Genomic DNA, 55964 nt, shown 5'->3' with positions numbered 1-55964 from the left:
AGTTCGCCCACCTGTACCGCATGCAGACCGATCAGCTCCACCGGCCCGCCGTCACCGAGGCGCAGCTGAAAACCGGGGCGGCCTGCACCAAGGCGGGTGTCCAGGACGGCGCCCGGGGCCCGGGCAACGACTGGCGGTGCGTCGTCTCCTGGCATCTGCCGGGCGTCGCGGCCACCGGGTCGGCCGTCTACCAGCTCGACATCACGGCGGACGGGCGGTTCGTGGCCGACGGCGACGGACCGAAGGAAGTGAACGGCTACTTCCTGGTGCGGACTTCGAACGCAGACGCACCGAACCCGCTGTGGCAGTTCGACGGCAACGTCGACCTGCTCTCCGCCGCACCGGCCACCACGGCTCCCTGAACCGTTCCTCTCCGGCCACCCCCCGAACTCCCCGAATCCCCGCGTCCCCGAATCCCCGAAGGAATGACGTCATGGAGATAGCACGCCGCCGCCGGCAGGCCGAGAAGAAGTACTACGACCTGCTGGGCAGACGCGTCAGCCGCCGGGCCACGCTGGTGACCGCCTGCATCATCACGGCCGCACTGGCCACCGGCACCGCCGTCGCCGAAACCCGCCAGTTCGGCACCGACCAGGTCGGCCAGGTCACCGGCAAGGGCCAGGTCGTCTCCGCCGACCAGTACCTCGCCCCGTACGGAGACCGCCTCGTCATCAACGACGGCAAGATCATGTCGTCGACGGTCAGCCCGGACGGCAGCCACCTCGCCGCCGCGGTCACCGACGGCGACGCCGCTCTGGTCGTCGTGGACCTCGCGACCGGGCGGATCAAGCAGCGTATCGGCACCAACGCCGCCGACGACCTGCGCATCGGCAGCGGCTCCGTCGGCCAGGAGGGCCCGACGTACTCACCCGACGGCAAGCAGCTGTGGCTGGGCCAGGCCGACGGCTACACCAAGTTCACCGTGAACCCGGACGGCACCCTGGCCGACCCGGTGACCGTCACGATCCCGGCCGACGGCGGCAAGCAGGCCCTGGTCGCCGCGGCGGTGTTCTCCTCCGACGGCTCCACCGTGTACGCAGCGGTCAACGGCCAGAACCGGGTGGTGGCGCTCGACGCGGCGACCGGGGCCGTGAAGCAGAGCTGGGCGGTGGGCAACGCCCCGCGCGGCATGGTCCGGGTCGGCGACAAGCTCTACGTCGGCAACGAGGGCGGACGGCCCGCGAAGGCCGGGGACTCCACGCTCAACTCCTACGGCACCCAGGTGCCGGCCGACCCGAAGACCGGCGCCACCACCACCGGCACGGTCAGCGTCATCGACCTGGCCGACCCGGCCGCCGCCGTCGGCACCATCGACGTCGGCCTGCACCCGACCGCCGTGTACGCCCGGCGCGGCGCGGTGTTCGTCACCAACACCGCCGACAACAACGTGTCGGTCATCAACACCGCCAACGGCAAGGTCGTACAGACGATCTCCACCCAGCCGTGGCCGGAGGCCTCGGTCGGCTACGAGCCCGACGCCGTGACCCTCACCGACGACGGCCACCTGCTGGTGACACTCGGCCGCGCCAACGCCGTCGCCGTCTACCGCTACACCTCCCCGCAGGAGCCGGTCAGCTACATCGGCCTCCTCCCGACGGACTACTTCCCCGCGGAGATCACCACTGTGGGCAGGAAGGTCGTCGTCTCCAACACCCGCGGCATCGACGCGCTCCGCCCCGACAGCGCCGGCCGCGGCACCCATGACACGACCTCCAGCCTGACGCAGTTCACCCTGCCCAGCGACCGTGTCATCCGGGCCCGGACCGCCAAGGTCTTCCAGCAGAACGGATGGAGCGCCGGCTCCGTCGCACTGGCCAAGGGCCACGGCCACGCGGCACCGCAGCCGGTCCCGACGCGGATCGGCGACCCGTCGACGATCAAGCACGTCTTCCTGATCGTCAAAGAGAACCGCACCTATGACCAGGTCCTCGGTGACATCCCCCAGGGCAACGGAGACCCGTCACTGACGCAGTTCGGTGAGAACGTGACGCCGAACCAGCATGCTCTGGCCGAGCAGTTCGGGCTGTACGACAACACCTACGACATCGGCACCAATTCCGCCGAGGGCCACAACTGGCTCATGCAGGCCGACAACCCCGAGTACACCGAGTCCTCGGCCGGCGAGTACACGCGCAGCTACGACACCGAGGACGACGCCCTCGGCCACCAGAAGACCGGCTTCCTGTGGACGGGAGCGCAGGCTGCCGGCAAGAGCGTGCGGGACTTCGGCGAGTTCCAGCAGTTCCTGACCAAGCCGTCCGGCGCCGACTGGCAGAACCTGTACTGCGACGCCAGGAACATGGACGCGACCGGCCAGGCCACCGCCTACCCCCTGAACTCCTCCTCACCGATCCCCTCGCTCAACAGCGTCTCGGTGCCCGGCTTCCCGAAGTTCGACACCAGCGTGCCGGACCTGTACCGGTACGAGATCTGGAAGCAGGACTTCGAGAAGAACGGCCCGGCCAACCTGAACATGTTCTGGCTCTCCAGCGACCACACCGGTGGCCCGGCGAGCCCGGCCGCCCAGGTCGCCGACAACGACCTCGCCACCGGCAAGATCATCGACAAGATCTCGCACAGCACATACTGGAAGGACTCGGCGATCTTCGTCGTCGAGGACGACTCCCAGGCCGGCCTGGACCACGTCGACGGCCATCGCGCCCCGGTCCAGATCATCAGCCCCTGGGCCCAGCACGGCACCGTCGACAGCCACTTCTACTCGCAGATCACGATGATCCGCACCATCGAGCAGATCCTCGGGATCCACCCGATGAACCAGAAGGACAGCGCGGCCACCCCCATGCGGGGCGCGTTCACCCGGCACCCCGACTACACGCCGTTCACCGCCCTGCCCAACCGCACCTCACTGACCGACGGCCTGAAGACCCCGCCGTCCTGCGGCGTGGACACCCCTGCCGCCCAGGACCCCAAGGCCGCGGCCGTACCGTCGGCGAAGGTACCGGCGGACCGGAAGTCCCTCGCCGCCGCGTGGGACGCCTGGAAGTCCCAGCAGCACCTGACCGGCCCGCACGCCGTCCCCGACTACGCCAATCCGGCCCAGATGAACCACCTCACCTGGTACCAGACCCACAACTGGACGCGCCCGTACCCCGGCGAGAAGAAGATCTACGCCCCGAACGACGTACCCGGCGCATACATCCCGTCGCCGGAGTCCGACGGCTGACACGCCGAAACGCGGCGAGGACCCCCGCCAGGACGACTGCCTGCCAGGGGTCCTCGCCGTACGTACGATCAGATCTCGTCCGTCGGGAAGTCCTCGTCGGCGAGACCGCTTTCCTCGAACTCGGCGTCCCTCGGCGCCGGTCCGGCGAAGAAGCCGTTCATGAGGGCGTTCAGGTCGAGCGTCGTGGCACCGGCCGGGGCGGTGGGCTTGGTACCCTCGCGCATCCTCAGCGTCAGGCCCAGCTTCTTGACCTTGGCGGTCTCGGCCAGCTTGGCGAGGTCCAGGTCCACCTGGGCCAGCTCACCGTTCTCGAGCGTGAAGTCCGCCGTCACCTTGGCGTCAGGGGCGTCCTTCAGGTCCTTGTCCGTCGGCAGCTCCATGCCCGGCGGCAGGTCCTTCACCAGCGGGCGGATCTCGCCGAGCAGCTCGGTGATCAGCGTACGGAAGGGGGCCGTCGCGGTGACATGCTCGGTGCCGTCCTCGCCGCCGGCTGTCTTGAACTCCACCTCACGGGCGACGACATCGCGGAGGGCCTTCACGAGCTTCTTCTGCGTCTTGGCGTCGAGGGACGGCGCGGGCGCGGGAGTGCCCTCGGCCTCCTGGCCCTCGGCGGTGGCCTTCTCCATCTCCTTGGTGTTGAACTTCACCCACTTGCCCTCGATGACGTCCTTCATCGCCCCGGCCTCCGGGGGCAGATCGCCGGCGTCCGGCAGGGGGCTGCCCATCATCTCGCCCATGGCGTCCAAGTCGGCACGGATGTAGGTGTAATCGCCGATCACCCGGAACTCGGCGAGGTCGCCGTCCTTGGTGCTGACCTTCATGGCCGTGCCGACGAGGTCCTTTTCACCGGACTCGTCGAGCGGCTTCTTCGACTGCACGGTCACAGTGATCTTCGCGCCGCTGAGCAGCTCGGCGACCTCGTCCGGGATCTCCTCACCGGACGCGGGGTCGGACTCGGCGTCCAGCGCTTTCAGGGAGGTGGCGTCGGTGTCCAGGTCGAGCTCGAAGGAGAGTGTGTTCTTCTTGCCGAGCTTCTCGAAGGCCCGGTCGAGCTTCTTGCCGGCGGACAGCTGCTCCACCGTTCCGCAGGCGGCCGCGCCCGCGAGGACGGCACCGACGACAGCGGTGGCGGTCAGGGTCTTGCGTATGGGGTTGATGATGATCTCCTCGTGGCTCCGATCACAACGTGATCGGTCAGAAGACTCACGACCAGCCCGCAGGGTTGTGCTGTCCGTCTCGCGACCTGCGTTCAGACATCCAACGGAGCGGCGGCGAAGGCCTTGACCTGGTGTGCGGTCAGGTCGCCTACCGCCTCCAGGCGGCGCAGGACCTCGGCGCGGCGCTGTTCGGCGAGATCGGGGTGGTGGAGGGGGTCGTAGGCGGAAGGTGCCTGGACCAGGCCGACGAGGAGTGCGGCCTGGGGCCAGTCCAGTTGGGCGGGGCTCTCCTCGAAGTACCCGCGTGCGGCCGCGTCCAGACCGTAGTACCCATGGCCGAAGTACGCGGTGGACAGGTACATCCGCAGGATCTCGCCCTTGGGACAGGCATGAGCGAGCTTGACGGCCAGCGCGACCTGTTCCAACTGGTCGCGCCGGGTGCGTTGCCCGTCGGTGTAGAGCATCTTGGCGAGTTGCTGCTCGATGGTGGCGCCCCCTCCGTCGCCCCCTTGACCGCGTGCCCAGAACACCACCGCGCGCAGCACTCCGGCGGGGTCGATGCCGGGGTTGTGCCAGAAGTGGGCGTCCTCGGTGGCCACCAGCGCCGCGGCGACCTTCGGGGGCGTGGCCGCATCCTGCTCGCTCACCCCGTGTGCGGCGGCCTGTGCGCGCACCCGGGCCTCCGCGTCACCCACCCCCGGGGTGGCCGCCAGGAGGACACCTCCCGCTACCGCGAGCGCCACGCCCGCGCCGAGACCCAGAACGCACCCCCGGATGACGAGACGGCGCAGCCATCGAGGCACCGCGCGCCGGCGTACGAGCCCGTCGACCGCGAGCACGGTACCGGTGGCGGCGGCGAAGACGACAAGGGTGGCAGCGGCGTCGAACCCGTAGTGGCAGAGGGACCGGGCGAAACCGAAGAGCACCGAGGTTCCGGCACCGAGGGCACCGGCAACGACGAACCGGCCGAGTGGTCTGGCGCGACCGACGTGAGTTACGACAGCCATCATGCTCGAACGCCTCCCCTGTACCCGGCACTCATTCCTTATTACGCGTTGTCCGCGTGACATTGCCACAGGGCCCTGGTAGGGAATTCATGCAGGGTTTCTCAACAGCCTCCCGCAAAAGGGTCAAGATTCGACCGTCCTCTACGGTCCGACAGGCGACCGAATTCCAGTGCGTCGGCGGTGTGGTGCATGAGCGACGGCCTCTTTGGCGTGGGCGCCGATACGTTGGCGGCGTTGCAGCGGAACCGGGCACGGGGACAGGCATAACCCCGGCTGCTCGACCGCGCGAGCTGGACGATGCTGCTGCACATCGGCGCGGGAACTGCCGAGTACAACCCCGGCATCCACACCGACCACTAGGCGGAGATCGGCTTCGGTGGCTTCGACGTGTGTCTGGACCGGCCGATCGCGCCGACGGCGCTGTAGTGCCGGAACCCGCCCGGGTTGGGCGGCAGACCTGGACACCTTCTGCGGACGCCTGACACACCCGACCACCTTCCCGGCTTTGCCCGTTGCGTCGACCTCGGAGGCCTCGGCACTCCCCTTCGTGATCGCCGACGAACTCAAGCCCGCCACCGGCTCGTTGTCGGCCGAAGGGACGCTGGGCCACCTCCCGCAGAGCCTCCCCCTGACCGGCGACCTCACCGTCGCCGAGGTGCTCGGCGTCGCCGCCGTGATCCGCGCCCTGGACGCCGTCGAGTCCGGGGACGTCGGCGAGGAGCACTTCACCACCATCGGTGACGACTGGGACATCGCCAGCTCAGCGCCGAGACTTCTGCCATCGCCCCCGATCCGGGGTTACGATCACGCTCTCCACGGCCCGGAACCACCCGGAGCGGTGACGATTCTTGCCCCGTGCGGGAGTCACCTGTCAGGATGGTGATGTGAATCTTGACCATGTTTTCGTCTGCGGGCACCCCGCCCTCGACTTCGCGGCCACACTGCGCGCCCGGCGCTCGACACGGTTCGAGATGTTCGTGACGCCGGAGCGGCTGAACGCCTGGTACCTGGAGTCCGGGCTCGTGGACACGATCACGCCCGGCAAGGAGGACGACGTCCGGGAGGCGACCACCGTGCGCGAGGTGATCTACCGGCTCGTCACGAACCGTCGCCTCGGTGAGGACTTCGACCGCGAGGCGCTCGCCGTGCTGAACGCCGCCGCACGCAAGACGCCCGCGACACCGCAGCTCACCCTGACGGGCCGGCACACCGACGCGACCCCCGAGCAGGCTCTGGCCACCGTGGCCCGGCAGGCGGTCGAACTGCTCAGCGGCCCTGACGTCCCGCTGCTGAAGGAGTGCGGCAACCCGGAGTGCACCCGCATCTACATCGACCGCTCCCGCGGCATGCGGCGGCAGTGGTGCGGCATGGAGTCGTGCGGCAACAAGATCAAGGCGGCGGCGTACCGCGCACGGAAGAAGTCCTCACCCGCCGCGCCGTCGAACTGATCCGTCGATCGGGCAGGGCGCACATGCGGCGCTGAAACAGCAAGAGGCACTCCTCATGGAGATCCTCACTCTTGCTCAGGGGGACGAAGGGCCCTCGGATACGCCAGGGGTGCCCGCGAAGGTGCAGGGTGCTCCCGTCACACCTCAGGCGAGGCGGCTGCCCGCCCAAGCCACGCACTCGCGTCAGCCTTTGCTCGGCGAGCTGTTGGCGGGCCTGCTCGGCGGCCATGACGAGCCCTGTGCGGCAGCGGAGTTGCACGGTTGACCTCGCCCTCCGGCCGGTGTGTGGAGGGGACGCGGGTCTACAGGCCCAGGTCGAGCGCGAGGCACGAGTAGTGCTTCCACGAGCCCTCGGGGTTGTAGGCGTTTCCCCCGCCGCCCGGCGTGGCCTCCGCCTCTTCGGCCATGTCCTCGAAACGGATGCGCTCGGGGAGCTTGCCGAACCGCGCGTGCCGTGCGGCTGCGGCGGGGTCGATCGACAGTTTCTCGTCCATGACCGGTCTCCACTTCGGAATCGCGCTGTTGCCTTGGACGCCGCTCAGCATGCCGCCCTTTGCGTCACCTGTCAAACCGGTGACGCGCAGTTTCGGGGTCGTGCGTCAGACGGTGATGGTCTTGTACTCGGTGTAGGACGCGAGGCCCACCGCGCCGTACTCGCGGCCGACGCCGCTGGCCTTGAAGCCACCGAACGGGCCGTCGAAAGCCACAGAGGCGCCGTTGACCGTGACGGTGCCGGTGCGGACGCGTCGGGCGACCGCCAGGGCGTGTGCCTCGTCGGCGGACCAGACACCGCCGGAGAGGCCGTACTCGGAGTCGTTGGCGATGCGGACGGCGTCGCCCTCGTCGTCGTAGGCGATGACGACCAGGACCGGGCCGAAGATCTCCTCCTGTGCGATGCGCATGGAGTTGTCGACGTCGGCGAAGACCGTGGGCGTGACGTAGTTGCCCTTCTCCAGGCCTGCGGGAATCTGCGGACCGCCGGTGACCAGGCGGGCGCCCTCCTCGATGCCGAGCCGGATGTAGCTGCGCACCCGTTCCTGCTGGTCGGGGCGGATCATCGGGCCGATGAAGGTGTCGGGGTCACCCGGGTCGCCTACCTTCAGCGACTCGACCAGCTTCCTCAGCGCGGCCACGACCTCCTCGTACCGGCTGCGCGGGGCGAGGATGCGGGTCTGGGCGATGCACGACTCGCCGTTGTTGAGCAGGGAGCCGAACTTCAGGCCCGCGACCGCCTTCTCGATGTCGACGTCCGGCAGGACGATGGCAGCCGACTTGCCCCCCAGCTCCAGGCTGACGCGCTTGAGCTGCTCACCCGCGATCGAGGCGATGCGGCGGCCGGCCCGCGTCGAGCCGGTGAAGGCGATCTTGTCGACCTCCCGGTGTGAGACGAGGTGCTCACTGGTCTCCCGGTCCGCGGGCAGGACGCTGATCACACCCTCGGGCAATCCGACCCGCTCCAGCAGCTCCGCGAGGAAGCCCATGCTCAGCGAGTTCTCCGGGGAGACCTTGAGGACCACGGAGTTCCCCGCGAGCAGGGCCGGGATGATCTTCGCGGTGGCCGAGGAGAACGGAGAGTTCCACGGGATCACCGCGGCCACGACGCCGACCGCCTCACGGCGCACCACGCTGCGCACCGGGGATGCCGGGTCGGAGGGCACCAGGGCCTCCTCCCAGCCGAACTCCTCCGCCGCCTTCAGGTAGGCGTTGGCCTGCCGGGTCAGGCCCGGCTGACCGGCCCGGGTGAACCATCCCGCCGAGCCGTTCTCCAGCGAGATCAGGTACGCGACCTTCTCCGCGTTCTCCTCGCGCAGCGCGTTGAACCGCCGCAGGACGGCGACCCGTTCCCCCGGCGGGGTCGTACGCCACACACCCGTCTCGAACGAGGCCCGCGCCGCCGCGACCGCGCGGTCCACGTCGGCGGGCCGCGCCTGGGCCGCACGCCCGATCACCGACCGGTCGTGCGGCGAGGTGATGTCGAGGAGCTCCGGGACGCTGGGCTCCACCCAGGAGCCTCCGATGAACAGCCGGTCGTAGGTGATCATGCTCTGTCTCTCTTCGGAACGGTCCGAGCAGTGACGCTATCTGTCACTTCAATGTAGCACTTCTGCGTGATAGGACCACATGAGTGTGCTCACCGAACAGGGGACAGCCCGACGGAGGGAAGCCGAAACGACGCGTGGCCGGGAAGGGCGATGCCCTTCCCGGCCACGTCGGCGTCCTGGACTAGCCGCGCCTGGGCAACCGCCAGTTCGGGCGCGGGAAGTGGCAGGTGTAGCCCTCCGGGTAGCGCTGGAGGTAGTCCTGGTGCTCCGGCTCGGCTTCCCAGAACGCGCCGGCCGGCACGACCTCGGTCACCACCTCGCCCGGCCACAGACCGGACGCCTCCACGTCGGCGATGGTGTCCTGAGCGACGCGCCGCTGCTCGTCGTCGAGATAGAAGATGGCGGAGCGGTAGCTCAGGCCGATGTCGTTGCCCTGCCGGTTCCTCGTGGTCGGGTCGTGGATCTGGAAGAAGTACTCCAGGATCGCGCGGTAGTCGGTAGCCGTCGGATCAAACGCGATCTCGATCGACTCCGCGTGTTTTCCGTGGTCACGATAGGTGGGGTGGGGCTTGCTGTCGTCACCGCTGTAACCGACCCGGGTGCGGATCACGCCGGGAAGCGACCTGATCAGCTCCTGCAGGCCCCAGAAGCAGCCGCCCGCCAGCAGCGCCCTCTCCTCGACATCGCTCATGGCGCTTCACCTTTCTTGTCCGTATCCGTCCACGCGGGTCCAGCCTCGCACACCGACCCCTGCCCGCAGTCACCATCTTGACAGGTGACGCGCTCGGCTGACAGTTTCGTCACCAGTCAGAGCGGTGACGCCGAGTAAGGACCCGGCGCCCACCGCCGAGACACAAGGCCCACCGCCAGGACAGCTGGTCGGTGAAGACACCGCCCAGCAGAGGGTCGGCGATGCTGGCGACGCCGTAGACCGAGCGAACGGACCCTGGTAGCGACCGCGTTCACTCAGCGCGGCGATGTCACCGACCAGGGCGAAGGTCAGCACGATCATGCCGCCGCCAACCACACCCTGGAGCACCCGGGTGCCGATCAGTTCGCGGAGCGCCTGAGCTAACTGCCACATCAATAGAGCACTTACATGTGAGATATTCACATGAGCGAGGCGCTAGATGCGTCAGGTTCCACAGGCACGGCTAGACTCGGTGCGGTGAGAGCCGACGCAGCACGCAATCTGGAAGCTGTCCTGACCACCGGGGCACGCATGCTCGCCGCCGACCCGGGCGCGAGCATCGCGAGCATCGCCACCGAGGCGGGTGTGGACCGGCGCACCGTCTACCGCCGCTTCGCCTCCCGCGAGGATCTCCTCGCCGCGATCTACGCATCGCGCCTCGAGGCCATCGAGATCGCCATCGAGGACGCCCGGCTGCGCGAGGCACCTGTGGCCGTCGCGTTGCACCGCTACGTCGAGAACATCATCGCCGTCAACCGCGCCTGGCCCGTCGACCTCGCCCGCATGCTCGCCGACGACACCGTCCGCGCCCGTCGGGACGCCTCCGTACGCGAGGTCGCCGCCTTCCTCGAACGCGCCACGAATGAGGGACTGTTGCGCTCCGACCTCCCTGACGGGTGGGCGAACGCACTGCTGCCCCAGCTCATGCACCTCGTGTCCCGGCACATGCCGGAACTGAGCCCCGCGCGGGCGGCGGACGTCGTGGTCGACACCTTGCTGCGGGGCCTCGGAACGCCCTGACAGCCGCGCCGGGCCCGGTACGCGTGCGGCGGCCGGGTAGCCGGGCCGGTCCCCCGTCGGTTGCTCACGCGGAACGGCGGCTGGGTCTCGATCGTTCCGGGCACGGCGGCGGGGCCGGGACCGTGACCTCGTCCACACCGCCGAAGCGGCCAAGACGCTGCGCACTCCGCTGCGTGTGCTGCGCGCCCGGACGGAATCCGGGGAGCCGGAGCCGAGGCCGCGGCTGTCGTCGCAATGCTTCGGGCAGGGAGAGACCAGCGCGGACGCGGATTGCCGACGTGCGCACGGTGCTCGACGCGCTCGGCGTGACCGAACCCATCGGGCCGTAACGGCCTGCTGCTGAGCTGGTTCCCGCGCGGGGGTCCGGCTAGGGACCGACCGCCCCATCGCGGTCTGCCGCCACTCCGCGGCGAGGGCCGCCGTCGGGGCCGTCGGCCAGAGCGATGCGGGCGGTGATGCGTTTGCCCACAGGCTCCCGCTGTACGTCGAAGTCCTCGACCACGGCCTTCACGATCTCCAGGCCGTGCTGGCCGATTCTGCTGGGGTCGGCGGCCCGGGCTGCGGGAACCGTCGGGTCGCTGTCCCACACGATGACTTCCACGGTGCGGGCGGTGATGCACAGTTCCAGCAGGACGGGTCCGGGAGCGTACTTGCGTGTGTTGGTGACCAGCTCGCTGACGACCAGCTGGGTGAGGTCCCTCGCTCGGGCGGATACGGGCAGGTGATGGTTGTCACTGGCCTGGTCGAGGGCGTCCGCGATGCAGCTGTCGTCTCCACCCAGCGCGTACGCGGCACGCATGAGGTGCTCCTCCGCCGGTGCTGTGCAGCCGTCACCGTCGACATCAGATCCCACTGGCCTCGCCCTCACTCCCCGTTCACGCGCGCCGGTACCCCGTTTCGCTGCCCTGCATGCCGCAAGGGTGTTGTTCGGCACAGCCGCTCAGGTGCATCCGGCCGGGGCGGTGGGGCAGAATCAGTCGCGCACGTTCTGACCGGGCAAGCCTAAGCACATTCGAGGAGACGGTGACCCAGATCGAGGAAGCGAACCGGCCGGGCCGGCTCCACGCCGAACACCGCATGGCGGGAGACATCCGTGTCGTGACGCTGCGGGGCGAGATCGACCACGACGTCCAGGACGTGCTCAGCGCAGCCCTGCTCGTCGACGACGGGGCGGCGCCGCCGCGGATCGTCGCGGATCTCAGCGGTGTGACCTTCATGGACTCCAGCGGCATCAACGTCTTCGTCACCGCCCACCAGCAGGTGAGCGGCGCAGACGGCTGGGTGCGCATCGCCGGCGCCCAGCACTCCGTCCTGCGCGTGCTGCAGCTGGTCGGCGTCGACACGCTCATCCCCTGCCACGACACCACCGAGCAGGCCCTGAGCGCCTGACCCGCGGGCTGCGATCGCCGTCCCGCTGCATCTCGATGAGCTGCCGGGCGGCGGTCCAGCACGCGGTCGTGTCGATCACGGCCTTGGGGCTCGTCAGTGGTGTCCCATCCGGCCGTCGTGCCACTCGGCACTCCGCCAGAAGTCGAGCAGGGCCGCTGCGAGAGCCTCGGGTGCCTCTTCGGCCATGTGGTGTCCGGAGTCGATCGGGCCCCCTTCGAGCCGGTCGCCCGCCCAGGCGCGCCAGACGGCCGGCACGTCGCCGTAGAGATCGGCCATGTCGTCCTGGGTGGCCCACAGCACCTGGAGAGGACGGGCGATGCGCCGGCCGGCCCGCTGGTCGGTGTCGTCGTGCTCGCGGTCGACGCCGAGGCCGGCGCGGTAGTCCTCGCACATGGCGTGCACGGTGGCCGGGTCGTGGATCGCACGCCGGAAGTCCTCGTACGCCTCGGCGCCCATCTGCTCGCTCGTGGCGCGGTACCAGGCGTCGGGGTCGGCGTTGATGAGGCGTTCGGCAGGCTTGTCGGTCTGCCCCAGGAAGAACCAGTGCCACCAGCTCGCGGCGAACGTCGCGTCGCAGCGCCGCAGGGCCTCCCCGATCGGCACGGCGTCCAGCACGCTGACGGTGGACACGGCCTGCGGGTGGTCCAGGGCCAGACGGGTGGCCACGTACGCGCCCCGGTCGTGCCCGACGACAGCGAACCGTTCATGCCCGAGGCGGCGCATGACCGCCAGGCAGTCGCCGGCCATGGCGCGCTTGGAGTACGGACGGTGCTCCGGGTCGGAGGCGGGTTTGTCGGACTCCCCGTAGCCGCGCAGATCGGGGCAGACCACGGTGAGGCCGGCCGCGGCCAGCAGCGGAGCGACGCGGTGCCAGGTCGCGTGCGTCCGTGGATGACCGTGCAGCAGCAGCACCGCGGGGCCACTGCCGCCGTGACGCACCCTCAGTCGGACCCCGTTCCCCTCGCATCGCGTCAGCTCGAAACCGTCGAACACGCAGCCTCCCCGGTCCTGGACGTCGCAGTCCTCGTGCCCCTGAGCACACCGTCCATGCGAGGGCCGCCCCTCGCGACCGCACGGCGACGGAACTGGGCCATGATGATCTGGATCACATGGGGTGGACCTCAACTGCGCTTGAGGGAGCAGGCTGTAGGACATCACAGGGCGTGCCACGCAAGGGCGGCCCGATGAGTCCTCAGGAGTACGGTCATGGCCACGCTGCTGCACATCGACACCTCCCTCAATGGCGAGAACTCCCACTCCCGCAAGGTGACCGCCGCCTTCCGCCGGGCATGGGAGAGCGAAAACCCGCAGAGCTCGGTGATCTACCGAGATCTCGACGCCGACCCGATCCCCCATCTGCGGGCCGCCGCCTACTACGCGGGCTACACCGACCCCGCCGACCGATCCCCCGAAGAGCGCGCCGCCTTCGCGCTGCGCGCCGCACTGATCGAGGAAGCCGAGGCGGCGGATGTGCTTCTGCTGAGCGCACCGATGTACAACTATTCGATCCCCTCGACGCTCAAGGCCTGGATCGACCACGTCTTCGCCGTGGGCCGCACCTCGATGACCGAGCACCCCTCACTCGCCGGCAAGCCGGCGATCGTCGTGGCCAGCCGCGGCGGCTCCTATCAGGAGGGCACCCCGCAGCACGGCAACGACTACGTGCAGACCTATCTGCAGCAGGCCCTCGGTACCGGCCTCGGTCTGGACGTCACGTTCATCGTCCCCGAACTGACCTTGGCCCCGACCGTGCCCGCGATGGCCGACCTCGTCCCCCTCTTCGAGACCTCCCGCGCCGATTCCCTCGCGGCCGCCGAGTCCCACGCCAAGGAACTGGCCATGCGTCTGGCCGCGTAGTGACAGGTCGCTGACGGCCGGTGGGGCACAGCACCAGGATTTCGCTGCGCCCCACCGGCCGTCATTTTGCCCAGAGAGTCAGGGCAGGATCTCGATGTACCCGTCGGTCCCGTGCACGCGGATCCGCTGACCGTCCTGGATCAGCCGGGTGGCCTGCTCCACGCCCACGACGGCCGGAAGGCCGTACTCCCGGGCGATCACAGCGCCGTGGGTCATCAGGCCGCCCACCTCCGTCACCAGGCCCGCGATCCCGACGAACAGAGGTGACCAACTGGGGTCCGTGTAGGCCGTGACCAGGATGTCGCCCGGCTCGAGGTCGGCTTGCCCCATGTCCAGGATGACGCGGGCCCGTCCCTCGACGGTCCCGCCGGACACCGCCAGGCCGATCAGGGCACCGGCCGGCACGTCATCGCGTCGGTACGCGCCGTTGACGGTCTCGCCCTCCGATGTGAGGACCCGGGGCGGTGTGAGCGCGTGGTACGACCGGAACGCCTCCTTGCGCTGCTGAACCAGCTGGTCGTCCAGCTGCTTCGAGCGTACGACGTCGCGGAGTTCCTCGAACGTGAGGTAGAAGATGTCCTCCTTCTCACGGAGCACCTCGGCCTCCACGAGGCGCTCGGCCTCCGCCAGGAGGGCCTGCTTGTAGACGAAGTAGCGGCTGATGATGCCGTACTTGGGATACTCCCGGTATCCGATGAAGGTGCGGACCCGGTCGATCATCTTCTTGGTCTCGTCGGCTTTGCTCTCCCCGTCGGGCAGAGCCCGAAGGCGGGTCAGCACGTCCTGTTCCTTCTTCAGCGCCTTCTGCCGGCCCTGCTCGAAGCGCCGTGCGGCGGCGCCCGGCTCGAAGTTTTTGACATTGTCGAGGATCGCCGGCACGAGCGTGCTGGGGCGCTCGCTCCAGCGCGGCCTCGTGATGTCGATCTCGCCGACGCAGCGCATGCCGTACCGGTCGAGATAGGCCTCGATGGCGTCACGCGCCTCGGTCCCGCCCGCGAGCTTCGCCAGCTCGTCCAGGAAACTGTCGTCCTCGACGTTCTGCAGGAACGCCACCACCTCCGCATGAGGACGGATCACGTCCGCGACGTCGAGCAGCGCCAGTCCCATCTCCGACGTGACGTTGTCGGGGGCGGACAGTGTGAGGGTGTCTGCCGCGTTCTTCTCGCCCAGCCACTCGTGCAGGTTGTCGTTGAGCCACCACGTGGACTCCATCCCCGCCATGATCGCCTGGAAGCTCAGCGGATCGGTGAGGACTCGCTTGTGCTCCTCGAAGGCCTCCAGCAGGAAGTCGAACAGAGCCGGTCCGCTCTTCGTGGCGATGTCGCGCCGCAGGGCGGCGACGGACTTCTCGCTGCGTTCGATCAGCCCGGTGACGATGGCCGGATCGGTCTCGATCGGGGCGGGCGCGCGCCCGGCCGGGCGGCCGCCGGGCTCGGGGTCCGGGAGCGAGGGGACGAAGTCGTCGCGGTGGAGGACGGTCTCCAGCGCGTCCCTGGTCAGCGGATCGGACCGTCCTACGAGATCCAACAGGTTGTCGCGGCTCGAGGGTGAGGACAGCGCGCGAGTCGCGTCGACGAAGAGTCTCCCGCCGGCGTCGCGCATCGGCGCCATGGCCGTCAGCTTCCACAGGGACAGGCCCAGCGGCTTCATCGCGTCGGTCATCATCTGCTGATGGCCGACGGAGACATAGACGCGGTTCTCCTGGTCGCCGGACTCCGGGATGGGGAACAGCGTCGTGATCGGCCGGCTCTGCACGATCTGGAAGCCGTCATCGATCAGGCACCATTCGATGTCCTGCGGGCTGCCGAAGTGCGCCTCGATCCGGCGCCCGAGCTGCACGAGTCGCACGACCTGCGCATCGGTCAGCGCCGGCTGCTCCTGCCGCTGCGCGTCGACCGCCACGTCCCGCGTGCCGCCGTCCGGCAGGGCGTGAACGGCACGCTGTTTGGCGGCGATCGTCCTGGCGACGACCTCCCCGTCCCGCACCTTGAAGACGTCCGGGTTCACCAGGCCGGAGACCAGGGCCTCGCCCAGCCCGAAGCCGGCGTCCACGGTGGCGACCTTCCGGTTGCCCGTGACGGGGTCGGCCGTGAACAGGATGCCGGCCGCCTCGGAGAAGACCATCCGCTGCACGACGACGGCCATGTGGACCGTACGGTGGTCGATGCCGTTTTGCCGGCGGTAGGTCACGGCCCGCTCGGTGAACAGCGAGGCCCAGCACCGGCTGACGTGCTGGAGGATCGCCTGCGGCCCCACGACGTTCAGGTAGGTGTCCTGCTGGCCAGCGAACGAGGCTGTCGGCAGGTCCTCTGCCGTCGCACTGGACCGGACGGCGTAGGCGGCCTGCTCGCCGAGCTGGGCGAGCGCGCGGGCGACCTCCGCCGCGAGGTCGCCCGGGATGGCGATCCCTTCGATGGTGTGGCGGATCTGCGCGCTGAGCGTTCGGACGGCCTCCCGGTCGTCCGGCTCCAGGCGCGACAGTTGATCGAGCCGATCCTCGATCGACGGTGCGTCCGCCATGATCCGCCGGAAGGCGTCCGTCGTCACGCAGAAGCCGCCCGGCACGCTGATGCCGTCGATCCGGGACAGCGTGCCCAGGTGCGCGCCCTTGCCGCCGACGACCGCGAGCTGCGTCTCGTCAACCTCTCGGAGGTCCAGTACGAGTTGCTCGGTCATCGCGACACCTCCGAGGCGGCCGTGTTCCGTCGTCCTGCACCGGCCGCTCGAATCCGCAGCCCCGCCAGCGCTGTCGAACCGCTGGTCGAGCAGGTCCTCATTCCCAACACACGCACCTCGTGTCCCCGTTTCCGCAGGTTGTGGCTTCGGTCGACGATTCTGCGCCGTCACGGGGGCCTTGCCGCAAGCCCCCCAATGCGCTATACCTTGGGAGAGGCAAGGAGAGGACTCCTTGCCTTTGTTGTGTTCCGGATCGTTCGCCGGACCGGCCCCATCCCCTTCGGGGAGCGTTTTCCAGCGGTGCTCGCAGTCCTGGGCGCAGTCCCCGTATGGCCTCCTCCAGTGCGCGGTGGGCGTCCTTCGGGCGAGGGGATGGTGTGGATCGCCAGGAACCGGCCTCCCGGCCGGCGTCCAGATCGTCGCCCGCCCGTCAGCTGACCGGGTATGACGGCGCCCGCCGTGCCGGCATGGCAGGGCGGGCGCCCAAAGGGTTCGACCGTTCAGCGGAGAACGCTCTCATCGTCCCGGTAGCCTCACGCTCATGGACCGACTGCCCGCGAGTGTGGACCACGACATCCTGGCGCACCGGAGCATCGCCGCGATCGCGACGATCCGCGAGACGTCGGGCTGCACGGTTCACCAGGCGCTCGATGCCTATGTGCAGCGCTACGAGGAACTTCGTCGTGATCGCCCGGGCGACTTTCGGCCGGACTCGGAAGAGCACGACCGGTCGCAGTCGACACGCGTGGCGGGCGGCGCCCAGAACCCGTAGGTGCGGGCAGGTTCACGTACCTCAGGCGTTGGCGTGGCGACGCCAGGTCGTCCTCCGCGGAGCGGCATGACGCACGGGCTCGTCCGTACGGCGTGCCTGCTGACGCCACAGCCACAACGACGTCATGGCCAGCAGAGCGGCGAAGACCACCAGGAACAGCACAGAGACCCACATCTGCCGGCTCCCGGGGTTGTCCCACCCCGCCGATGCAGCCGTCGCGGCCCACAAGACGGCGCCCCCGGCGTAGAAGGTGCGCATCCTGCGCAGTTGCCGCAGGGCTCGTACGGATTCAGCGTGATCATTTTCCGAGGCCATGCCGACGCAGGTACCCCCGATCCACGCCCCCTATCAGCCCTCGGCACGTTCCTTTCGCGGGAAGAACAGGGCCTCCGTATCTTGGCGTCCATGACAGCTGAGGGAGAGCAGCCGCTCTTTGTGAACCGCTGGGGCGACACGTCAAGCCCAGCCCATGCTTGGGGTGGGGCCCGAAGGGCGGATACGTGCTCGTGCTTCGACCAGTGGGCACCGCACCCGCGGGCCCGGGTCGGTTTCCACGCCGAACGGCAGGACACCTCCGCGCCGGGCTGGCAGCGCCTGCTGGAGCTCGTCGACGAGGCCGCCGCCGACGGACGCGAAGAGTTCCGCCCTCTGACCGAGCTCAGCCCCGAAGAGCGGCGGCAGATCGTCACCCTGCCGCCAAGCATCGCCAAGCTCACCGCGGTCAGGCACCTTGTGCTCTACGGCAGTAACCTCGTCCGGATTCCGCCCGAGATCGGGGCCATGGGCAACCTGGAGGAGTTCACCCCTTACACCTCCTACCGGCTGCACTGGTTCCCCTACGAAATCACTCGATGCCGGAAGCTGACCCGTAGCACGGTGAGCACACGCGCCTTGTTCGGCAACTACAAACTGCGACCGCCCTTCCCACAGCTTCCGCCTCCCCCGGACCTTGGAACGGAACTCGACCTGAGCAACCTGGATCCCCGCCGCTGGGGCACCACCGCCATCGACAACTGCGGTGTCTGTGCCCGCCCGATCGCACCCGGCGGACTTCACCAAGTGTGGATCTCACGGCGCGTGGCCACCGACGTGCTCCCTCTCCTGGTCAACGCCTGCTCGCAGCAGTGTGTGACCGAGCTGCCCGAGGGCGCCGAGGACTACATCCCGACTCCCCACCGGGGTGGCCGAGTCGACCAGCCGGCACCCGACTGGGACTGACCAGCGGCGACCTTGACTGTGCGCGGTGATCAGGACGTCTCGGACGGGGCCGGCCTGTGCCGGTGTCCGAGGAGGTACGGGTCGTCGAGACGTGCGTCGTCGGTGCGGGCGCGTGCGTCGGTGAGGAGCCAGTTCAGCAGTTCCGGGGAGGCGTGGTACTCGTCGTAGAAGCCCATGTGCAGCTCGGTGATCTCGAACTCGACCATCACGTCGTCGATGAGGTCGGTCAGTTGCGCGTCGGCGGCCGGGGTGCGGGTGGCGGTCCATGCGTCCAGCCAGGGGCGCAGGGCGCCGGTGGCGACGGTGAGGAGGCTGAGGACGTTCTTGACGGGGACGGGGCTGGGGTGGGTGTGCAACGTGGCTTGCCACCAAGCGGACCAGACCCCGTCGAGGGCCCGGGTCAGGGGCGCCTCCCAGGTGGTCCAGCCCGCTTGGACCAAGCGTGAGGCGATGAGGTTTTCGTCGACGTGCAACTGGTCGGTGATGACGGAACGGATGATCCGTGGCGTGAGACGGCGGTAGAGACGCGGGAAGTCGTCCCAGTGATCGGGCACCTCCGCTGCCACGGCGGACACCAGATCGTCGGCTATGCGGTGGAGCGGTCCGGAGAGGTCGAGCAGGTCCTGGTCGCCGTAGCAGTACGTGCATCCGGTGACGGGGAAGGGCTCTTCCGAGGCGAAGGTGCGGTCCAGAGCGTCGAGCGCGGTGAAGACCTGCTGCTGGTGGCTGGGCATGGCGACCTGCGGGGGGACTCCGTCCGGAGGACCGGCGAAGATCGCAGGCTATCAGCTCGGTCCTCCTCGTGCCCCGGCCGTGAACGGATGTGCCCGCGCTGCGAGCCCGGCGTCAGGGTGCGTCCGTGTCGGTCAGGTCGAAATCGGCGCGGGCTGTCTCGACTCCGTTGATCTGCAGGGAGATCGCGTGCCGTCCGGCGTGGTAGCGGCGGGTCGTGATCGGGCGGAAGGAGTGCTCCCGCGCCACCTGGATCTGTTCGCCGGGTGCGAGGGTGCGGGTGGTGAGTTTGAAGGTTTTGCCGGTCTGACCGCCGTTGGCTTTGCGGTGGTGCACGATGTAGTCGATCGCCAGCCGCGCCTGGGCGTCGCCGGTGTTGTGGATCGAAGCGGTGAAACGGACGCTGCCCCCGAACGGGACGGTGCTGCGCTCCAGATGAGGTCCGTCGACCCGGAGCGCCGCGGGGGCGAAGCCGAGCAGTTCCAGTGCCTCGGGGTGGCCGCGCTTGACGAGGGTGCGCAGTCCGTGGCGCACCAGGCGTTCCGTGGCGGCGTCGGGGTCGTTCAGCCAGCGGCGGGCTGTGGTGACGACGAGGTCGGGGTGGTCGCGGCCGAGGTCGTTGAGGTGGTTGGCGACCGAGCGGCGCACATCGTCGCTCTCGTCCCGGTAGAGGGCGTCCAGGAGGGGCACGGTCGCTCCGGGACGAGCCATGAGGTCCGGCACCCGCACCGCCCAGGGGAGGTAGGGACGGGTGCCTTCGGAGGCGAGTCTGCGTACGTCGACGTCGGCCGATCCGGTCCAGCCGCTGATGATGCCGAGGGCCCGGTCCAGGTCGTGCAGCAGCAGTGTCCTGAGGGCGAACTCCGCGGTGAGACGCCCGGTGAGGTCCGCCAGCAACGTCATCGCATCGTCGAAGGCGGCGGCGCTGCCGTCCTGGACCGCGCGGGTGGCAAGAGCGCTGGTGACCGGCCAGATCAGCCATCCCGTGAAGTGGGGGGCGTGGTCCCGGGCGGAGCGAATGGCCCGGGCCAGTGCCGCGTAGTCGCCAGGCAGGTCTGTCAGGAGAGCGTCTCGCAGCAGGTCGGCTCGTTCCCTGAGGGGCAGCGGGGCGATCTCCTGCGGGGCTGCGCGCAGTGACGTGAGGTCGGCGTCCGGGGCGGCGGTCTGGATGGCGTCGATGAGGTTCTGGACGGTGTCGCGGCCGATGAGTTCGTCGGCGGATGGCATGTGGTCTCTTCCGTGTGGTGTGCTGGTGCGGCTCGGTGGTGAGCTGCCCGTCGACCCCGTCAGGGGATGCCTCGCGGGGTGCACGCGTGGCGCGCTGTCGCAACAGGCAGTGTGGTTGTGCGGCACGCGCCGCGTCCGGATGCGGGACGGTCAGGGGCTGTCCCCGCAGTAATGGAAGCGGCATGCCACTCCGGGGCCCGTGGTCCGCGGCTCGTCCGGGCCGGGTTCGTACAGCGCGCGGCCCCCGGGAAACTGCCCGAGTTCGGTGGGCAGGGCGGCTCCCGCGTCCATCTCGTCCGGCGTCCAGCCCGTGACGTCCAGCAGCAGTCCGTCCAGCGGCCCGCCGATGAGGTGGGCATATGTCTGCCCCGGGCGGGGGCCCGGGTCGGGGACGTCGTGGTCATGGCCGTAGACCCGGCCGCGCAGCAGTTGCTCATCGCCGTTCATGAGTCCAGCCTTCCACCCACCACCGACAACGGGGGGTCTGCCGAGGGCGCGACGAGTGGTCCGGCCGTGCTGCGGCCGCGTGCCGCTCGCCGGAATCGCGGTCCTGGCGTGCGCGCAGGCTCATGATGAAGGCATGACCGACCGTGACGATTTCCTGGGGTGGGTCGAGACCGCCCTGTACGAGGCTGAGCTCGCGCTGCACAACGGAGATGCGGCTCCCCGCCGGGCCCTCTGGTCACGCGACGAGCCCGTGAGTGTCCTGGGGGCGTGGCGCAACGCCTACGGGCAACAGGAGCTCGACCAGCTCTTCACCGCCCTCGGGAGCAGCTTCTCCGACTGCACCTCGTATGTGTTCGAGCTACAGGCGTTCGACGTGTCGGGAGACATGGCCTACACGGCCGGCCTCGAGCACACCTCCGCCTCGGTCGACGGTGAACCGCGCAGCTACACGCTGCGGGCCACCCAGGTGTACCGCCGTGAGCAAGGCGAGTGGAAGGTGGCCCACCGTCATGGCGACGCGGTGACCGGGTGAGGGTGACCGATAAGGTCGAGGAGTTGTTGCGTGTGCCGGGGCACGTGATCTTCCGCGAGGCCGTCGATGAGGCTCGCCAGGGGAACCGGCTGGTCCAGTACCAGTTCACCGTTGGACACGAGGAGCGTCGGCACCGGGACCGAGGCGGCCTCGTCGCTGAGCAGATCGGCGATGTCGCACAGGAGGACGGCCTGGCGGCGCACGTGATCGGTCAGGGCTGCCCGGTCCGCGTGCTCGGCGATGATCCGGTTCAGGTTCCACGTGTCGAGGCAGATCCGGTTGTCGAAGGTGGGCCGCGAGCCGGCGATGACGCCCAGGGCGGCCGCCGCGATCGACGCGTCGACGCTGAGGAGGTGGGCCAGTATCTGGTCGGCGCCCCACCCACCGTCGGCCGCCTCGCCGAGGTCGGGCCCGGCCGCCACGTCGAGCAGTCGGTCATACGCTCCGCGCAGTGATGCCGTGTCCATGGTCTGTTTCCCCTCAGTCGGGAGGTGCCGGACTGGTATCGCGCTCCGCCGCTTCAGCGACGCGTTTGATGTGGGCCAGCCGTCGGTCCCACTCCGCCGCGAGCGAGGCCATCCACCGGGCTGTCGTGTCCAGCGCCGTAGGCCGTACCGCGTACCGCACCTCGCGTCCGACGCGGTTGCCGGACACCAGTCCGGCTGCGTCCAGGACGGCGAGGTGTTTGACCACCGCCTGCCGCGAGACGGGAAGTTGCCCGGCGAGCGTCGTGGCGGTGGCCTCGCCCTGTGCGGCGAGAAGGTCGAGCAGCCGACGTCGCGTCGGGTCGGCCAGCGCACCGATGACGCTGTCGACGACCTCGGCGGCGCCGGAGCTTTCCTCCGTCACGTGGCGGGCTGTTCGGCACGCGTCTTGAGCGCGTCGAGTTCGAGGGGCCAGCCTTCGCTGTGGTCCTTGCGGTTCTGGCTGCGCAGTTCGTCGGACCCGGCCAGCGCCGCGAACCCGCTCTCGACGACACGGAGTCGAGTCCCGTCGCCTTCCTGGGTCAGCGTGAACTCCACCAGGGTGCTGTTGTTCTCGCGCAGCTCCTCGCCGGGGAACGCGCTGGTCCAGCGGTAGGCCAGATACGTCGGCGGCTCGACCTTCTCCACACGCACCGGGAAGTCGCCGTGCTCGGCGTTCTTCGCCACGATCGACTCGCCCTCCCTCGCCACGGTGCCGGGCAGGCTCGCCTTGTCGGCGACCCAGAACCCAGGCTGGGCCACCAGCGACCAGACCCGCTCCAGGGGTGCTGCGATCAGGGTTTCGCGCTCGATCCGGTCCTCGCTCATGAGGGACTCCTTCTTGAGGTCTCCACATCCTGCAACCCCACAGTTGCACATGGCCCGATCGTGCGCAACCCGCGGGTTGCACCTCGGGGCGGCGAACTTCGGAGCCGCGTCCCGGCATGCCGTTCCAAGCTGTCAGCGTCTGCGCTGGTCAGGGCCCGTTCCAGCGTTCCAACGTCCCATAGTGGCCGCCTTCTGTGGCGGGCGGGACGCATCGCGGAACAGGCTTCGGTCGTCCCAGCAGATCGCTGGACGACCCACTTCGCACCATGGAGATCTCGATGCGTTCGCGCTTTGCCGCCCACTCCGCCCGCCTCGCCCTGGCCGCCGTCGCTGCGGTGTCCCTCACCGCCGCCGCGACCGCCACTGCCACCGCCGACAGCCGAAGCGACACCGTGCGGGCCTGCGGAACCAAGGACCTGACCTTCAAGGTGAACCTGGAGACGCAGGCGGGCGGCTACTACCTCGTCACCGCCAAGGCCAAGTCCGGCGTCACCTGTTACCTGAAGGGCGTCTTCCCTTCCGCCTCCTTCGGCTCCTCCCCCGACACCGAGGTAGCGCCGGCCGAGCACAGCGTCGGCGAGAACGTCGTCCTGTCCGGCTCCAGGGCCGCCTACGCCGGCATCAACCCCAAGACCACGAACGACAACCACGGCAAGCAGTTCGACCGGCTCCACCTCTCGGTCGCCGGGGACGAGACCAACGCCGTCACCCTCACCCTCCCCGAGACCGCCACGGTCGACCGGCCCATCGCCACCAACTGGCACGCCGACCCCGCCGACGCCGTTCCCTTCTCGGGCTGACGCTCCTCGTCCCGAACCGAGGCTCAAGCCGCCCCCGGCCGTGCGACGTACCGCCGGCCGGGGCGGCACGGGGTTCAAGGTCACGGCCTCGCTGCGTCAGCCCCTCCCCGGCCGACTCACGGTCCGGGGAGGCCGGCTTGCCGTATCCGCAAGTTTCCGTGCCGGGCCGCCGGGTGCCTGGCGAGACTGAGCGCATACCGACACGAGGAGGCCCGATGAGCACCACCGATGCGGTCGCGTTCTACATCCGGTACCCGAGCCCGGACGAGGTCGCCGCCGGAATCGGCCTGGATCCTCGGGCGTGGACGGTCGAGCGGGCCGACGCACTCCGCCGGATGGCGACCGGACCGGATGGGCGCACCGCCGAGGTCATCGACCACGTACTCCTCGTCCGCCGCACTGCCTGACGCGCGGGCTCACCGGCGTGTGGGCCGGCTCGGCGGGGTGGACGGACCGGGCCTCGGCGTGAAGTCGCACCGACCGGAATAGACTGCCCCTTCGGGGCCGGTTGCAGATCCTGCTGGGATGCGCTTCTCCATCAACATCCCCACTTCGGCGACTTCGCCGACCCCCGTAACGTCGCAACCGTGGCCGGCGCCGCCGAACAGGCCGGCTGGGACGGGCTCTTCGTCTGGGACCATGTGCTGCACCGGCACCACCAGGGGCGCCCCTTCGGCGATCCCTGGATGTTGCTCACGGCGGCCGCGCCGGCGACCTCCCGGGTCCGGCTGGGCACCCTGCTGAGCCGGTCCCCCGGTACCGTCCGCAGCAGCTCGCCCGCCAGGTGGCCACCCTGGACCATCTCAGTGGCGGCCGGGCGATCTTCGCCGCCGGCCTGGGCGGTCCGGTCGAGGACGAGTACGGCAGTTTCGGCGACGCCACCGAGCCACGCCTGCTCGCCGAGCGGCTGGACGAGGGGCTGGAGCTGCTGAGGCGTTTCTGGTCCGGCGAGCCGGTGAACCACCTCGGCCGGCACTACGAGGCCCGGGACGTGACCCTGCTGCCCGCCACCGTGCAGCGGCCCCGCCCGCCGGTGTGGATCGGCGGGTTCTGGCCACGTCGCCCTCCGATGCGGCGGGCAGCGCGGTGGACGGCGCGGTGCCTCTCTTCGAGACGGCCCGGCACGGGCATGTTCCCGAGGTGACGGAGGTGCGGGATCTCGTCGCCTACGTGCGCGAGCACCGCACGGCCGACGCCGATCGGCCCTTCGAGTTCGTGCTCGGCGGTTCCACGTCCGCGGACACGGCCAAGGACGTCATCGGTCCGCTGCGCGACGCCGGCGCCACTGGTGGGACGAGCGCCAGGTCCAGACAGGTCCCGACCTGGACCGACTGTCCCCGGTCCTGCGCCGGATCGAGGCGGGCCCGCCGGTGATCCAGCCGGCCGTTCGAGGCCGTATCGCCCGCCAGGCCGACAGGCCGACGGGGAGCGGCCTGGCGAAGGTTGCCGAACATCGGGTCACCGGCACCGGCCTCCCCCGACAGGGCGAAGGACCGCACACCGCCAACACGTCGAACAACACCGTGTAGAGGTGGCGCTCCCCGCGCCCGCGACGTCGGTAGGCGACGGCCCGCGCATAGAGGTCGGCGAGGGGGGTCCGCGGAGGTCGACTACCGAGCCGCCAGGTCATCCCCGCCTTCTTGCGCGACCAGATGTGAAGTCGCCGCAGCCCGTCAGTCCGCCACCCCCGCGAGGAGGGTACGGCCGGCCGCGAAGAGTCGAGCGCAGCGCTGAGCCATGGCATCGGGCGACTGGTCGGGATGCTTGACCCACCAGCGGACCAGTGCGGTGCACAGGCCGCGCCAGGCGTACGCGAGCGCGTCGGCGTCCAGCGGATCGTCGGATCGGGTGGCGGCGAGGAGGTCGGCGGTGCCGGTCGCGGCGAGGTCGTCGATGGCGCGGCGGTAGTACGCCGCACGCCGGGCGGCATCACTGTCGGGCGGCAGCGTGGCGTCGTAGAGGACGAACCAGGCCTCGCGCTGCCCGTCCAGGGCGGTGAACAGGGCGTGCAGGACGCGCAGTGCGGTGGGCGGCGCGGCGGGGTCGTGTTCGGTCATGGCGGCGCGGATGGCGTGCAGGAGCCGGTCGCCCACGGGGTTCAGGCAGGCGAGGTAGAGGTCCTGCTTGCTGCCGAAGTAGTGGTGCAGCAAGGGCTTGGTGACGCCGACCCGGGTGGCGATGGCGGCCACGGTGGTGGCCTCGTAGCCGCGACGGCCGAACTCCTCGGTGGCAGCGGCCAGGACCTGTCGTTCGCGCGCGGCCCTGGGGACTCCCTTGGTACCGGCTTTGGAGGAGGGCGTTGGCATGGAACTGATATTACCTTAGGGTAATTTTCCGTTGGGTAAATTCTTGCGCCCGCTGGGAGCACACTCATGCCTGCCTCACCCTCCGGTCCCGGCACCTCCCGCGCCCGCTCCTGGTGGGGCTGGGGGTACGCCGACGCTCACCCGGAAGACGCCGATTGCGCCGCCCTGGGCGCCCTGCTGCCGGGCACTGCGGCCCGACCGTTGCCGATCCCGCGGGTCGCCGACCTGGCGATCGCCCGGCCCGGCGTGACCCCTCCGCCCCCACTGGAGCACCTGGTCACCGCCGATCCCGAGGTGCGCGCCGCCCACGCCATGGGCAAGGCCTACCGCGACATCATCCGGGCCCTGCGCGGCCGGCCGGGCCGGATCCCCGACCTGGTCGCCCGTCCGACCGACGACCGGGAGGTGACCGACCTGCTGGACTGGGCCGGCGAGCGCGGTGTGGCCGTCATCCCCTTCGGTGGCGGCTCCTCGGTGGTCGGCGGCGTGGAGTACCGCGGTGACACCCACCGTGCCGTGCTGTCCCTCGACTTGACGTCGATGGACCGGGTCCTGGACATCGACACCGTCAGCCGCTCGGCCCGGATCCAGGCCGGGGCGCTCGGTCCCGTACTGGAGGAACAGTTGCGGCCCCACGGCCTCACCCTGCGCCACTTTCCGCAGAGCTTCGAGTTCTCCACACTGGGCGGCTGGCTGGCCACCCGGGCCGGGGGCCACTACGCCACCGGCCGCACCCACATCGACGACTTCGTGCAGTCCCTGCGCGTGATCACGCCTGCCGGCCCGAGCACGTCCTGGCGTCTGCCCGCATCCGGTGCCGGGCCGTCTCCCGACCGTCTGTTCCTCGGCTCCGAGGGCGCACTCGGCGTCATCACCGAGGCGTGGATGCGCCTCCAGGAGCGGCCGCGGTACAAAGCCTCGGCGTCGGTGGCCTTCGCCGGCTTCCAGCAGGCGCTGGAGGCGGTGCGTGCCATCGCCCGGTCCGACCTCTCCCCCGCCAACTGCCGTCTGCTCGACCCCGGCGAGGCGCTGCTGTCCAGTGCCTCGCACGATGGCTCCTCCGTCCTGGTCCTGGGCTTCGAATCCGCCACCGGCCCCGTCGACGACCGCCTCACGAGCGCCCTGGACCTGGTCCGCGCTCACGGCGGCCGCGGCGGGGCTCGGACGGCGGACCGTGACGCGCCGGCCGACGCGGCCGTGACGGCCTGGCGATCGGCGTTCCTGCGCATGCCGTATCTTCGCGACGGCCTGGCCCGCATGGGTGCCGTCGTGGAGACCTTCGAGACCGCCGCGACCTGGGACCGGATTCCCGCCCTGATCGACGCCGTCCGCACCGAGGTCGGGGCAGCAGCCTCGAAGGCCGCCGGATACCCGGCCCACGTCAACTGCCGCCTGACGCACGTCTACCCGGACGGGGCGGCCCCCTACTTCACCGTGGCCGTCGCCGGCCGTCCCGGCGAGGAGGCCGACATCTGGGACGACATCAAAGCTGCCGCGAGCGAGGTCCTGCACCGCTACCGCGCCACCATCACCCACCATCACGCTGTCGGCCGCGATCACCGGCCCGGCTACGACCTCCAACGCCCGGAACCCTTCGCGCTGGCACTGCGCGCCGCCAAGGACGTCCTGGACCCGCATCGCATCCTCAACCCGGGCGTCCTGATCGACTGACCGACCTCGGATCCCTGGTGTCGGCTAGGGCCTGTCGTTTGGATCAGGTCGCAGACGCGGGGCCCGGCACGCGCATCTGCGGCGTTGTCGCCGGTCGCCGACTCCCCCGAGCTCTCGACTCCGCTCGAGCAGGGGGGACCCCCATCGCGTCGACTCCTTCCTCCGGCTTGCAGCTCCACGCACCAGGCCCCGCTCACCGGCACCGAGAAGCACCGCCCATTCCCTGCGACCTGATCCCAACGACAGGCCCTAGGGGGTGTCCGCAAAGTCCCGCCTGCCCCGCGACGCCCGGCACGCACTCTCGCCGCACCGGGCGAACACCCAAGTACAACCAGTACGCGGGTGCCCGCCCGGCACGCCGAGAGCACGCACCGAGCCGCGGGGCCCGCCCTCCGGGCGAACGACGCGACTTTGCGGACACCCCCCTAGGCGAGCCAGAGGGAGCCACGCCGATGACGTGCCGGCGGAATGTCCACCAAGTCCGCGTCCGCGATGACGAGTTCGTCGGCGGTGGCATGCATCAGCCTCAGCAGAGTCCCCACTCGGGTTCGCAGCCGCTGCCGCGCCCTGCGTTCCTCCACCGCGGACCACTCGCCGACGGAGCGGTCCCGCTGGTGTCGTGGGAACGAGTAGACCTCCACCGTGCGGCGGATCCTGCGAGGTCGGGGCCTTCTGGACTCTCTTGTCGCTTCAGTGAGGGTGCGCGCGCTGTACCTGAGGTCGTAGAGCACCACGGAGTGCCAGGGGTTTCCTGACGAGCAGTCGTCTGCACTCCGGCATCGTGAAGGGGGCAGGTGGTGGGCGGTGCGAGTCACGGGACTCCGTTCGCAGCGACCGCCAGGTCTCTCCTGGCGGGCTACCGGAAGCCCGTCGGTCCTGTGGAGCGCGCGTTTCCCATGCGCGCCACCCTAACTCCGCCGAGCTCTTCCCGTCGGCGTTCACCGAGGGTCGGGAGACCCACCGGGACGGCCCGGAAGCTCTGGGTGAACTCCTCCGGAGGCACCGGTCCGTGACAGAATGCCCGCATGGTTCTGATCCGAAAGGGCGATGCCGCGTAGGCGTCCGAAGGCCGTCCGCGCTGAGCGGTGGCGGCCGTGCAAGCACTCACCGGTCCGCCGGATTCCGTCCGTATCAGCTCGAACTCGAGCTGCGGTGCGACGCGTTGAGGCCGAGCATCTCTGGCCCGACGCCGTTGCCACGGCACTCAGCCGGTTCGAGTGGGCTTTCCGGCAGCCGGGGCGATATCTGACCGGCCCTTACGAGAGTCCTGGTATCGAGATCGAAGACGGTCGGGACGACCTGGAAGTGGCCCTCCGTCACCTGCCAAGGGGAGCCCGGGCCGATCTGGGTCGCCTGGTGGAGCGGATCGACGAGGAGTTCGAGCGCCGTACGCTCCCGGATCCGGGGTGGGCGAACGAGTGGACGGCGGGCCGCTGGTGGTGGTGGCGCATCCGGGAACGATGACGGCGTAGGGACCCCGCCCCGGCAACGCCGTTCCTGCAAGAGGGACATGTCACGTACCGCGGCGCGAGCGGTGAAGGTGGCGATCTTGGGCAGACGGTGGGAGTGATCTTGCTGTTGGTCCCAAGAGGGGGGAAGACGTGACAGTGCCTGCGCGTCGTACGCCGTTCGCCAAACGCCGCCGGTACGGGTTCGATCTTCGATCGACTGCCCTGTTCTTCGTGTTTCTCGCTGTGGTCGTGACCGTCCTGGGCCTCGCCGCCCGCGTGGTGGCGGGTGCTGTCGAGCGGCGTCCTGCCTGGGTGGTCGTGCTGGTCGTGGTGGGTGTCGCGGGGTGCCTGGGCCTGCGGCGCCGGGTGCACGTGGCGAGGGCGGCTCGCCGGGCCGCGGCAGCGCTCGACGAGGCGGCGAGGGAGGCTGCCGACGTGTTGGAGGCTCCCGCGGTTCCCCGTCAGCGGGCGGCGGTCGAGGTCGCCGTCGACTACGACGCCCTGACGCCCGAGGAGTTCGAGGAGGCGATCGCCGCACTCTGCGCACGCGACGGCTGCTCAGGCGTCGAAGTCGTGGGGGGTGCCGGGGATCTGGGCGCCGATGTCGTGGCCGCGACGCCCGACGGGCGCCGGATCGTCATCCAGTGCAAGCACTACGACCCCTCCCACCGCGTCGGCTCCCAGGACCTGCAGCGTTTCGGCGGCACGTGCTTCACCGTGCACGAGGCCGATGTCGCCGTGCTCGTCTGCACGAGCGACTTCACAGCGCCGGCGGTGGAGTACGCCGAACAGTGCGGGATCGTGTGCATGGACCGGGAAGCCCTGGAGGCGTGGACGGAGGGCACCGGTCCCCGGCCCTGGGAGGCCGCCCTGGGCGGCGGGGCAGCCGGGTGCGAAACAGCCGGTGCCGAGTACTGAGGCGTACGGGCGACGCGCCTGCGGGTCCACGGAGCCGGCGGGGCTCGGCGGTAATTCGCTTGATCGGGTGGGGTGCGGACGTGACAGGCTTCTGGCGTGATACCTGTGCTGACCCCTGCGTTCCTGAGCTGGGACGAGGTGGACCCCGCCCGTCACCCCTTCGACGCCGAGTCGGTGGCGCGGGTGGTCCACTCGCTCGGACCGGCCAGGCGCGTGCCGCGTCGGCCGGATGTCGCCTTCGCCGATCCGGTGATGAGCACCTGGAGTCGGGACGAGGCCGAGTTGTGGGCCGATGCCATGTCGCATGCCTTGGTGCAGCACTACGGCCGTTGGGCCACGGGCTGGCGCTGGTCGCACGACGAAGGGGACTTCGACGGAGGGCCGGTCGGGCACTGGTGCTGCCCGCGCGACTCGATCACCACCCCCGAGGAGACGCTCGCCCGAGTGGTCGCGGCATTGTGCGAGTGGCGCGCATGGCTCGAGAGCCTCGCCGGATGGATCGAGGCGTACCCGCTGGATCTGGACACCGTCGAGGACAACCGGATCGTGTGGGAGCGGGCCGCCCGCAATCTGATCCTTCAGGTGACCGACCGCACCGGGTGCGGCAGCGGCTGGCACGGGCACTGCCACCAGGTGCTCACCTGGTTCCTCGACCGCTGGTCCGTCGCATCCGATGTCGCGGAGGATCTGGTCCACCGCGCGATCGGCGGGCGGTTCGAGAGCTGGACCGGCCCTGACGACGCGCTGGTCGACGAGGTCGCCGAGCGGCTCGCGCTCTCCCTGCGGCCGGAGGACCACGCGCCGCTTCCCGAGCCGCTGCCGGACCATCTCGAGCACTGGCTCGCCGTGCGGTCGAGCGTGCCTTGGCAGCAGGCCTCGGACAGCGGCGCGGACGGACCGGTGACGCCGTATCGCGACGGCGTGGCCGAGGACATCCGCGGCTTCGACGGCGCCGTGGACCCTGCCCGTGCCCATGGTCTGCTCGCCGCCCTGGAGGAGCTGCGGGCCGACGCCTCGCGCGGCGCCCGCCTCGACTTCGGGCTGCTGCAACGCTGGCAGCGGCACGTCCTGGGTACCCCGCAGCCCCCGCCGCTGCGTAGCCTTCCCGCCTTCGCCAAGGGCGGCCGGGAGCGCTACGGCATCGGCCCGGACACCCGAGCACGCCTGGATGCCTGCCTGGCCGAGAGCGCATTCGACGCAGAACGGCCCCTCCCTCTGACCGCTCGCGCCGCACGTGCCTACCTCGACGTCTGCTTCTTCCACCCCTTCGACGACGGTAACGGTCGCTCCGCCCTTCTCACCCTGATCTTCGTCCTCGCGCGCGAAGGCATCGCCCTCGACGGTGTCATCCTGCTGCGCCGCGTCAGCTTCCGGGCCGACGATCCACGGGACGCGCTGACCCTCGCCCGGTACATCGACGTCCACATCACCGAGACCCGGCGCCGTGCCGCCGCCCCCGAGTGAGCGCACCTCGCATGAGTGGCTTTACCCATCCGTGGTGATGCGGCGGTAATCCGGGCGCGGCGGGGTAATGGGATGTCGATCAGCCACCTGTTGAAAGGGAGCCGCGGATGACCGACGACGCCTACCTGTTCCTGCTTGACGACGCGTCCGCGCCGCTCGGTGTGGCGCCGGCCGCCGTCGGTGAACTCGCCTGCATGGAGACTCCCGCGGTTCGCGCCTGGCTCGACGCACAGGGCAGTACGCCGACCTCGCCACATCTGCGGCTGCTGCCCCCGGAGGAGACGGCGGCCGTGCCCGAGGGGGCGGAACGGCTGCCCGTCCCGCTCAGCGACGAGGAGCTGAACCGCCTCCGCCACCAGCTCGCACCGGAGCCGCTGGCCCGGCTGGAGGAGGAACTGCTCGCCTACCGGGACTGCGCCGACGGTCGCGACGGCCTGATCGGACGCGCACTGGCCGCCGGTGTCGCACCGCACCGCATCGTCGAACTGACCGGGGTGGATCCCGCCGCGGTGACCGCCGCCGCCAGGGGGTGACCACTCGGCGCGCCACCCTCGTGCACCTCAGAGCAATCGGCCCCGCCGGGCAGGAAGCACCTGGCGGGGCCGATCACATGCGCGGACGTGAAGGGCGGTCGGCGCTGCGGGGCTCTGCGCGCGCCTCGTGAGTGGCGCCACTCGGTTCCACATCTGGCGCCAGCCGATGCCACCCGGCACGCCCGAGGCAGTCTCTCGGCGCATGGCGCCACCATGCCCTCCGCCGCGATGGACGAGATCACCGGTGAGCTCGCCCCCGGTTCGGTCGACGTACGGCTGCGCGGGCGCGATCCCGGCGTCGCGGTGGCACACGCCACCGACCGGCAGCGGCGCCCCCCGGGCCCCACCGCACCCATGCCGGTCAACGCGTGGCTGGTGCGGGCGGTGTTGGCCGCGGTCGACGGCGGGGCCCGGCCTCACACACCCCACGACGAAGGCGATCCGGATCAGCTGCCGCGGGTGAAGACCTTGTTCCGGATGGAGCCGTCGGCGCAGAGCTTCTTCTCGTCGGCCGTCATCTCGCGGGACTTGACCACGACCGCACTGTGCTTGCCGTCCGTGCCGTTCGGGGCCGGGCCGGTGACCGTGTCGGGGACGAACCAGCGGATTCTCTTGGGCGCAGCCGCCCACCGAATATGACAAGGCCACTGGCGTCGCGATCAGCTCGCGGCGCCAGTGGCGTGGACAGACAGGTCAGTTGAGGGGTTCGAGGGTGAGGTAGGCCTGGCGCGGGTTGCCGTCGTGCACCAGTGATTCGTGGTGGCCCACGTCATCGAAGGCGAAGGCGTACGCCTTTCCGTCCGCCATCTGGGCGTGGATCTTGCGCGCGTAGTGATTGGTGACGTTGTCCTTGTAGAAGTCGGCGGAACCGGCGTCGGGCTGATTGGCGTTGATGAGCAGGGTGGAGCGGTTGAAGCCGGCGCACAGGGTGCGCGAGATCGGGCCGCGTACCTGGTCGTTCGGGGCGTCGAGCCTTCGGTGGCAGCCGAAGACGGAGGAGGCGTCCGGCTTCTGGAAGCTGGTGACCACGGTCCCGGCGCTGTTGGTGAAGTTCATGACGCCGCCGGAGACCCGGCCGTAGTACTTGGTGCCAGGCTGGTCGGCGAACGGGGTGACCGTCAGGGTGGAGGTGGAGTACTTCTGCCAGACGCGGTTGATGTAGTCGTCCATGACGGTGGCCGGCAGCGCGCCGGTCTCCAGCCCGTACAGCGGTGACAGGGCGCGCAGTACGGTGCCGTCGGGGCGGGTCTGGATCAGGTTGGCCCAGCCTCCGGGCTGCCCTCTGAGAGCGTTGAAGAAGCCGTTGTAGCCGCCAGGCTTGAGCCGGCCGGTGCTCGCGGTGCTGCCGTCGGCTCGCTGCACTCCCACCGCGTACGGGGCGGAGAACATGTCGACCTGCGTGCTGTTGATCCACAGGCCCGAGTCGTTGAGCGTGTACTCCGACCAGTTGAACAGGATGTTCCGGTTGGGGTCGGTCGGGTTCTGCACGGCGGGCTGGACCAGGCCTCCGGTGGTGAGCTTGAAGACCAGTTTCTGGCCGTAGGAGAAGTACACACGACCGGAGAACTTCGGCATGCGGATCGTGGCCGACTGCCCTGCCGCCGGGCCCGGGATCGAGGCGTCAGGGGCGGGAGTCGGGGGGTTGCCGCCCGCCGGCCAGGGGTGGAAGGTGCCGCCCGCGTCGGCCCAGCCCTGGCGTCCGGTCGAGAGTTCCGTGCCGAGGTTGTAGATGTACAGCTGCTCGCCGCGGGCCGAGTTGTTGGTGATCTTCAGGGGGATCGTCGCCGGGACGGCGGCGTGGGCGGGCGCACCCGCTCCGGTCGCCAGCAGGGAGCCGGCGAGGACCGTGGCGAGGGACAGCCCCGCAGCCGTGACCCGGCGTCTGAGAGTTCGGAACACGCTCTGCCTCCGTTCGACAGTTGGCCGATTCGAGAAGTTTCTGAGAGCGCTCTCAGCGTTCCGCGTTGGTCCGTACCTGTCAATGCTTGGAGCGCACTCGGTCGGGTTGGGCAGCCGTCACGCAGGGGAGGTGCGCAGACAGGAAAGGACGACCACGAAGGGCCAGACCGACTGGATCGTCGTCACCGCGCGCTCGGCCGCACCGGCCGCGCCGTGGAGGTGCAGCTCGATCAGGAACCAGGCCGCCCCCGCCGCCATCACGGCGGTCGCCCCCAGGCAGGGAAAGGGGCGCAGGGCCCACGGCACGGCCGCGCCGGCCCTGGCGGCGAGGACGGGCCATGCCGCCAGGACGGCGAAACCCACGGCGGCCACCGAACCGTGGCTCAGGGAGCCGCCGCTGCTCGGCGCCGGGACCACCGCCACAGCCAGCGCCGACACTCCCCCGGCCGCCAGGGCCATCCGTCCCGCGGTCGCTGCCGGACGCAGCCCCCAGGCCGTCAGCAGGTGACAGAACCCCAACGCGATGAACGCCGCCGTCATCACCCAGGAACCCGAGTTTCCGGGGGCCGCCAGGACGCTGATCGTCTGGGCGGCCGGATCGTAGGGGGGTCCCTGCAGTGACGCCGCCACCAGCCAGCCCATGATCAGGACAACCGGCGCACACCCCGACGACACCAGCGCCCACATAGGAACAGATCGCATCAGGACACCGTAAAACGGGGTATTCGTGTCACCGAGTTCCCGCGAGGGGCGCGCCCCACGTGGCGTAGTCGCACAGTCCGCTCCGCCGGGGTGAGCGCACGATGGAACCGTGCGGCCGGGCGGCGAAAGGTGATCGGCATGGAGCTCAGTCTTGTGGTGCTGATCATCATCGTCGGTCTGACGTTCGACTTCACCAACGGATTCCACGACGCCGCGAACGCGATCGCCACCTCGATCTCCACCAGGGCCCTGACTCCGCGTGTGGCGCTGGCCATGGCCGCGGTGATGAACTTCATCGGGGCCTTCCTGGGTACCGGGGTCGCCCAGACCGTCGGCAGCGGCATCATCGGGGCGCCCGAGGAGACCTCGGGGCTGTTGCTGGTCCTGTGCGCGCTCATCGGCGCCATCGGGTGGAACGTCTTCACCTGGTGGCGGGGGCTGCCCACCTCGTCCTCGCACGCCCTGATCGGCGGGCTGGTCGGTGCCGCGCTCGCCGCGTCCGCCACGGTGCACTGGTCGGGCATCTGGGACAAGGTCATCCTGCCGATGCTGCTGTCCCCGCTGGTCGGAGTGGCGCTGGGGTACCTGCTGCACACGGGCATCCTGTGGCTGTTCCGCCGTTCGACACCTCGGCGCACCATGCGGCGGTTCCGTATGGCGCAGACCGTTTCCGCCGCCGCGATGGGGCTGGGGCACGGGTTGCAAGACGCGCAGAAGACCATGGGGGTCATCGTCCTGGCGCTGGTCACCGCCGGCTGGCAGGACGACTTCTCGGTGCCCGTGTGGGTGATCGCCGCCGTGGCGGCCGCCATGGCGGCCGGTACGTACGCCGGCGGGCGGCGGATCATCACCACCCTGGGGCGGCGCATCGTGCACCTCGATCCGCCGCGCGGTTTCGCCGCCGAGACCGCTGCCGCGGCCGTCCTCTACACGACCGCGTTCCTGGTGAAGGCGCCGATCTCCACCACGCAGACGATCACCGCGGCCATCCTCGGTGCCGGTGCCACCCGGCGCTTCTCGGCCGTACGCTGGCAGGTGGCTCGTTCGATCGGCACCGCCTGGATCCTCACGTTTCCCGGCGCGGGGATTCCGGCCGCGGCGCTCTATCTCTTCCTGCACGCCGTCGCCGGTCTGTGATCGGAGCCGGAGGCCGTTCATGATCGCTCTTCCTGGCCGTCAGGCGTCCGCGGAGTCCCCGGCCGGGGTCCCGGACAGCCTTCCGGTGCCCGGGCGTTTCGCCCATCTGCACCCGGAGGACGGCGCCTGTCTGATGGAGGCTGCCGCCCTGCTGTCCTCCGGCCGTTTCACCGACAGCCCGGCCGGGACGCATCCTGCGCTCGCGGCCCTGGCACGGGTGGTCAACGACTGTGTCGGTGACGGCGCCCGGCACGCCTTGTGGCCGCTGGCCGCCGACCTCGCCGACGCCTGCCCGGCGGGCCGTGGCTACGCGCCGCTGCTCGTCGGCACGGTCGTCGATGCGGCGCGTCCGGTGCGCCCCGAGTCGCGGCGCCTGGCGCGGCACGGCCGTGCGTGCCGCCGCAGGGCGGAGCGACTTTCCCACACTCCGGCGGGCGGTCCGGCGGGCCGGGTCGCGGATCTGCTGTGGTGGCGCGGGCCGGGGCGTCGGCACCTCGAGCATGCTCTGCGGGTGCTGTGCGCCGCGCCGGACGCCGAGGAGCGGCTGTCCCGGCTGTTGCGGCATGCCGTGGCCCAGGCGCGGGACCACGCGGACGGCCGGGCGCCGAGCGCGGAGGTTCGCTGCAACCGGTAGGCGCACGGTGCCGTCCTACAGGGCACCATGATCCCTGCAAGCCTCCCCGGCCCCCTGGCCGCGCCGGTTCGCCAGCTGCTCGCGTTCGCCTGGACACAGACGCGGGCCTGTGCGTTCGCCATCGCTCTGCTGTCCGGCGTGGCCGTGTCCGCGCTGCTGCCCGAACTGCCCGTGGCACGTTACGACCTGCTGGTCGTCTACGGGGTGCTGCTCACGCTGGTGTTCTGGGCCCGCGGCTGGGAGAGCGGGCGGGACGTCGCCGTCATCGCGGCCTGCCATGTCATCGGTCTGGCCTTCGAGCTGGTGAAGGTGTCGCTCGGCTCGTGGAGCTACCCGGAGCCGGCCGTGCTGAAGTTCGCCGGTGTCCCGTTGTACGGCGGGTTTCTGTACGCGGCTGTGGGCAGCTACGTCTGCCGGGCCTGGCGTCTGTTCGACCTGGAGCTCGTGCGCTATCGGCCGCGTGCGACGGCCGTGGTCGCCGCGGCCGTGTACGTCAACTTCTTCAGCCATCACTGGCTGCCCGACGTGCGCTGGGTGCTGGCCGGGCTGCTCGTGGCCGTGACGCTGGGGACGTCGGTGCGGTTCACCGTACGAGGGGTGCGCCGGCGGATGCCGCTGACGCTGTCGTTCGTGTTGATCGGTTTCTTCCTGTGGGTGGCGGAGAATCTGGCGACCTTGGTCGGTGCGTGGCGCTACCCGTATCAGGAGCACGGCTGGGAGCCGGTGGGGGTGGAGAAGTTCGGGGCCTGGGCGTTGCTCATCAGCGTGACGTTCGTGCTCGCGGCGGTGGGACGGCGCACGGATTCCGAGGCGGCGCGGCAAGCGCGGTGAGGGCTCCGAGAAAAGCGTGAAGTCGTCACAGAGACCTTCGCCTGAGTATCATCCTATGGACGTAAATCAGGTGATTTGCCTTCGCGGGTCGTCACCTATCGTGGCCCATCCTCGCCGGAGTGATCAATGTCCCGCACCGGCACGACGGACGACGGCGACGAGCTGCTGACCAGGCTCGGGGCCCTGACGGCTCAGGCGCGTGCGCAGGCCGAGATGCAGCGGTCCCGCGTCGAGCTGGCGATCGCGCTGCAGCGCGGCATGCTGCCGAGGGACCTGCCAGTCGCCCGGCGGCTGCATCTGGCCGTGCGGTACGCGCCCGCGTATCAGGGCCTCAACGTGGGCGGCGACTGGTACGACGCCTTCACGCTGGGCGACGGCCGGATCGGTCTGTCCATCGGTGACGTCCAGGGCCACAACATCGAGGCGGCGGCCTTCATGGGGCAGGTGCGGGCGGGGCTGCGGGCGCTGGCCTCGGTCACCAGCGAGCCGGGTGAGGTGCTGGCCCGGACCAACGATCTGCTGCTGTCCCTGGGCTCCGACCTGTTCGCCACCTGCACGTTCATGCGGCTCGACCCCTGTGCCGGCGTACTGGAGAGCGCGCGCGCCGGGCATCTGCCCTGTATCTGGGCCACGGCTGACGGGAAGTCCGGTGTCACCGAGGACGAGGGCGGGCCGCCCCTCGGGGTGCAGGCCGGGACGCCGTATCCGGTGACCCGGTACGAGATGACGACCGGCGGTGTGTTCGTACTGCTCACGGACGGTGTCGTGGAAGGGCCGTCGATGCGGCTGGAGGAGGGACTCGACCAGGTGACGCGGCTCGCGGGCATCGCGGCGGTCGCGGGGATGGACGTCGACGCGCTGGCTGCCGCCGTGATCAAGGGTGCCGAGCGCGTGGGCCACGACGACGACGCCGCCGTCCTGGTGGTCGGCCTGGACGGGCCGGACGCTCAGCCATAGGGCCGCACGACGCCCGCTCCCGCCTCGCCGAGGCGGCGGGCCCGGTGTCTCATGGCTGCTGTGGTGGGTAGCCAGGATCTGCGTAAGCCGGTCGTCATCGCTCTGCAGACGCTGGCCGTCGCCGCCTGCTACTACGTCTCCGGCCGGCTGGGGCTGCTGCGGGAACTGGTCGTCGAAGGGGCGGTCGTCACCCCGATCTGGCCTCCCACCGGCGTCTCGGTCGCCTGCCTGCTGCTCCTCGGGCTGCGCTGCTGGCCGGGGATCGCCCTGGGCGCCTTCTTCGTCATCCTGTCCCTCACCTCCCCCACGCCCTCGGCGCTGGGCGTCCTGGCGGGGAACACGGCGGCCCCCGTCGCCGGGTACCTGCTGCTGCGGCGGGCGGGTTTCCGCACCGATCTCACCCGGCTGCGGGACGGTCTCGCCCTGGTGTTCCTGGGCGCGTTCGCGGCGATGCTGATCAGCGCGACCACCGGCGCCGGAATCCTGATCGGCACGGGCAGGATCGAGTGGCCGGGCTTCTGGGCGGTGTGGCTGGCCTGGTGGGTGGGTGACGCGATGGGCGTGCTGATCGTCACGCCGGTGCTGCTCATGCTGTCCCGCGTGCGCCTGCCGCTGCCTCTGTCGCGCTGGCGGGAAGCCACGGGGCTGGCGCTCATCGCCTGCTGTCTCGTGCCGCTGGCCGCGCAGAGCTCGGTCAGCCTGCTGTTCCTCGTCTACCCCCTGCTGATCTGGGCGGCCCTGCGGTTCCAGCTGGCCGGCAGCTTGTTGTGCGCTCTGTTCGCCTCGGTCATGACCACGGTTGCGGCGACCGACCGGGTCGGGCCGTTCGAACGGCTCAGCCGGGTCGAGGTGATGATGAAGCTCCAGGCCTTCAACGGGGCGATGGCGCTCACCGCCCTGATCCTTTCCGCCGTGATCACCGAGCAGATCCTCACGCGCCGTTCCGTGGAGCACGCTTGCCAGGAACTGGTCGAGGTCCTGGAGCACCTCACCGCGGGCGAGGCGGCGGACGGCCGCGCCCCTCTGGAGGACGGCGGACCCGGGCGGCGGCAGGAGGAGTGACGGACCGCGGCGCGTCGGCGGCGGCCCCCCGGACATAGGGTGGGCGGCATGGCCGAGGTGGAGGTGCTGCAGCTGCTGGTGTCACCCGCCCACCGGCTGGCGGGGCGGCCGTCCGACGGGCCGTCCCCCGGCCCCTCCGACGAGCGCGTCACGCGGGTGGAGGTACGCCGGGAGCTGGGACTGGTCGGCGACCGCTACTACGCCCGGCCCGCCCACCGGAACGCGGCGGTGACCATCATGGCCTCGGAAAGCCTCCCGCCGGACGCCGATCTGCGGCACACCCGCCGGAACATCCTGCTCAAGGGCGTCGACATCGACTCCTGCGTCGGCGCGACGATCTCGCTCGACTGCGGCACGGGGCCGGTGGTGTTCGCCGTGAAGCGTCCCGCCCGGCCCTGCGCGTGGATGGACGTGACCATCGGCCCCGGCTCACAGCGCGCCCTGCGCGGCCGGGGCGGTGTGCGGTGCACCCCGCTGAGCGACGGGGTGCTCACGCTCGGCCCGGCCACGTTCCGGGTCGTGGCCGGGGCCGACGCCACGCCGTGAGACGCCCCGGGGCGCTCAGCCGCCTGACGGGGGCGTGCGGATGGCAGCGATGTCGAGCTGAAGGCGCACCTTCTCGCTCACCATCGCCCCGCCCTCGGCCAGCCTGCTGTTGTACGTCAGGCCCCAGTCCGAGCGGTTGATGGTGGTGGTGCCGTCGAAACCGACCCGGTCATAACCGAAGGGGTCGGTGACATTTCCGATATAGGTCATGTCGAGCACGACAGGCCGGGAAACGCCTTTGATGGTCAGCTCGCCCGACATGCTGAACAGGTCGGGGCCCGTCTGCTCCACCGCCGTACTGGTGAAGCGCATACGCGGATAAGTCACGGCGTCCAGAAAGTCACGGCCCACCAGGTGAGCGTCACGTTGTTCCACCCCGGTGTCGACGCTGGAGGTGAACAGGGTGATGTCGGCCTGTGACCGTGTGGGGTCGTACGCGTCGAAGTAGAGCCGGCTTTCGTACTCCAGAAAACAACCGCGCACGGTCGTCACCATGGCATGACGGACGGAGAAGCCGATCCTGCTGTGCGCGGGGTCGACGACCCATTCACCGGACAGATTCGCCAGGTTGGGGTCCGGCAGCACGGCAGTGGAGGATGCCGATGCGCCGACGGGGCGCTGTGGGGGGAGCGGTGCCTGCCGGCGGGACGGCACCACACGGTTGAACAGGTTCATGATTCATCTAGGTACTTGAGTTTGGTTTTGGCCGCAAGTCCCTGGCTGATGTGTGGCTGTTGAGAACGGGCCCCCTGCCCCCCTTTTGCCGCCGCTTCGCACAACATCCACACATCGCTGTCGCTGCGCATCACCGAAACGGCCACCCGAAACTCCAGGAATTTTCATTTCGGGCATATCGGCGAATCGGGCTTACGTCACCTCCATCGCGAGGTCGTTGTCGACGGTGTAGTAAGGGCACAGGGTGGATCCGTCCGCCTCGATCGCCGGGTAGACGTACACGTGCTTGCGATCCGCCACGTCGTCGAGCAGCCGGCCGACCCTGATCGGCGGCGCGCCGGCGGTGGGCCGGACGAAGACGTCCCAGATCCGGGCCGCTCCCCCACCCTCGTCCGCCAGGGCACCGGGACCGGCGGTGAAGGAGAAGCCCCTGCCGTCGTCGTCGATCCGGGGGCGGAGGGTTCGTACGGTGTCGGTGCCCCGCAGGCGCAGGCGCACGGTGGCGTCCTCGTGGAGGTCGGCACCGTGCAGGCGGGCCGTGACCGTGACAGCCCGGTCCGTGACGTCGATGGTGCGGGCTTCCGCGTGGGCGGTGCGCCGCCACGCCCTGAGGGCGAGGAAGCCGTCCTTCGTGACGTACGGGATCCTGACCTCGACCGGCGAGGGGCGGTCGCGCAGGTGCCCGTCGAGGAGAACGCGCAGGTCCCGCAGACCGGGGCGCAGCCGCCGGCGTTCGGCTCCGGGTTCCGGCAGGAGGTACACGTCCCAGCGGCCCTCGTCGAGGGCCGGATGCGATTCCAGTACCGCGTGCGGGCGACCGTCGGACCCGCCGGGCTCCAGGTCGAGGACGTGGCGGGTCGTCTCGGGCCGGCCCTTCTCGGGCCGCAGCCGCAGGAGCAGCCGGGGGTGTGCGGCCGGGATCGGCGGCAGCCGGAAGGTGATCCGCCCGTCCGTGTCGATCGCGCAGTCGGCACGCAGATGCGTGTCGGGGGTGTCGTCCCGCGAGCTCGTCGGCGTGCCTTCCGGCGTGCCCGGTGTCATGCCCTCGTGCGTGCTGGTCGTCTTGTCCTGCGGCGTTCTCATCGGCGTCCCTTCCGTATCGTGCGCAGTACACCGGAGGCAGCGGCATGGGCGGCGTCGCGGGCGGCGTGGCCCCGGCCGGCCAGGGCGCTCCGGGCGCTGTGGTCCTGCGGAGCCGCCGTCCGGCCGGTGCTCCTGGCCGCGGCGGCGGTCTCCAGGAGGCGTTCGGCCTGGGCCACGACGGGGCCCGGGGCGAAGCGGTGCGCGCGATCCAGGGCGGCCCGGCTCATGCGGCGGCGGCGCTCGTCGTCGCCGACAAGTTCCAGCAGAGCCGCGGCGAGTGCGTCGCGGTCCCCGACCGGGACGAGCCGGCCGTCGGTTCCGTCCTCGATGATCTCGCCGGGGCCGTAGGGGCAGTCGGTGCTGACGACGGGCAGCCCGCAGCGCATCGCCTCGACGATGGTCATACCGAACGGCTCGAAGTTCGACGCGGCCGCGCCGATCGAGCCCTTGGCCCATTCGGCCTCCATGGGGATGGCGGCCCCCATCAGGAACACGTTGTTCCACAGGCCGAGCCGCTCGATGAGCTCCCGGAGCCTGGGCTGCTCCTCGCCCTTGCCGTAGATGCGCAGCTGCCAGTCCGGGTGCGCGGCGGCGACCTGGGCGAAGGCCTCGATCAGGAGGTCGTAGCGCTTGACCGGAACCAGGCGGCCCGCGGCGATCACCACCTTGGCGGTGCTGTCGGCGGGAGGCAGGACGGGGTCGGGGACGCTGTTCGGGAGGGCCTCGACATGAACGCCGGGCAGCCACATCTTGCGCCGGTAGGCGGCTGCGTCCGCTTCCGTGACGGTGGTGATCACGTCGAGGCGGCGGTAAGCGCGGCGCAGGGCGGTGCGCAGCCGCGGCGAGTGGTTGTCGAGCGTGAGGTGCTCCTGACCGACGCGCAGGACGTGGGGCGGGGCCTGGCGGGCGATGTGCACGTTGAGGCCCGGGCGGGTGCCGATGACGACGTCGGCGTCGAGGGCTTCGAGGCACTCGCCGATGCGCTGATCGGTCAGCTCGCTGTACTGACGGTGGCGGTACTCGGCCGGCGGGAACACCTTCGCCGGTCTCTGGTGCAGCGGATGGTCCGACTCCTTGCGCAGGTCGACCAGCGCTCGCAGCCGTACCCGTGGATGGAGGACCAGGTTGGGGTGTTCCCGGTGGCGTAACGCGGAGACGATCTCCACGTCGTGCCGCTCGGCCAGGGCCCCGGCCAGGTTGAACGTGGTGGTGATCGTGCCTCCGATTCCGTAGGCGTTGTGAAGGAGGAAAGAGATCTTCATGGTGGCCTAGACCGTGTCGACGACCCGTTCGTTGTTCGCCGTTACCACTCTGTGGCCGGGCCCGGCGGGCGGGCCTGGTCGGCCGATTCCGGAATGATCTCGGGCATAAGTGGTCTGGGCCATACCGGTTTGCCCGCGATGTATGCATAGCTTGGTGTGTTTGCCCGCGCATCGTCGCGTCTTCGGGTGCACCCTCGTATCGATTTTCAGGAGACCCATGCGCCCCCGTTCAGGCTCCCTCCCGCGCATCACCTCTCTCCCGTCCGTCGCCCTGGTCGGCGGCGCGCTGGCGGTGGGAGTCGGCGGTCTGTATCTCGCCGGGTTGCTCCTCACGGGTGGGGAGATCGACTCCGGTACGACCGTGCGCGGGGTGGAGATCGGGGGGCTGAGCCGAGCGGAGGCAGTGCGGAAGCTGGAACGGGCCCTGGGCGCGGCCGGCGCGCGGGACCTCGCCGTGAAGGTCGGTGACCGCACGGGCACGGTCGATCCGAAGGAGGCGGGGCTCTCCTACGACGTCCAGGAGACCGTCGACCGCGCGGCGCGCACCGGCGCCGATCCGTTGAGCGTGTTCGGCGGCCTCTTCCGCTCGGGAGGCGACATCGAACCGGCCGTCCGCCTAGACGAGGGCAAGGCCCGGGCGGCCCTCGGGCAGCTGGCCGACGGGCTCGACCAGAAGGTCAGGGACGGCGGCGTCGCCTTCGACGACGGGCGAGTGAAGACCGTCGCACCGCGGACGGGGTACGCGTTGAACGTGAACGCCGCAGTCGGTCCCCTGCGCGACTCCTTCCTGCGCGGCGACACCCGTACGGCCACCGCCCTGCCCACCCGCGAGACCCGGCCGAAGGTCACGGCCGACGAGGTACGGCGGGCGGTGCGCACCTTCGCGGAGCCGGCCATGTCGGGGCCCGTCACGCTCACCGCGGCCGGCGAGCGGTTCCCGATAGGCCAGGACGCCCTGGGCGAGCATCTGAGCATGCGGCCGGACGGCAGCGGTGAGCTGAGACCGGAGCTCGACGCGAAAGGGCTGCGCGCCGAGCCCTCGGTGTCCGGTCCCCTGGACGACATCACCTCGACCGCCGAGAACGCGAAGCTGCGACCGGAGGGCGACAAGGCCGTGGTGGCCGAGGATGCCACGGTGGGCCGGTCGGTCACCGACAAGGCGCTGGGCAAGGCCGTGCTGCCGCTGCTCGGCAAGTCGGGCGCCGCCCGCAGCGGCGAGGTGGAGGTGCGCGAGACGCGGCCGGAGGTGACCCGCGAGAACGCCGTGGAGCTGGGGCTGACGGAGAAGATGTCCTCCTTCACCGTCCACTTCGAACGGGCCGAGTACCGCACGAAGAACATCGGCCGGGCGGTGGAACTCATCAACGGCTCCGTCGTCATGCCGGACGAGACCTGGAGCTTCAACCGGACCGTCGGGGAGCGCACCGAGGCCAACGGCTTCATGGACGGCATCATCATCCTCGACGACAAGTTCACGAAGGCGTCCGGCGGCGGGGTCTCGTCCGTGGCGACGACCGTGTACAACGCGCTGTTCTTCGCCGGGGTCGAGCCCGTGGAGCACGGAGCGCACTCGTTCTACATCGAGCGCTACCCGGAGGGCCGCGAGGCGACGGTCGCCTGGGGCAGCCTGGATCTGCGGTTCACCAACGACTCCGGCAAGGCCATCTACATCCAGGCCGAGTCCACGGACACCTCCGTGACCGTCTCCTTCCTCGGCACCCGCAAGTACGACGAGATCAAGTCGGTCACGGGTCCGCGCACCGAGGTGAAGAAGCCGGAGAAGAAGGTGAGCGATGACAAGGAGTGCGTGCCGCAGACACCGCTCGAAGGGTTCGACGTCACCGTGGAGCGGGTGTTCTACAACGACGGGCGGGAAGTGAAGCGGGAGCCGTACCGCACGCACTACACACCGCGTGACGAGATCGTCTGCGAGTGATCCACTCCCGGTTCTTCTCCTCCTGCAACTCCTCCTTGCGAACAGAGCGTTGACCCGGCCCCGAAGCGCCAGCACAATGAGCGCGCACTGGTTGAGAGCGCTCTCAAAGGAGATCCATGACTGGCAGACAAGGCCCGGCGCTCAGCCGGCGTTCGCTCATCGGTGCCGGACTCGGCATCAGCGCCGCGGGGCTCACCGCCGCCGGCTCGGGGCAGGCCTTCGCCGCCGGTTCCGCCGGTGCGCGCCCCGCATCGGCCCCGGCCCGGGGGCACGCCTTTCTCGCCGCCGCCATGGACGCCTACCCCGACCACGGCAGCATCCGCCTGACGCAGAGCTACACCGACCAGGCCGGCCTGTTCAGCACCGCGTTCACCTACGACAACGCCCTCGCGATCCTGGCCCACCTCGCAGCCCGGACCTCGGCCGGCCTGACCAGGGCCAAGGCGCTGGGCAACGCCCTGCTCTACGCCCAGGGCCACGACCCGGCGTACGACGACGGCAGGCTCCGGCAGGCCTACAACGTCGGGCCGTACACCTTCTACGACGGCTCGCTCCAGCCCGACGGCTTCGTGCGGACGGACGGCACCGCCAACGTCGGTACGCAGTTCGGCTTCACCGGCACGGCCGTGGGCGACATGGCCTGGGCGGGCATCGCGCTCAGCGCCCTCGCCCGCCGCACCGGAGCGCGCCGCTTCCTCGACGGTGCGGTGCGGATCGGCGAGTGGATCGAGCGGACCGGCCGGACCGACGAGCCACTCGGCGGCTACAAGTTCGGCGTCGACGGCGCGAATCAGAGGCTGCCGTTCACCTCGACCGAGCACAACACCGACCTGATCTGCTTGTTCGGCCGGCTCGCCCGGCTCACCGGCGACCGGGTGTGGCTGGAACGGCGTGGGCGGGCCGAGGCTTTCGTGCGGCGGATGTGGGAGCCGTCCGGCGGCTTCTTCCATACCGGCACCAACGACGGTGTCACGGTCAACACGTCCCCGATCCCGGAGGACACCCAGACCTGGACGCACCTCGCGCTCGGCTCCGGCCGCTCCTCCCGTTCGCTGGACTGGGCCGTGTCCGAGCTGGCCGTCCTGGACCACTCCGAACGCGTCAACAGCACGGTGCCCACGGGGCAGTCGTACGAGGGTGTCACCTTCAGCTCGGCGAGCCTCGTCGCGAACGAGGACGCCCCGATCGCAGCCGGCCAGCCCAAGCCCGACCGCAACGGCGTGTGGTTCGAGGGGACGGCTCACCTCGCGCTCGCCCTGCGCGACCGGGGGGCGCGGGGCGACGAGGCGCGCGCCAGGCGTCTGATCGCGTCCACCGAGGAGGCCCAGGATCTGCTGGGCGACGGCCAGAGCGTCGGTGGGAAGGCGCTGCCCGAGCGCTGCGGGGTGGTGTCCGCGAGCAGTCCGCTGGACACCGGATTCGGCTTCGGCTACTACCCGTACCGGCACACGGGGGCGACCGCCTGGTACCTGATGGCGGCGGCGCGGTACAACCCGCTGCGGGCGTGAGGGAGCGGGCCCGGTCCGCTGTCTCGTGCAGCGGACCGGGCGGGTGGTCAGGCCAGGCGGTGGACCGCCTGGGTGGTCAGTTCGTAGCGGGCGCCGACGATCGCCAGCTTGCCGGTGCCGATCCTTGAGGCCAGTTCGGGTTCCGCGGCCAGCCGGGAGCGCACGAGCCGGACGTTGGCGCTCACGGTCGCGTCGATCCGGGCGTCCCCCTCCTTGCCGTGGTCGATGGCCGGGCCTATCTGGTCGACGAGGTACTGCATGTGGGCGGGCAGCGTGGTTCCGGACCGCTCCGCCTCGACGGCGGCACGGACCGCGCCGCACGCCTGGTGTCCGAGGACGACGACAAGGGGTATGCCGAGCTCCAGGACGCCGTAGGCGACGCTGCCGAGGACGGCCTCGTCCAGCACCTCGCCGGCGGTGCGCACGGTCATCAGGTCTCCCAGGCCCTGGTCGAAGACCAGTTCCGGGGGCACGCGCGAGTCGATGCAGCCGAGCACCACCGCGAAGGGGTGCTGGCCGGTGGCCAACGTGCGGCGTACGGCGGGGTCTTCGTGCGGGTGGCGTTCCCGGAAGGCGCGCCAGCGGCGGTTGCCCGCGGCCAGCTCCTGCAAGGCTTCACGGGGGGTGCCGGGCCGGGGGTGTGTGTCCCGACTCGGGGTGGCGGCGGTGGCCGGCCGGGCGGCGCCGACGCCCGCGCCGAGCGCTGCGGCCCCGGTCAGGGCGGTGCGCAGGAGGGTGCGGCGGACGGTACCGCCGGTGGGCCGTGCACCGGCGAAGGGGTGCGGTTCACGGCCGGCGCCTCTGTGGGCAGCGGAATCTGTGTTCACGACCCGAACGTATGCCCGGGCCCGGGCGCGGTCGCGTTCCTTGCCCTTTCATGGTGAGAGTTGGGTAAGTGATGTTCTTACCTTGAACGGCTTTTGACGATCCCTCAGGCAACGCTTCCCCGAGGCAACGCAGGACGCCCCGGGCCGACCGGCCCGGGGCGTCCTGTCATGCGCAGATGATCAGACCAGGTCGAACCGGTCCAGGTTCATGACCTTGACCCACGCCGCGACGAAGTCGTTGACGAACTTCTCCTTCGCGTCGTCGCTCGCGTAGACCTCGGCGAGGGCGCGCAGCTCGGAGTTCGAGCCGAAGACCAGGTCGGCGCGGGAGCCGGCCCACTTGACCTCGCCGGTGGCGGCGTCACGGCCCTCGAACGTGGTCTGGTCCTCGGTCGTCGACTTCCACGTGATGCCCAGGTCGAGCAGGTTGACGAAGAAGTCGTTGGTCAGCGAGCCGGGCGTCCTGGTGAAGGCGCCGAGCTGGGACTGCTGGTAGTTGGCGCCCAGCACCCGCAGGCCGCCGACCAGGACGGTCATCTCGGGAGCGCTCAGGGTGAGCAGGTTCGCCCGGTCGAGCAGCAGGAACTCGGCCGGCAGGCGGTTGCCCTTGCCGTGGTAGTTGCGGAACCCGTCGGCGGTCGGCTCGAGCGCCTCGAACGACTCGGCGTCGGTCTGCTCCTGCGTGGCGTCCACACGGCCGGCGGCGAAGGGGACCTCCACCTGGAAGCCGGCTTCCTTGGCGGCCTTCTCGACGGCGGCGGAACCGCCGAGGACGATCAGGTCGGCCAGCGAGACCTTCTTGGCACCGGAGTTGAACTCCTGCTGGATGCCTTCGAGGACCCGCAGGACCTGCGCGAGCTCGTCGGGCTCGTTGACCTCCCAGCCGCGCTGCGGCTCGAGGCGGATACGGGCGCCGTTGGCACCGCCGCGCTTGTCGCTGCCGCGGAAGGTGGAGGCCGAGGCCCACGCGGTGGACACGAGCTGCGAGACGGACAGACCCGACTCGAGGAGCTTGGTCTTGAGGGTGGCGATGTCCCCGGCGTCGATGGCCTCGCCCTCGGCCTCCGGCAGCGGGTCCTGCCACACCAGGGTCTCCGCCGGAACCTCCGGGCCGAGGTACAGCGACTTCGGGCCCATGTCACGGTGGGTCAGCTTGAACCAGGCGCGGGCGAAGGCGTCCGCGAACTCCTCCGGGTTCTCGTAGAACCGGCGGGAGATGGGCTCGTAGATCGGGTCGAAGCGCAGCGACAGGTCCGTGGTGAGCATCTTCGGACGGTGCTTCTTCGAGGAGTCGTGCGCGTCCGGGACGATCTCCGGGGCGTCCTTGGCCACCCACTGGTTGGCGCCGGCCGGGCTCTGCTCGAGCTCGTACTCGAACTCGAAGAGGTTCTTGAAGAAGCCGTTGCTCCACTGGGTCGGCGTGCTCGTCCAGGTGACCTCCAGGCCGGAGGTGATGGCGTCGCCGCCCTTGCCCGTGCCGTAGGTGCTGCGCCAGCCCAGGCCCTGCTCCTCCATGGAGGCGGCCTCGGGGTCGGCGCCGACGTTGTCGGCGGGGCCGGCACCGTGGGTCTTGCCGAAGGTGTGGCCACCGGCGATCAGGGCGACGGTCTCCTCGTCGTTCATCGCCATACGGCGGAACGTCTCACGGATGTCGCGGGCCGCGGCGATCGGGTCCGGGTTGCCGTTGGGGCCCTCGGGGTTGACGTAGATGAGGCCCATCTGGACGGCGCCGAGCGGGTTCTCCAGCTCGCGGTCGCCCGTGTAGCGCTTGTCGTCGAGCCAGGTGGTCTCGGGGCCCCAGTACACGTCCTCCTCGGGCTCCCAGACGTCCTCGCGACCGCCGGCGAAGCCGAAGGTCTTGAAGCCCATCTGCTCCAGCGCCACGTTGCCGGTGAGGATCATGAGGTCGGCCCAGGAGATGCTCTGACCGTACTTCTTCTTCACGGGCCACAGCAGACGGCGGGCCTTGTCGAGGTTGCCGTTGTCCGGCCAGCTGTTGAGCGGGGCGAACCGCTGCTGGCCGGCGCCGGCGCCGCCGCGGCCGTCGCTGATGCGGTAGGTGCCGGCGCTGTGCCAGGCCATACGGACCATCAGGGGGCCGTAGTTGCCGAAGTCGGCCGGCCACCAGTCCTGCGAGGTGGTGAGCACCTCGGCGATGTCGCGCTTCACGGCTGCGAGGTCGAGGGCCTGGAACGCCTCGGCGTAGTCGAAGTCCTCACCGAGGGGGTTGGCCACCTCGGGGTTCTTGGCGAGGATCTTCAGGTTGAGCCGCTCGGGCCACCACTGGCGGTTGCCGCCCCCCTGGGTCGGGTGCAGAGCGCGGCCGTGGGCCACGGGGCAACCGCCTCCCGCCTCCTCCGACTTGGGGTCGGTGACGATCGCGTCGTGGTTCTCGGTCATGGAAATCCTTCCGGACGGGTGGATCACGGTGCTCGGGTGGATCACGTGCTTAGGAACGCTCGGGTGGATCAGGTGCTCGGGAACGCTCGGTGGATCACGTGCTCAGGAACTGCGGGCGGTGGAGCAGGCGGGGCACAGGCCCCAGTAGATGACCTCGGCCTCGTCGACGGCGAAGCCGCGGTCGTCGGACGCGGTGAGGCAGGGGGCGTGGCCGACCGCGCAGTCGACGTCGGCGACGGCTCCGCACGACCGGCACACGAGGTGGTGGTGGTTGTCGCCGACCCGACCCTCGTAGAGGGCCGGGCTGCCGGGTGGGTCGAGGCGACGTATGAGTCCCGCCGCGGTGAGTGCGTGCAGCCCCTCGTAGACGGCTTGGACGGAGATGTGGCCCACGCGGCCGCGCACCTCGGAGGCGATGGTCTCGGCGCCGAGGTGGTCGCCGTCCCGGACGGCTTCGAGCAGCGCGACGCGGGCGGCCGTCACCCTCAGGCCGGCACCGCGCAGCTCCTCGGCGGTGGTCGGGTTCCCGGATGCGGTCATGCGGCCAACCTAGCCACACAAACACGAATGGTTCAAGAAAACGAACGGTTCAATTTTGGTGTCGAGCGCGTAAGGCTTTGTGGGACGGCTTACTTGCGGCATGTGAAGTCCGTCACAGTCGCCATGATTGCGCCCGGACAGGCGGCCGGGCGTCACGCATCGCCGTCCCGTGCCGGCCTGTCGGTCACGCATCCGGCGCGGTCAGGCGTTCGAGCCGGGCGGCGGCCGTCGCGGCCTTGCGGCCCGCCTCGCGGACCCGGCGGTCTGCCGTGCGCGCCCGCTCCCGGGCCGTGCGCTCGGCGAAGCGGGCCTGCTGGTGCTCGTTCCTGGCGCGTTCCAGCTCTTCCGTGAGTTCGTCCACACGCCGCTGGAGAGCGTCCACCTGCCGTTTCGCCTCCGCCGCTTCCTGCCCTGCGGTCGCGGCCTCCTCCCGCAGCTGCCCCAGCTCGCGCTCGGCGGCTACGGCGTCCTTGCGGGCCTGGGCGAGCCGGCGCCGCTGCTGCTCGTCCGCCTTCCCGCCCGGGCGGGAGGGGGCAGGAGCGGGGGCGGGGCGCTGCGGCCGGGACCCCTCGGCGACGGCGGGAAAGCCGACGGCCGCGTTCAGCGGCTTGGCCAGACGGCCGCTCGCCCAGGCCCGGGCGGCCTCCGGGTCGGCCAGGACGGCGTGCAGGGTGTTCTCGACCTCGCGCTGCACGGCCTCGCCGATCGGATGACCGGCCTCCTTCGCGAGCTGCCGGGCCTGGAGGGACAGGGCGCGGATGAGCGCGTGCTGCCGACGGCTCAGCTCGCGCAGCTGTGCGCCGTCCAGGTCCTGGTGGGCCTGCCGCAGCCCCTCCCCCAGGCGGAGCAGGGGCTCGACCTCCCCGGGGCTGCTGCGGACCAGCAGATTGCTGACCCAGGCGGCGAGACTGGGCTTGCGCAAGGTACGGATCCGTTCGGCGAGTTCCCGGTCACCGGCGGTACGGGCGGAGGCCACGGCGGAGGCACGGGCGGCGGTGAACTCCTCCGGGCGCAGGGCGTACAGCTCGTCGGCGACGGAGTCGTAGTCCATGAGCACCCCTTTCGCACGGAAGATCCGCTTTCGATCGTCTCAGGCCCTGCACCCGGAGGCGCGCGGAGAGACCGCGGAACGCATCGGAGGCACCCCGTTCATGATCAGGAAATCGACGGTTTAACATATGAGCGCCGCCTAGCTCGAAAGATGGACTCGTGACTGTCAACGACGACTCGTTCACCAACTGGAAGAACCGCGAGGAGATCGCGGAGTCGATGATCCCGATCATCGGGAAGCTGCACCGGGAGCGGGACGTGACGGTCCTGCTGCACAGCCGCTCCCTGGTGAACAAGTCGGTGGTCAGCATTCTGAAGACCCACCGGTTCGCCCGGCAGATCGCCGGGGCGGAGCTCTCCGTCACCGAGACGCTGCCGTTCCTGCGCACGCTCTCCGAGCTCGACCTCGGGCCGTCCCAGATCGACATCGGCATGCTCGCCGCGACGTACCGCGAGGACGACCGCGGCCTGTCGATCGCGGAGTTCACCGCCGAGGCCGTCGCCGGTGCCACGGGCGCCAACAAGATCGAGCGCCGCGAGGGCCGGGACGTCGTCCTCTACGGCTTCGGCCGCATCGGCCGGCTCGTCGCCCGGCTGCTCATCGAGAAGTCCGGCTCGGGCAACGGTCTGCGGCTGCGGGCCATCGTCGTGCGCGGTGGCGGCGAGCAGGACATCGTCAAGCGCGCCTCGCTGCTGCGCCGCGATTCCATCCACGGCCAGTTCCAGGGCACGATCACCGTCGACGAGGCGAACAGCACGATCGTCGCCAACGGCAACGCGATCAAGGTGATCTACGCCAACGACCCGTCCGAGGTCGACTACACGGCGTACGGCATCAAGGACGCCATCCTCATCGACAACACCGGCAAGTGGCGCGACCGCGAGGGCCTGTCCCAGCACCTGCGCCCCGGTATCGACAAGGTCGTGCTGACCGCGCCCGGCAAGGGCGACGTCCCGAACATCGTGCACGGCGTCAACCACGACACGATCAAGCCGGACGAGCAGATCCTGTCCTGCGCGTCCTGCACCACGAACGCGATCGTGCCGCCCCTGAAGGCGATGGACGACGAGTTCGGAGTCCAGCGCGGCCACGTGGAGACGGTCCACTCGTTCACCAACGACCAGAACCTGCTGGACAACTACCACAAGGCCGACCGTCGCGGCCGGTCCGCGCCGCTCAACATGGTCATCACCGAGACCGGTGCCGCGTCCGCCGTCGCCAAGGCGCTGCCCGACCTCAAGGCGCCGATCACCGGCAGCTCGATCCGCGTCCCGGTCCCGGACGTCTCGATCGCGATCCTCAGCCTGCGCCTCGGCCGTGAGACCACCCGCGAGGAGGTCCTCGACCACCTCCGCGACGTCTCCCTGACCTCGCCGCTCAAGCGCCAGATCGACTTCACCACGGCTCCGGACGCGGTCTCCAGCGACTTCATCGGCTCGCGCCACGCCTCGATCGTCGACGCCGGCGCCACCAAGGTCGACGGCGACAACGCGATCCTCTACCTGTGGTACGACAACGAGTTCGGTTACTCGTGCCAGGTCATCCGCGTCGTGCAGCACGTCTCCGGCGTGGAGTACCCGACGTACCCGGCCCCGGCGGTCTGATCCCGGAAGACGAAAGCGCGGGGCGTGCGGGCCCCGCGCTTTCGTGTGTCAGCGGCGGGTCAGCTCGATCCTGTACTCCCGTGTCTGTGAGCCGTCTTCGCTGGTCACGGAGACGACGTGGGCAGTCCCGCCCCCGGACGCGTCCCTGCGGACCGTCACCTTCGCGTAGGGGTCACGCGGTGTGGCCGTGATCCTGGCCCGGTCGGGGCGGTCGACCGCCACCCGGTAGCCGGTCCGGTCCGGGTCGAAGCCGCTCAGGGACTGACCGTCCACGTCGATCGACGCGGCCGCCGCGTCGGGGGAAGCACCCGGCGCCTTGGCGAGGACCTCGATCTCCCCGAGCGTGATGTAGCCGCCCGGGCGGGCCGTCATGACCACGCGCACGCCGGTCGCCGGGCCGGTCGCACGCACCGGAACGTCGGCCACGGGCGTGCCCTCGGTGCCGACGGCGACCTGGTCGCTCGCGTCGGACCAAGTGCCGTCGGCGCCGCGCACCTGCACCTTGAGGGACTCCGCGAAGCTGACGTTGGTGCCGTCGCGGTGGAAGTGGGTCACGACCCGGGTCAGATCGCGTGCCTCCGGCAGGGCGAAGGTGACGGTGTCGGACGGGTTCTTCGTGCCGGACCTCCAGTTCGACCAGGCCTTCTCGGACGTGGTGCCGTTGCGCAGGCCTTCGGCGGAGTACCCGCTCTCGGTGTAGGTCGCGCCGACCGTCACGCCCTCTTCGCGCGCGGAGTTGGTCTCCCGCGGTGTGGTGACCTGGACGCGTACGGTCGCCGCGGCCGTGTCTCCCCCGGGGACCCGGGCGGTGCCCCGCAGGGTCACCACGCCGTTGTCGTCGAACGCGCCGTCGGGAGCCGGGTCCCAGGTGACCGGGAGGTCGGCGGTTCCGCCGTGCCGTCCCACGCCGGTGACCGTGGCGGGCAGTTCGGGCCGTCCGCCGGGGTAGGTCTTGGCGCGGCCGGGGAGCGTGGAGGCGACGGTGTCCACGGTGACGACCGCCTCGGCCGGCACGGTGCGCCCGAGAGCGTCGGTGGCCCGGCCCTTCACCCGTACCGTTCCGGGTTTGCGCCAGCGCGACTCGGAGGGCAGCGTCCACTCGACCGGCAGCGCACCCCGGGCACCGTCACGGAAGACGGGCGTCACCCTTCCGGGCAGTTCGGGGGCGCGCCCGGGGACGGTGAACGCCTTGGCCGGTTGCGTACGGAGCACCGTCTCGTCGGTCACGCCCCAGCGCTGGTTGGCGTTGGAGGTCGGGAGGAACGCCGAGACGCGGGCACCGTCAGCCGTCGACTGGCCGACGACATCGAGAAGACGGCCCGTCGCGGCGTTGACGAAGGTCCAACTGCCGTCACCGGTGGTCGACATGATCCACTGTGCGGCCGGTGTGTCCCCTTCTTCGAGTACCGCCTCGTTGTCGCGCACGGCGAGGCGCCTGCCGTCGGCGGCGTTGAGGAGGGCGTAGCGTTCACGGTTGCCGTCGCCCCGGGTGAGCTGCTTCACGGACCAGAGCTGGGACTTGGCGGCCGGGTCGGCCGTGCGCACGACGACGCCGTCGCCCTCGGCGGAGGGTGCCAGGGACTTGCCGCTCTGGGTGCCCTGGAGGCGGTAGACGTGGCCGGGCTGGACGAGCGCGGCGTCCTTCGCGGTGCCGGACACGCCGTCGACGAGCAGGGTGGTCACCGATTTGGCGGGGACCTTCACGGTGGCGGAGTCGTCCTCGACCTGCACGGGCGTGCCACGGACGAGCGCGCCGTCGGCGCTGGTCACCACGGGCGTCACGGTGGCGCCGGGGGCGACCCGCCGGAACTTCGAGAGGTCCAGGGTCACCGCGCGCGGGGTCGTGCCGTTGTTGACGTGTACCACGGTCGCTCCGCGGCCGGACTTGCGTACGGCGGCGACGCCGGAGGGATCGTCGGACTTGACGAAGTGGTCGCCGGGGCGGATGTGGTGGGTGAAGTTGCGCAGGGTGTGGAACTTGGTGTTGGCCTTGATCGGGCAGGTCTCCGCGGTGTCCTGGGCCGTGCAGTTGAACGGGATGTGGATGCTGCCCCAGTTCTTGCCGGCCTGCGCCTGGGGGATCGAGTCCTCGATCGGCTGCCACAACACCCAGGCAGAGGGCTCCAGTTCACGGATGTCGTCGACGACCCGGGTGGCGATGCCGAGCCCCGGTTCCATGCCGGTGAAGTCGGTGCCGGTCCCCCAGGTGCCCTCGACCTCGCTCATCCAGAACGGCCGGTCCGCGGCCTTGGCGCTGTCGCGGGCGCTGGTGCGCATGCCGGTGCCGTAGGTGTGCACGTTGAGCTGGTCGACGGCGGCCCGGGCGGAGCTGTCGTAGGCGTTCCAGTTGCGGACGAAGGTGCTGGGGTTCGTCTCGTCCATCGCGGAGATCTTGGCGCGGGTCCTCGACTTCTCCAGTGCGCGTTGCAGGGCCAGGACGACTTTCTGCTGGAGTTCCGGGCCGGCGTGGGCGCCCTCCTGGCGGCCGCCGGTGGGCTGTCCGTCGGGGCCGATCTGGGTGCCCCAGTAGTTGGTGTTGGGCTCGTTGAGCGGGGCGATGGTGTCGAAGTCGATGCGGTGCTTCTTCTCCAGGTGCTCGGTCACCTTGACCAGGTAGGTGGCGAAGTCGTCGACGCGGTCCGCCCGTATCTGGTCGGTGTTGGCGTCGAAGCCTCCGGAGACGTAGCCACTGACGGTCTGGAACCAGGGCGGCGAGTTGCTGAACGCCTCCCAGCGGGTCACCTTGTTCTTGACGCGGTCCACCCACCAACGCTGGCCCGCGTCGGCGGACCAGTCCCAGTGCCCGGGGTCGTCCGGGTTCCACCAGTCGGTGTCCTCCCTGGTGGTGCCCGCGGGGGCCTTCCAGAAGCCGTCCATCGTCGCGCCGGTCTTCATGTAGTCCTTGCGGACGTCGGGGGCATTGCCGCCGCCGATGTTGTAGCGCGCGATGTTGAGGCGGAGCCCGTCCTCGCCGAACAGCATGTCGGCGAGCTTCTGCCGGATGGGTTCGGGGTAGCGGCCGGTGATGTTGGCGAACCAGACGAGGCTCGTCCCCCACCCTTCGAACTCCTGCTGCCGGTAGGACGGGTCGATCCGTACCGTGACCGCACTCGCCGGCGGGTCGGCGGCAGCGGCGGGAGGCCCGGTCATGAGACCCGCGCCGAGTGCCAGGGGGACGGTGACCGCCAGTGCCGTCCGGGCGTGGCGATGTCTGCTGGACATGGATTCCCTTCGAGAGCGAACAGAACCGCGCAGAATCAATCGAGCTTCCCGAATGTTTTAGGACGGCAATCAACACGTCAAGAGGTGGGGCGAGTTGGGAACCGGCTACTCGAAGAGGGTGAGACGAACGTGGCGGGGGGGGGGGGGGCGGGGGGGGGGGGCCGCCCCCCGGCGGGGGGGGGGGGGGGGGTTGGGTTTGGGGTGAGGCAGGGGGTGGTGGGTATGGGGGGCGCGGGGCGCCCCCCAGTCGGAGG

General features: G+C 70.3%; 49 protein-coding genes and 4 pseudogenes (1 of these 53 only partly in view). 27 read left to right on the top strand and 26 right to left on the bottom strand.

The genetic code is table 11. The annotated features are described in order from the left end of the window. Both ACIRDU_RS19060 and ACIRDU_RS19055 read left to right on the top strand, forming a co-directional pair. On the top strand, positions 1 to 362 hold the end of the coding sequence (locus tag ACIRDU_RS19060) for an ABC transporter permease (protein WP_403580870.1). 1045 nt of this gene lie to the left of the window's left edge; 362 of the gene's 1407 nt are visible here — the last part of the coding sequence; its start codon lies off the left edge, out of view; its stop codon occupies positions 360 to 362. A 71-nt stretch (positions 363 to 433) separates the two neighbouring features. Further along, positions 434 to 3184, top strand: coding sequence for an alkaline phosphatase family protein (locus ACIRDU_RS19055; RefSeq protein WP_403580867.1), 2751 nt, complete (start codon positions 434 to 436; stop codon positions 3182 to 3184). Positions 3185 to 3252: 68 nt separating this feature from the next. Here ACIRDU_RS19055 and ACIRDU_RS19050 read toward each other — a convergent pair whose 3' ends face one another. Further along, complete coding sequence (locus tag ACIRDU_RS19050; RefSeq protein WP_403580864.1) at positions 3253 to 4263, bottom strand: hypothetical protein; 1011 nt, start codon at positions 4261 to 4263, stop codon at positions 3253 to 3255. Between the two features lie 170 nt (positions 4264 to 4433). Further along, positions 4434 to 5351 (bottom strand): transglycosylase domain-containing protein, encoded by a 918-nt coding sequence (locus ACIRDU_RS19045; RefSeq protein WP_403580861.1) that lies wholly within the window; start codon positions 5349 to 5351, stop codon positions 4434 to 4436. A gap of 454 nt (positions 5352 to 5805) precedes the next feature. On the opposite strand from ACIRDU_RS19045, the pseudogene ACIRDU_RS19040 reads away from it, so the two are divergent. Next, positions 5806 to 6102: pseudogene (locus ACIRDU_RS19040) on the top strand (ABC transporter ATP-binding protein); the annotation flags it as partial. 130 nt (positions 6103 to 6232) lie between these two features. Continuing rightward, positions 6233 to 6796 carry a CGNR zinc finger domain-containing protein gene (locus ACIRDU_RS19035; protein WP_403580858.1) on the top strand — a complete coding sequence of 188 codons (564 nt, stop codon included), beginning with the start codon at positions 6233 to 6235 and terminating at the stop codon, positions 6794 to 6796. 302 nt (positions 6797 to 7098) lie between these two features. Here the strand turns inward: ACIRDU_RS19035 and ACIRDU_RS19030 are convergent, their stop codons facing one another. The 3 genes from ACIRDU_RS19030 to msrA form a co-directional block, all read right to left on the bottom strand. After that, on the bottom strand, positions 7099 to 7290 hold the full coding sequence (locus ACIRDU_RS19030) for a hypothetical protein (protein WP_403580855.1): 192 nt from the start codon (positions 7288 to 7290) through the stop codon (positions 7099 to 7101). Between the two features lie 105 nt (positions 7291 to 7395). Then, positions 7396 to 8838 (bottom strand): aldehyde dehydrogenase, encoded by a 1443-nt coding sequence (locus tag ACIRDU_RS19025; protein ID WP_403580853.1) that lies wholly within the window; start codon positions 8836 to 8838, stop codon positions 7396 to 7398. Positions 8839 to 9019: 181 nt separating this feature from the next. Beyond that, the gene (msrA, locus tag ACIRDU_RS19020; protein ID WP_403580850.1) at positions 9020 to 9529 is read right to left on the bottom strand and encodes a peptide-methionine (S)-S-oxide reductase MsrA; all 510 of its coding nucleotides are present in this window, start codon (positions 9527 to 9529) and stop codon (positions 9020 to 9022) included. A 531-nt stretch (positions 9530 to 10060) separates the two neighbouring features. On the opposite strand from msrA, the gene ACIRDU_RS19015 reads away from it, so the two are divergent. Next, entirely contained in the window at positions 10061 to 10549 is a 489-nt protein-coding gene (locus ACIRDU_RS19015; RefSeq protein ID WP_403581248.1) for a TetR/AcrR family transcriptional regulator, read from the top strand. A 367-nt stretch (positions 10550 to 10916) separates the two neighbouring features. Here the strand turns inward: ACIRDU_RS19015 and ACIRDU_RS19010 are convergent, their stop codons facing one another. Continuing rightward, positions 10917 to 11348 (bottom strand): ATP-binding protein, encoded by a 432-nt coding sequence (locus tag ACIRDU_RS19010; protein WP_403580847.1) that lies wholly within the window; start codon positions 11346 to 11348, stop codon positions 10917 to 10919. Between the two features lie 224 nt (positions 11349 to 11572). On the opposite strand from ACIRDU_RS19010, the gene ACIRDU_RS19005 reads away from it, so the two are divergent. Beyond that, positions 11573 to 11938, top strand: coding sequence for an STAS domain-containing protein (locus ACIRDU_RS19005; protein WP_403580845.1), 366 nt, complete (start codon positions 11573 to 11575; stop codon positions 11936 to 11938). Between the two features lie 93 nt (positions 11939 to 12031). Here the strand turns inward: ACIRDU_RS19005 and ACIRDU_RS19000 are convergent, their stop codons facing one another. Then, positions 12032 to 12931: an alpha/beta hydrolase gene (locus ACIRDU_RS19000; protein ID WP_403580843.1), complete on the bottom strand. Its 900-nt coding sequence runs from the start codon at positions 12929 to 12931 to the stop codon at positions 12032 to 12034. Positions 12932 to 13144: 213 nt separating this feature from the next. On the opposite strand from ACIRDU_RS19000, the gene ACIRDU_RS18995 reads away from it, so the two are divergent. Further along, complete coding sequence (locus tag ACIRDU_RS18995) at positions 13145 to 13795, top strand: FMN-dependent NADH-azoreductase (RefSeq protein WP_403580840.1); 651 nt, start codon at positions 13145 to 13147, stop codon at positions 13793 to 13795. 78 nt (positions 13796 to 13873) lie between these two features. Here ACIRDU_RS18995 and rph read toward each other — a convergent pair whose 3' ends face one another. Further along, positions 13874 to 16471, bottom strand: coding sequence for a rifamycin-inactivating phosphotransferase (rph, locus tag ACIRDU_RS18990; RefSeq protein ID WP_403580837.1), 2598 nt, complete (start codon positions 16469 to 16471; stop codon positions 13874 to 13876). A 541-nt stretch (positions 16472 to 17012) separates the two neighbouring features. Here rph and ACIRDU_RS18985 point away from each other — a divergent pair. Beyond that, positions 17013 to 17243, top strand: coding sequence for a hypothetical protein (locus tag ACIRDU_RS18985; protein ID WP_403580834.1), 231 nt, complete (start codon positions 17013 to 17015; stop codon positions 17241 to 17243). 21 nt (positions 17244 to 17264) lie between these two features. Here ACIRDU_RS18985 and ACIRDU_RS18980 read toward each other — a convergent pair whose 3' ends face one another. After that, complete coding sequence (locus ACIRDU_RS18980; protein WP_403580831.1) at positions 17265 to 17417, bottom strand: hypothetical protein; 153 nt, start codon at positions 17415 to 17417, stop codon at positions 17265 to 17267. A 231-nt stretch (positions 17418 to 17648) separates the two neighbouring features. Here ACIRDU_RS18980 and ACIRDU_RS18975 point away from each other — a divergent pair, with 231 nt between their 5' ends. Next, positions 17649 to 18461, top strand: coding sequence for a leucine-rich repeat domain-containing protein (locus ACIRDU_RS18975; RefSeq protein WP_403580829.1), 813 nt, complete (start codon positions 17649 to 17651; stop codon positions 18459 to 18461). A gap of 29 nt (positions 18462 to 18490) precedes the next feature. On the opposite strand, the gene ACIRDU_RS18970 is transcribed toward ACIRDU_RS18975, so the two are convergent. The 3 genes from ACIRDU_RS18970 to ACIRDU_RS18960 form a co-directional block, all read right to left on the bottom strand. Next, entirely contained in the window at positions 18491 to 19195 is a 705-nt protein-coding gene (locus ACIRDU_RS18970; RefSeq protein ID WP_403580826.1) for a hypothetical protein, read from the bottom strand. Positions 19196 to 19307: 112 nt separating this feature from the next. Then, positions 19308 to 20420 (bottom strand): DNA alkylation repair protein, encoded by a 1113-nt coding sequence (locus tag ACIRDU_RS18965; RefSeq protein WP_403580823.1) that lies wholly within the window; start codon positions 20418 to 20420, stop codon positions 19308 to 19310. 150 nt (positions 20421 to 20570) lie between these two features. Then, the gene (locus tag ACIRDU_RS18960) at positions 20571 to 20867 is read right to left on the bottom strand and encodes a hypothetical protein (protein WP_403580821.1); all 297 of its coding nucleotides are present in this window, start codon (positions 20865 to 20867) and stop codon (positions 20571 to 20573) included. A gap of 133 nt (positions 20868 to 21000) precedes the next feature. Here ACIRDU_RS18960 and ACIRDU_RS18955 point away from each other — a divergent pair, with 133 nt between their 5' ends. Next, positions 21001 to 21399, top strand: coding sequence for a YybH family protein (locus tag ACIRDU_RS18955; protein WP_403580819.1), 399 nt, complete (start codon positions 21001 to 21003; stop codon positions 21397 to 21399). Here the strand turns inward: ACIRDU_RS18955 and ACIRDU_RS18950 are convergent. The 3 genes from ACIRDU_RS18950 to ACIRDU_RS18940 are packed head-to-tail and all read right to left on the bottom strand — an operon-like array spanning position 21375 to position 22691. Further along, positions 21375 to 21866 carry a hypothetical protein gene (locus ACIRDU_RS18950; protein WP_403580816.1) on the bottom strand — a complete coding sequence of 164 codons (492 nt, stop codon included), beginning with the start codon at positions 21864 to 21866 and terminating at the stop codon, positions 21375 to 21377. The two genes, ACIRDU_RS18955 and ACIRDU_RS18950, sit on opposite strands and share 25 nt — an antisense overlap. A gap of 13 nt (positions 21867 to 21879) precedes the next feature. Beyond that, positions 21880 to 22248, bottom strand: coding sequence for an ArsR/SmtB family transcription factor (locus ACIRDU_RS18945; protein WP_403580813.1), 369 nt, complete (start codon positions 22246 to 22248; stop codon positions 21880 to 21882). After that, a complete protein-coding gene (locus ACIRDU_RS18940; RefSeq protein ID WP_403580810.1) occupies positions 22245 to 22691 on the bottom strand; it encodes an SRPBCC family protein in 447 nt (148 codons plus the stop codon). Before ACIRDU_RS18940 ends, ACIRDU_RS18945 begins: the two co-directional genes overlap by 4 nt. Positions 22692 to 22969: 278 nt before the next feature. Here ACIRDU_RS18940 and ACIRDU_RS18935 point away from each other — a divergent pair, with 278 nt between their 5' ends. From ACIRDU_RS18935 to ACIRDU_RS18925, 3 genes and pseudogenes are all read left to right on the top strand, one after another. Further along, the gene (locus tag ACIRDU_RS18935; RefSeq protein WP_403580807.1) at positions 22970 to 23491 is read left to right on the top strand and encodes a DUF4232 domain-containing protein; all 522 of its coding nucleotides are present in this window, start codon (positions 22970 to 22972) and stop codon (positions 23489 to 23491) included. A gap of 245 nt (positions 23492 to 23736) precedes the next feature. Next, positions 23737 to 23898 (top strand): annotated as a pseudogene (locus ACIRDU_RS18930) (SAM-dependent methyltransferase); the annotation flags it as partial. 118 nt (positions 23899 to 24016) lie between these two features. Beyond that, positions 24017 to 24867: pseudogene (locus ACIRDU_RS18925) on the top strand (LLM class flavin-dependent oxidoreductase); the annotation flags it as partial. 297 nt (positions 24868 to 25164) lie between these two features. Here ACIRDU_RS18925 and ACIRDU_RS18920 read toward each other — a convergent pair. Further along, positions 25165 to 25797: a TetR/AcrR family transcriptional regulator gene (locus ACIRDU_RS18920; RefSeq protein ID WP_403580804.1), complete on the bottom strand. Its 633-nt coding sequence runs from the start codon at positions 25795 to 25797 to the stop codon at positions 25165 to 25167. A gap of 66 nt (positions 25798 to 25863) precedes the next feature. On the opposite strand from ACIRDU_RS18920, the gene ACIRDU_RS18915 reads away from it, so the two are divergent. From ACIRDU_RS18915 to ACIRDU_RS18895, 5 genes and pseudogenes are all read left to right on the top strand, one after another. Next, on the top strand, positions 25864 to 27468 hold the full coding sequence (locus ACIRDU_RS18915; protein WP_403580801.1) for an FAD-binding oxidoreductase: 1605 nt from the start codon (positions 25864 to 25866) through the stop codon (positions 27466 to 27468). 1601 nt (positions 27469 to 29069) lie between these two features. Beyond that, positions 29070 to 29837 (top strand): restriction endonuclease, encoded by a 768-nt coding sequence (locus ACIRDU_RS18910; RefSeq protein WP_403580799.1) that lies wholly within the window; start codon positions 29070 to 29072, stop codon positions 29835 to 29837. 96 nt (positions 29838 to 29933) lie between these two features. Beyond that, positions 29934 to 31301, top strand: a complete 1368-nt coding sequence (locus tag ACIRDU_RS18905; RefSeq protein WP_403580796.1) for a Fic family protein — start codon at positions 29934 to 29936, stop codon at positions 31299 to 31301. A gap of 107 nt (positions 31302 to 31408) precedes the next feature. After that, a complete protein-coding gene (locus ACIRDU_RS18900; RefSeq protein ID WP_403580793.1) occupies positions 31409 to 31834 on the top strand; it encodes a DUF6003 family protein in 426 nt (141 codons plus the stop codon). A 219-nt stretch (positions 31835 to 32053) separates the two neighbouring features. Next, positions 32054 to 32473, top strand: a pseudogene (locus tag ACIRDU_RS18895) (hypothetical protein); the annotation flags it as partial. A gap of 54 nt (positions 32474 to 32527) precedes the next feature. On the opposite strand, the gene ACIRDU_RS18890 reads toward ACIRDU_RS18895, so the two are convergent. Both ACIRDU_RS18890 and ACIRDU_RS18885 read right to left on the bottom strand, forming a co-directional pair. Then, positions 32528 to 33733: a glycoside hydrolase family 64 protein gene (locus ACIRDU_RS18890; protein ID WP_403580790.1), complete on the bottom strand. Its 1206-nt coding sequence runs from the start codon at positions 33731 to 33733 to the stop codon at positions 32528 to 32530. Between the two features lie 117 nt (positions 33734 to 33850). Then, entirely contained in the window at positions 33851 to 34435 is a 585-nt protein-coding gene (locus ACIRDU_RS18885) for a DUF998 domain-containing protein (RefSeq protein WP_403580787.1), read from the bottom strand. Positions 34436 to 34573: 138 nt separating this feature from the next. Here ACIRDU_RS18885 and ACIRDU_RS18880 point away from each other — a divergent pair, with 138 nt between their 5' ends. From ACIRDU_RS18880 to ACIRDU_RS18855, 6 genes are all read left to right on the top strand, one after another. After that, positions 34574 to 35572: an anion permease gene (locus ACIRDU_RS18880; RefSeq protein WP_403580784.1), complete on the top strand. Its 999-nt coding sequence runs from the start codon at positions 34574 to 34576 to the stop codon at positions 35570 to 35572. Positions 35573 to 35591: 19 nt separating this feature from the next. Further along, positions 35592 to 36206, top strand: coding sequence for a hypothetical protein (locus ACIRDU_RS18875; RefSeq protein WP_403580782.1), 615 nt, complete (start codon positions 35592 to 35594; stop codon positions 36204 to 36206). A 27-nt stretch (positions 36207 to 36233) separates the two neighbouring features. Then, complete coding sequence (locus ACIRDU_RS18870; protein WP_403580779.1) at positions 36234 to 37037, top strand: DUF817 domain-containing protein; 804 nt, start codon at positions 36234 to 36236, stop codon at positions 37035 to 37037. A gap of 126 nt (positions 37038 to 37163) precedes the next feature. Then, positions 37164 to 37994, top strand: coding sequence for a PP2C family protein-serine/threonine phosphatase (locus ACIRDU_RS18865; RefSeq protein WP_403580776.1), 831 nt, complete (start codon positions 37164 to 37166; stop codon positions 37992 to 37994). A 60-nt stretch (positions 37995 to 38054) separates the two neighbouring features. Continuing rightward, positions 38055 to 39056: an MASE1 domain-containing protein gene (locus ACIRDU_RS18860; protein ID WP_403581247.1), complete on the top strand. Its 1002-nt coding sequence runs from the start codon at positions 38055 to 38057 to the stop codon at positions 39054 to 39056. Between the two features lie 48 nt (positions 39057 to 39104). Further along, positions 39105 to 39602: a molybdenum cofactor biosysynthesis protein gene (locus ACIRDU_RS18855; RefSeq protein ID WP_403580773.1), complete on the top strand. Its 498-nt coding sequence runs from the start codon at positions 39105 to 39107 to the stop codon at positions 39600 to 39602. A 15-nt stretch (positions 39603 to 39617) separates the two neighbouring features. On the opposite strand, the gene ACIRDU_RS18850 is transcribed toward ACIRDU_RS18855, so the two are convergent. The 3 genes from ACIRDU_RS18850 to ACIRDU_RS18840 all read right to left on the bottom strand — a co-directional run bounded on the left by ACIRDU_RS18850 (position 39618) and on the right by ACIRDU_RS18840 (position 42622). After that, entirely contained in the window at positions 39618 to 40277 is a 660-nt protein-coding gene (locus ACIRDU_RS18850) for a YceI family protein (protein WP_403580770.1), read from the bottom strand. Between the two features lie 192 nt (positions 40278 to 40469). Continuing rightward, on the bottom strand, positions 40470 to 41318 hold the full coding sequence (locus ACIRDU_RS18845) for a transferase (protein ID WP_403581245.1): 849 nt from the start codon (positions 41316 to 41318) through the stop codon (positions 40470 to 40472). Between the two features lie 38 nt (positions 41319 to 41356). Next, a complete protein-coding gene (locus ACIRDU_RS18840) occupies positions 41357 to 42622 on the bottom strand; it encodes a glycosyltransferase family 4 protein (protein ID WP_403580768.1) in 1266 nt (421 codons plus the stop codon). Positions 42623 to 42839: 217 nt separating this feature from the next. Between ACIRDU_RS18840 and ACIRDU_RS18835 the strand changes: the two genes are divergently transcribed. Then, positions 42840 to 44558: a VanW family protein gene (locus ACIRDU_RS18835; RefSeq protein ID WP_403580765.1), complete on the top strand. Its 1719-nt coding sequence runs from the start codon at positions 42840 to 42842 to the stop codon at positions 44556 to 44558. A 116-nt stretch (positions 44559 to 44674) separates the two neighbouring features. Beyond that, positions 44675 to 46066: a Tat pathway signal sequence domain protein gene (locus ACIRDU_RS18830; RefSeq protein WP_403580762.1), complete on the top strand. Its 1392-nt coding sequence runs from the start codon at positions 44675 to 44677 to the stop codon at positions 46064 to 46066. 47 nt (positions 46067 to 46113) lie between these two features. Here ACIRDU_RS18830 and ACIRDU_RS18825 read toward each other — a convergent pair whose 3' ends face one another. From ACIRDU_RS18825 to ACIRDU_RS18810, 4 genes are all read right to left on the bottom strand, one after another. Further along, positions 46114 to 46893: a carbonic anhydrase gene (locus ACIRDU_RS18825; protein WP_403580759.1), complete on the bottom strand. Its 780-nt coding sequence runs from the start codon at positions 46891 to 46893 to the stop codon at positions 46114 to 46116. Positions 46894 to 47073: 180 nt separating this feature from the next. Continuing rightward, positions 47074 to 49293 carry a catalase/peroxidase HPI gene (katG, locus tag ACIRDU_RS18820; RefSeq protein ID WP_403580756.1) on the bottom strand — a complete coding sequence of 740 codons (2220 nt, stop codon included), beginning with the start codon at positions 49291 to 49293 and terminating at the stop codon, positions 47074 to 47076. A 102-nt stretch (positions 49294 to 49395) separates the two neighbouring features. Further along, positions 49396 to 49833: a transcriptional repressor gene (locus tag ACIRDU_RS18815; protein WP_391210647.1), complete on the bottom strand. Its 438-nt coding sequence runs from the start codon at positions 49831 to 49833 to the stop codon at positions 49396 to 49398. 184 nt (positions 49834 to 50017) lie between these two features. Further along, positions 50018 to 50884 (bottom strand): hypothetical protein, encoded by an 867-nt coding sequence (locus ACIRDU_RS18810; RefSeq protein ID WP_403580753.1) that lies wholly within the window; start codon positions 50882 to 50884, stop codon positions 50018 to 50020. Positions 50885 to 51042: 158 nt separating this feature from the next. On the opposite strand from ACIRDU_RS18810, the gene ACIRDU_RS18805 reads away from it, so the two are divergent. Further along, positions 51043 to 52488, top strand: a complete 1446-nt coding sequence (locus tag ACIRDU_RS18805; RefSeq protein WP_403580750.1) for a glyceraldehyde-3-phosphate dehydrogenase — start codon at positions 51043 to 51045, stop codon at positions 52486 to 52488. A 48-nt stretch (positions 52489 to 52536) separates the two neighbouring features. Here the strand turns inward: ACIRDU_RS18805 and ACIRDU_RS18800 are convergent, their stop codons facing one another. Then, entirely contained in the window at positions 52537 to 55710 is a 3174-nt protein-coding gene (locus ACIRDU_RS18800; RefSeq protein WP_403580747.1) for an RICIN domain-containing protein, read from the bottom strand. Positions 55711 to 55964: the final 254 nt, after the last annotated feature.

Origin of the sequence: Streptomyces sp. NPDC093598, from assembly GCF_044764825.1 — a bacterium.
GTDB lineage: Bacteria > Actinomycetota > Actinomycetes > Streptomycetales > Streptomycetaceae > Streptomyces.
Note: the sequence above shows the minus strand (reverse complement) of the source record. Positions and strands in the feature narration are given on the sequence as shown.

What these genes read in the sequence shown, in the direction of transcription:
- ACIRDU_RS19055 (WP_403580867.1), top strand. Translation starts at nt 434, where the DNA reads ATGGAGATAGCACGCCGCCGCCGGCAGGCCGAGAAGAAGTACTACGAC.
- ACIRDU_RS19045 (WP_403580861.1), bottom strand. Translation starts at nt 5,351, where the DNA reads ATGATGGCTGTCGTAACTCACGTCGGTCGCGCCAGACCACTCGGCCGG.
- ACIRDU_RS19030 (WP_403580855.1), bottom strand. Translation starts at nt 7,290, where the DNA reads ATGGACGAGAAACTGTCGATCGACCCCGCCGCAGCCGCACGGCACGCG.
- ACIRDU_RS19025 (WP_403580853.1), bottom strand. Translation starts at nt 8,838, where the DNA reads ATGATCACCTACGACCGGCTGTTCATCGGAGGCTCCTGGGTGGAGCCC.
- msrA (WP_403580850.1), bottom strand. Translation starts at nt 9,529, where the DNA reads ATGAGCGATGTCGAGGAGAGGGCGCTGCTGGCGGGCGGCTGCTTCTGG.
- ACIRDU_RS19015 (WP_403581248.1), top strand. Translation starts at nt 10,061, where the DNA reads ATGCTCGCCGCCGACCCGGGCGCGAGCATCGCGAGCATCGCCACCGAG.
- ACIRDU_RS19010 (WP_403580847.1), bottom strand. Translation starts at nt 11,348, where the DNA reads ATGCGTGCCGCGTACGCGCTGGGTGGAGACGACAGCTGCATCGCGGAC.
- ACIRDU_RS18995 (WP_403580840.1), top strand. Translation starts at nt 13,145, where the DNA reads ATGGCCACGCTGCTGCACATCGACACCTCCCTCAATGGCGAGAACTCC.
- rph (WP_403580837.1), bottom strand. Translation starts at nt 16,471, where the DNA reads ATGACCGAGCAACTCGTACTGGACCTCCGAGAGGTTGACGAGACGCAG.
- ACIRDU_RS18985 (WP_403580834.1), top strand. Translation starts at nt 17,013, where the DNA reads ATGGACCGACTGCCCGCGAGTGTGGACCACGACATCCTGGCGCACCGG.
- ACIRDU_RS18980 (WP_403580831.1), bottom strand. Translation starts at nt 17,417, where the DNA reads ATGTGGGTCTCTGTGCTGTTCCTGGTGGTCTTCGCCGCTCTGCTGGCC.
- ACIRDU_RS18975 (WP_403580829.1), top strand. Translation starts at nt 17,649, where the DNA reads ATGACAGCTGAGGGAGAGCAGCCGCTCTTTGTGAACCGCTGGGGCGAC.
- ACIRDU_RS18970 (WP_403580826.1), bottom strand. Translation starts at nt 19,195, where the DNA reads ATGCCCAGCCACCAGCAGCAGGTCTTCACCGCGCTCGACGCTCTGGAC.
- ACIRDU_RS18965 (WP_403580823.1), bottom strand. Translation starts at nt 20,420, where the DNA reads ATGCCATCCGCCGACGAACTCATCGGCCGCGACACCGTCCAGAACCTC.
- ACIRDU_RS18960 (WP_403580821.1), bottom strand. Translation starts at nt 20,867, where the DNA reads ATGAACGGCGATGAGCAACTGCTGCGCGGCCGGGTCTACGGCCATGAC.
- ACIRDU_RS18955 (WP_403580819.1), top strand. Translation starts at nt 21,001, where the DNA reads ATGACCGACCGTGACGATTTCCTGGGGTGGGTCGAGACCGCCCTGTAC.
- ACIRDU_RS18950 (WP_403580816.1), bottom strand. Translation starts at nt 21,866, where the DNA reads ATGGACACGGCATCACTGCGCGGAGCGTATGACCGACTGCTCGACGTG.
- ACIRDU_RS18940 (WP_403580810.1), bottom strand. Translation starts at nt 22,691, where the DNA reads ATGAGCGAGGACCGGATCGAGCGCGAAACCCTGATCGCAGCACCCCTG.
- ACIRDU_RS18935 (WP_403580807.1), top strand. Translation starts at nt 22,970, where the DNA reads ATGCGTTCGCGCTTTGCCGCCCACTCCGCCCGCCTCGCCCTGGCCGCC.
- ACIRDU_RS18920 (WP_403580804.1), bottom strand. Translation starts at nt 25,797, where the DNA reads ATGCCAACGCCCTCCTCCAAAGCCGGTACCAAGGGAGTCCCCAGGGCC.
- ACIRDU_RS18915 (WP_403580801.1), top strand. Translation starts at nt 25,864, where the DNA reads ATGCCTGCCTCACCCTCCGGTCCCGGCACCTCCCGCGCCCGCTCCTGG.
- ACIRDU_RS18900 (WP_403580793.1), top strand. Translation starts at nt 31,409, where the DNA reads ATGACCGACGACGCCTACCTGTTCCTGCTTGACGACGCGTCCGCGCCG.
- ACIRDU_RS18885 (WP_403580787.1), bottom strand. Translation starts at nt 34,435, where the DNA reads ATGCGATCTGTTCCTATGTGGGCGCTGGTGTCGTCGGGGTGTGCGCCG.
- ACIRDU_RS18880 (WP_403580784.1), top strand. Translation starts at nt 34,574, where the DNA reads ATGGAGCTCAGTCTTGTGGTGCTGATCATCATCGTCGGTCTGACGTTC.
- ACIRDU_RS18875 (WP_403580782.1), top strand. Translation starts at nt 35,592, where the DNA reads ATGATCGCTCTTCCTGGCCGTCAGGCGTCCGCGGAGTCCCCGGCCGGG.
- ACIRDU_RS18870 (WP_403580779.1), top strand. Translation starts at nt 36,234, where the DNA reads ATGATCCCTGCAAGCCTCCCCGGCCCCCTGGCCGCGCCGGTTCGCCAG.
- ACIRDU_RS18865 (WP_403580776.1), top strand. Translation starts at nt 37,164, where the DNA reads ATGTCCCGCACCGGCACGACGGACGACGGCGACGAGCTGCTGACCAGG.
- ACIRDU_RS18855 (WP_403580773.1), top strand. Translation starts at nt 39,105, where the DNA reads ATGGCCGAGGTGGAGGTGCTGCAGCTGCTGGTGTCACCCGCCCACCGG.
- ACIRDU_RS18850 (WP_403580770.1), bottom strand. Translation starts at nt 40,277, where the DNA reads ATGAACCTGTTCAACCGTGTGGTGCCGTCCCGCCGGCAGGCACCGCTC.
- ACIRDU_RS18845 (WP_403581245.1), bottom strand. Translation starts at nt 41,318, where the DNA reads ATGACACCGGGCACGCCGGAAGGCACGCCGACGAGCTCGCGGGACGAC.
- ACIRDU_RS18840 (WP_403580768.1), bottom strand. Translation starts at nt 42,622, where the DNA reads ATGAAGATCTCTTTCCTCCTTCACAACGCCTACGGAATCGGAGGCACG.
- ACIRDU_RS18835 (WP_403580765.1), top strand. Translation starts at nt 42,840, where the DNA reads ATGCGCCCCCGTTCAGGCTCCCTCCCGCGCATCACCTCTCTCCCGTCC.
- ACIRDU_RS18830 (WP_403580762.1), top strand. Translation starts at nt 44,675, where the DNA reads ATGACTGGCAGACAAGGCCCGGCGCTCAGCCGGCGTTCGCTCATCGGT.
- katG (WP_403580756.1), bottom strand. Translation starts at nt 49,293, where the DNA reads ATGACCGAGAACCACGACGCGATCGTCACCGACCCCAAGTCGGAGGAG.
- ACIRDU_RS18815 (WP_391210647.1), bottom strand. Translation starts at nt 49,833, where the DNA reads ATGACCGCATCCGGGAACCCGACCACCGCCGAGGAGCTGCGCGGTGCC.
- ACIRDU_RS18810 (WP_403580753.1), bottom strand. Translation starts at nt 50,884, where the DNA reads ATGGACTACGACTCCGTCGCCGACGAGCTGTACGCCCTGCGCCCGGAG.
- ACIRDU_RS18800 (WP_403580747.1), bottom strand. Translation starts at nt 55,710, where the DNA reads ATGTCCAGCAGACATCGCCACGCCCGGACGGCACTGGCGGTCACCGTC.